Genomic DNA, 55104 nt, shown 5'->3' on the forward strand with positions numbered 1-55104 from the left:
GCGTTTTCCGGTCATCACCATATCGTCGCGGTGCACCATGGCGGCGCGGCCGGCATAGCCGAGGATCGCGGCGATCTCGGCCGATTTCTTGCCGGCGATCTGGCGGGCTTCGTCGGCATCGTAGCCGGCAAGACCACGGGCGATCTCGCGGCCGGAGGTGCCGAGAATGGCGATGGTGTCACCGCGGCTGAAGCTGCCCGTCACGTCACGGACGCCGGCCGGCAGCAGGCTCTTGCCCGAGCGCAGCGCCTCTTCGGCACCGGCATCGACGGCAAGCGTTCCGGCCGGCAGCAATTGCCCGGCAATCCAGGTCTTGCGCGCGGTCACCGGCGAGCCTGATGGTGCGAACCAGGACGAACGGGCACCGTCCTCGATCGCCGCCAGCGGATGGTTCGGCTTGCCTGAGGCGATGATCATGGCGCAGCCGGCGGTCGTGGCGATCTTGCCGGCATCGATCTTGGTGCGCATGCCGCCGCGCGAAAGCTCGGATGCCGCACCCCCGGCCATGGCCTCGATCTCAGGGGTGATCTCGGCGATCGTTTCGAGGAAGCGGGCGTTCGGGTCGAGATGCGGCGGGGCCGTGTAGAGCCCATCGATATCGGAGAGCAGCACCAGCAAATCGGCGCCGACCATAGTGGCGACACGGGCGGCGAGACGATCGTTGTCGCCATAGCGGATTTCTGTGGTCGCGACCGTATCGTTCTCGTTGATGATCGGCACGGCGCCGAGTTTCAGCAGCTGGTTGATGGTGGCGCGGGCGTTGAGGTAGCGGCGGCGCTCTTCCGTGTCGCCGAGTGTCAGCAGCACCTGGCCGGCGACGATGGCATCGGTCGAAAGGCTCTCCGACCAGGCGCGCGCGAGCGCAATCTGGCCGACGGCGGCGGCCGCCTGGCTCTCTTCGAGCTTCAGGGCACCTGCCGGCAGGTTGAGCACGGTACGGCCGAGCGCGATCGCGCCCGAGGAGACGACCAGCACTTCGACGCCCTTGGACTTCAGGCCGGCGATGTCGGCGCACATGGCGTCAAGCCAGGCCTTCTTCAGCCCGGTGGCGCGGTCGACCAGCAATGCCGACCCGATCTTGATGACGACCCGGCGATACTTCAAAAGCGGCTTGCGGGTCTTGGTCATCTCAGAGGTTCTCCTCGCCATAGCCTTCACCGGCCTTGGCGGCGACGATGACGCTGCGCAACGCTCGCAGCGCTTCGGTCATGCCCTTGCCGACGGCGGCAGAGAGCAGCAGGGGCTGCTCGCCGCAGGCCTTGGCCAGCGCCTTGGCTTTTATCTTCAGCTCGTCCTCGTCGAGCACGTCGATCTGCGACAGTGCGATGATCTGCGGCTTGTCTTCCAGCCCGCCGCCATAGGCTTCGAGCTCGTGCCTGACCGTCTTATAGGCCTTGGCGACATCTTCCTCCTGGGCGGAGACGAGGTGCAGCAGCACACGCGTGCGCTCGACATGGCCGAGGAAGCGGTCGCCGATGCCCACACCTTCATGCGCACCTTCGATCAGGCCGGGAATGTCGGCGATAATGAACTCGTTGCCGTCGATGGTGGCGACGCCGAGATTGGGATGCAGCGTCGTGAACGGATAGTTGGCGATCTTCGGGCGAGCGCGCGTGCAGGCGGCAAGGAAGGTCGACTTGCCGGCATTCGGCAGACCGACGAGACCGGCATCAGCGATCAGCTTCAGCCGCAGCCAGAGCGTCTTCTCGTCGCCCTCGAGACCGGGGTTGGCCCAGTTCGGCGCCTGGTTGGTCGCGGACTTGAAGCGGGCGTTGCCGAAGCCGCCATTGCCACCGGCGGCCAGCCGATAGCGCTGGCCCTCGGCGACCATGTCGACGATCAGCGTCTCGTTGTCTTCCTCGAAGATCTGGGTGCCGACCGGGACCTTCAGCGTCACGTCGTCGCCGCCGGCGCCGGTGCGGTTGCGGCCCATGCCGTGCTGGCCGGTCTTGGCCTTGAAGTGCTGTTGGTAACGGAAGTCGATGAGCGTGTTCAGACCGTTGACGGCCTCAACCCAGACGTCTCCGCCACGGCCGCCGTCGCCGCCGTCCGGTCCGCCGAACTCGATGAACTTCTCGCGCCGGAACGAGACGGCGCCTGCGCCACCGTCGCCGGAGCGGATATAGACTTTCGTTTCGTCGAGAAATTTCATTGGGCTGCCATCTGTTCGGTGTAAGTGCGCGGTCTTAGAAAGTGTTACAGCGACCTTTGCAGGTCCTAAAGGATGCGCGGCGCTGTAATTTGCCGCCATCGATATAGGCGGTTTATTCGGAGGTCAAAGAATATCGTGCGGTTCGTTAGCTACAACATCCAATACGGCATCGGCCTCGACGGTCGCTTCGATCCCGAGCGTATCGCCGCTTCGATCGGGGACGCCGACATCATCGCGCTTCAGGAAGTGACGCGCGGCTTTCACCGCAACGGCCATGTCGATCTCGTCACCCGCTTCGAAAAGCTGTTTCCCGGCCATTTCTCCGCCTTCCACGCGCCTTGCGACATCGACATCGGTTCGGCGATCGAGGATGGACGCGCCGTCAGCCGGCGCTTCCAGTTCGGCAACATGATCCTGTCGCGCTGGCCGATCCTTGCAACCCGGCTCATCCCCTTGCCGCGCACCCGCACGATCAGCCCGATGAACCTGCAGCGCGGGGCGACGGAAGCGCTGGTCGCAACGCCCGACGGTCCGCTCCGGGTCTATTCCGTGCATCTCGATCATGTGCTGCCGGCCGAGCGTATTGCCCAGATCCGTTATCTCAAGGAGCGGCTGCTCGGTTATCCGCTCGAAGGCGGCGCGATCACCGGGGCGGCCGATTTCGGCATGGCCGAGCCGCCGCATCCGGAGGACTTCGTCGTCATGGGCGATTTCAACATGGAGCCGGAGACGCCGGAATACTGCGCGATGACCGGCTCGCGCGACGCCTTCTACGGCCGTTCGCTGCGGCTTGAGAATCCGGTCGATGCGCTTGCGCATCTCGGCCGCCTGACGCCTGAAAGCTATAGCTGGATCCATCCCGAAAACCCCGAAAAACGCATGCATCTCGACTATTGTTTCTTGAGCGCCGGCCTTGCGTCTCGTCTCACCGATGCCTGGACCGACTATGAGGCCAAGGGTTCCGACCACCTGCCTGTCGGTTTCACGCTCGCATGACAAAAAAGGTCCCCGCGAAGCCCGAGCTTCGCGGGGATGTTCTCTAGTGCGGTCGGCGCAGATCGGCGGCGGTCAGCCGCGTCTCGATATGGGCGACCATGGCGTTGCGCGCGAGCGCATAGACCTGGGCGCAGCCGGTGATCTGGAAGCCGATCTTCTCCTGCACCTTCAGCGATCCCGGATTGTCGGCAAAGACGCCGGAATGCAGGGTCGTTTCGGGCATGCGGCGGAAGAAGCGCTCGACCGCCGCATAGGTCGCCTCCGAGGCAAAGCCCTTGCCCCAGTAGAAGCGGTTCAGCCAGTAGCCGACATGCCATTGGCCGTGGCGGAGCTCGATGCCGACGCAGCCGATGTGCACGTCGTCACCGGTGGTGACGGCGAAGGTCCAGTCGGGCGTCAGCCCCGAAGTCTGCGCCGTCAGCCAGTCGAGCGCGTCCTGCTGATCGTAGGGCGCGGGAACGCGCGCCAGCATGCGCGCCACCTGGAAATCGCCGAGCGACTGGGCGATCGCCTCGGCGTCGTTTCGCCGATGCGGGCGCAGGACCAGGCGCTTGGTCTCGATGACCGGGCAGGGGCCGGGACCGGGGCGGGCAACGATCCGCTGGCGTTCGGAAGCGAGCGCGTTCATCGCATGCCTCCCCAGCTTCTCAAGGAGACCCAGGTCTTGCGGTCGAGCCGGTACCATTCGACGGCGATCGAGCCGCCGAGCGCCAGGCTGCCGACCATGCCGCTGCCCTGGAACTGGAAACCGCACTTCTGGATGACCCGGCGCGATGCCAAGTTCATGACCCGGCAGCGCGCATCGATCTGGTCGATGTCGCGGGTGCGGAAGGCCATGTCGGTCAGGACCTGGGCGGCCTCGGTGGCATAGCCCTGGTTCCAATAGGGCTCGCCCAGCCAATAGCCGAGCTCCGCCGTCTTGCCATCGGGATGCGGCTCGATACCGCAACAACCGAGAAATGCGCCATTGTCCGCTTTGGTAATCGCGTAGACGCACTTGCCAATCGTGCCGGCTTTCGCGCGTCGCACGAAGTCGGCGGCATCGGCCGTCGTATACGGGTGCGGCATGCGCGAAACCATGGTCGCGACATTGGCATTGTTGGCAAGATGGGCAAGGGCGTCGATATCGTCTTCATGGGGCGCGCGCAGAACGAGCCGGGGTGACAACAATATCGGGCAATCGGTCCTTGACCGTTGGGGCCTCAGCCTCTGCTCGGGAGACCGGGATTGGTCTTCCCTCAACAACTCGGTTTGCATGGTTTCCTCCAGAAACGAAAAAGGGGAGTTGGGTATTGCCCCATCTCCCCTTTGAAGTCTGGCTTGGAACCATCAGGTGCGTCAGCCGGGTCGATGAGACGCCGGCTGTTTTAGAGCGCTACCGGCTTATTCCGCTGCTTCGGCTTTCGGCATTACAGACACGTACACGCGGCCATTGGCCTTCGTACGGAAGTCCACGTTGCCGGCCGTAAGTGCAAAAATCGTGTGGTCCTTACCGAGGCCGACATTGGCGCCCGGATGCCACTTCGTACCGCGCTGGCGCACGATAATGTTGCCTGCAATGACGTTCTCGCCGCCGAACTTCTTCACGCCAAGGCGCTTGGACTCAGAATCGCGACCGTTACGCGACGAACCGCCAGCTTTTTTGTGTGCCATTGGTGTTCTCCTTTAAACCTTAGATCCCTGAACTCAGTTTGCAGCGGCTTCAGCGGCAGCTTCAGACTTCTTCGAAGCCTTCTTTGCCTTGCCACCGGCAGCAGCGATGTCCAGGATGCGGACGGTCGTCTGGTGCTGGCGGTGACCGCGCGAGCGCTTGGAGTTCTGGCGGCGACGCTTCTTGAAGGCGATGACCTTCTTGGCGCGACCCTGCTCAACAACTTCAGCGCTGACAACGGCGCCTTCGACAAACGGAGCACCGATGGTTGCATCGGCGCCAACGCCGACCATCAGGATCTCGGTGAATTCGATCTTGTCGCCTGCAACGCCTTCCAGCTTTTCGATGGTGAGGACGTCGTTGGCGGCCACGCGGTACTGCTTACCGCCGGTCTTGATGACTGCGAACATTTTTTATCCTTTCATGTTCGATCCGGCTCTCTGCCCGAAGACAAGGCCGTCTTTTTCTCAGTCGACAGTTGAGTGGATCTCCTTTTCGGATATCCACCGGTGAAAGGGCGCAAATCACACCCGCTGCGGTGAAGCTAGGCCACACCACTTCATTGCGCGGATTACAAGGATTTGCACAGGCGTGTCAAGGCGAAAGCAACGAGGCCGTTACATATTCTTCAAACAAGGCCCTTGCCAGCACCCGAATCTGCCGCTATGAACCCGACCGCGCCGAACAAGCGCCGACCAGCAAAGCGGAGAGGTGGCTGAGTGGTCGAAAGCACCGCACTCGAAATGCGGCGTACGGGCAACCGTACCGTGGGTTCGAATCCCACCCTCTCCGCCATAATCTATCTCACCACCATGTGCTATGCGAAGCAGCCCGACTTCAGGGCGGTTCACGGAAGCTTCCGGGGTTCGTTGTTTAAACGCGCGTCTCTATCAACTCGACTTCGGCGTCCAGGAAACAAAATCGCCAGCAGGCTCGATATCTGTTTCAGGATGGGGGCGGGCACGTTCCTGTTGTGTCGGAGGCGGGGCGATCGATCGTTCTCCTTGCCAGCGGTCATCCGGCGCTTCCGATAGCCCACCCTGATATGGCGATCGCGGGTCGTGCGCCGCGTCAAAGGGTGACCCATCTGACAACGATGTCGCGGCGTTGTCGCCAGCGATTGCGGTTTGCCGAACTATAGCCATCGATGCCGTTGCGAACCGGGCAAGGGCGTCGGCGGCCGGGCTGACGGCACGTTCGTGCTTCCGCGGCGAAACGCAGCTGCCTAGGCGACTTTCAGCGCCGCGGAAATTTCCGACAAGGTGGCCTTCTCAGCATCGCTGACAGCGACGCCGCCGAAGCCCAGGAAGCCGCCTTCCTTGGCGGCTTCCGCCACCTTCTGGCTGATCTGGTATAGCCATGTGCTGAAGGCTGCGACATCACCCTGCGCCTTGGTCTCGACGAGTGTCCGGGCCTGATTCAGCGTTTCAATGCACCTGGCCTTCATGTCCTCCGGCTTGGCACCCTTGAGTTTCGTCTGCAGCCCATCGCGAGCGGCGGTCCGGCCCTCCGAGGTTTCGAAGTCGGCGACCAGCGCCTTGACGAGCGGGCTTGCTGCGGCATCGGCTTTTGCCTGCAGAAGTGCGCTGCTGTTGGCGATGCCTTCCTTCATCATCCCCCAGAGGCCGCTCGGCTCCGCGGCCGTCACGGCAATGCCGGCCATCATCACGCTCTCCAGGAGCAGCGTCCATTCTTCCGGGGTGAATGTCGATTTGTCGGCCATGGCCGTCTTCCTTCCTATCCGGTTTCGTCGATGACAATCGCCAACGGTCCGTGCGGAATGCAGGGCCGGCAGCTCATGCTTGGGCTGGTTCTTCAGGTCGCCAGTGAGGCGAGCTTGGTCTTCAATGCATCGATTGCGGGTTTCACGATGTCGGAAGCGCCGGGTATCGCCAGCACCTTGTCGAAAAGCCCGTTGAGCGTTGGCATCATCGGCCCGACGAGCGCGGAAAGGGCTGCCTTCTGTTCGGCAGACAGTTGCCCGGTGGCGCCCGTGACTTTGTCGAGCCCGGCTGAAATCTCCTCCAGTTTCGGCAGGGCGGCCGTGGCCGAGGCGGCGTCCGTGACACCGGTCAGCGTTGTCTGCAGGCTCGCCATGCTGTCCTGGACCTGCCGGCCGATGTCGACCCCGCCGACCGTCAAGCTTTGCCCCGCCGTGCCAGCCTGTGGCGCGACCTCTCCGCTCGGTCTGCCGAACAGATAGAAGAGCACGGCTGCAAGCGCGAGCACGGCAATCACCCAGTAGAGCCAGTTGCGCGACCCGGACGGCGTCGCCGCCTCGGCTGCGCGCTGACCGGCTCCACCGACGGACGAAGCCGCTGTCGCGGCGTTGCGGGCGACCTGGCTCGCCGAGGCCGCGGCAGACTGTGCCGAAGCGCCGAGCCCGCCGAGCAAGCCTGTTCCGCCAAGCAGTTCTCTTGCGCCGGAGGGCAGGGCGGCCGCGATGTTGTCCTTCTGGCTCGCGAGCAGTCCGGCAATGCCATTGGCGCTGAGATCGCCGCCGCTCTGCCGGGCAAGGCCACCCAGCACGAGGGGAGCAAGCGTCGCCAGCAACGAACCGCTCGCCCGCGGGTCCATGCCGGAGATCCCGCCGATGGCGCTTGCCAGCGCACTGCCGTCCTTTGCCCCGAAGATTGACGAAATGATCTGTGACCCGTTCTGGCTAAGCGTCGCCTGATCGCCTCCCTGAAGCATCCCGATGAGACTGTCGAGCGATCCGCCTTGTTGACTGGCGGTATCGGCGATCTTCTGCGCCCCGCCCGGTTGCGCGGCGACACCCGTCAGTCCCGCCAGCACCGCGGGAATGGCGGCGCTGACGGCGCCCTGCACCTTGCTGCTGTCGAGCCCGAGCGCCGAAGCGATGCGTGCGATCATGTCAGGGGTAAGCATCTGCGCGATATACGAAACAAGATTGCTGGCCATTGGCTTTTCCTCCACGTTGATGTCGTCGGACATCGACGGCGCTCATGGAGCGGTCGTCCGACGGCGCGGCAATTGGCTGCAAGCAATTCGCGTTTATCTGATTGTCGGTCGCGAGGCGGGTTCCTCTGGAACCTTCGGCCCAAAAATATTAGCACTTGTGGATGTAAATGGCCAGTTCTCGGCAACTTGCGGAAACGGCAGAACGTGGCGCATTGAACACGCGCGCTAGTGCGCCAGCATGTTGAGCGGCCCGTGACCCGGCAGCCGAGGCAGGAGGGAAGCAGGCGGACCGTCGGCCGCAGGGCCGGTTTAAGGGTCGCGACGACAGCGCCGCAGGATGCTTGCGGTCACGCGCGGGCCGGCCTGACCTGATGCCCGCACCCATAGTCTGATCCCCAGCCGCGAGGCCAGGGATCCCGTCGGTTTCGCGTTACTTCTTCGGCGATTTCTCCGCCGGCGACGGTGCCGCCTGCAGGTTGCCGAGCAGCGACGAGATCGCATTTTCGCCGTTGAAGCCTGCTTCCTTCAGCAGTTGGTCGACGATCGGCTTGTTGGCCTGGTAGGACAGGAGCTGGCCCGCCAACCCGTCGCCAAGGCCGATGCCGTTGGCAGCACCGTCGCCGCCGCCGTTGCGGCCGAGCATGCCGCCGGTGTCGAAGATGCGGATGTCGGAGATCTTCTCGATCGGCTTGACCGCTTCTGCCAGCGCTTCGGGAATGATGCGGATGCGTTCGCGCAGGATCTCGAATTCAATGATGGCGGAGCTCAGCTTGTTGCGGGCCTCGTTGAGCAGCGCCTCGCTCTCGGCTGCGGCCTTGCCGGTTTCGAGCACGCCCTTCGCCTTGATGATCGCGGCGTCGGCCTCGGCGGTGGCCAGCGTCTTGATCGCATCGGCCTGGTCGAGGGCCGCCTGCTTTTCGGCTTCGGCGCCGACGGTCACGGCGGTCGCTTCGGTTTCGGCGTTCTTGCGGGCGTCGATGACGGCGATCTGGCGTTCGCGTTCGGCGATTTCCACGGCCTTTGCCGTCTCCACCTTTTCTTCCGCGGCGATGGCGAGCGCGCGGGCGGTTTCAGCCTGGGCCTTCGCCTCGGACTCTTCCCGGCTCTTGTTGGCAACCGCGATGGCGCTTTCCTGCGAAACGATCTGCAGGTCGCGGCGGGCTTCCGTGTCGCGCTGCTGCACGGCGCGGGTGGCGTCGATGTTGGCGCTTTCACGCGCCTGCTTGGCAAGCGCCTCGCGTTCGGCGATCGCCTGCTCGGCGGCGATGCGAGCTTCTTCCTCGGCGCGCTTGGCCGCCTGTTCCTGCTGCGCGGTTTCGGCGCGGGTGGCGGCCGACTTGTTGGCGATGTCGCGTTCCTGGTTCAGCTCCGCCTCGCGCTTGGTGCGCTCGATCGTCAGCGATTGCTGGCGGGCTTCCAGATCCTTCTGGGCGATCGCGACTTCGGTATCGCGCACGATCTCGTTGCGCTCCTTCTTGCGGCCCTCGGTAATGCGGGTCAGCGCCGCAAGACCATGCGCGTCGAAGAAGTTGTTGGCGTTGAAGTGCTTGATATCCGTCTGGTCGAGACGGGTCAGCGAAACGGATTCGAGTTCGAGACCGTTCGACTGCAGGTCGGCGCCGACCGCTTCCTGCACCGCCTTGACGAAATCCATGCGCTGTTCCTGCAGCGCGTCGAGGCTCATGGTGGCGGCGACCGAGCGCAGACCGTCGACGAACTTGGCCTCGATCAGCACGCGCAGCTGTTCGGCATCGTTGGTACGGTCGCCGAGTGTCTGGGCTGCAAGCGCGATCGAGGAGGCATCGGGCTTCACGCGGACATAGAATTCCGCGCCGATATCGACGCGCATGCGGTCCTTGGTGATCAGCGCGTCGCCTTCGCCACGACGGACTTCAAGGCGCAGCGTCTTCAGGTTGACGCGGGCGATCGAGTGGAAGATCGGCAGCACGATGGAGCCGCCGTCGAGGACCACCTTCTGGCCGCCAAGGCCCGTGCGCACATAGGCTTCGTCGCGGCTCGAGCGGGTATAGAGCGATGCAAGAACAAAGCCGATGCCGAGGATCAGGACGATGCCGATGCCGGCCGGCACCAAGAGTTCATAAAACATGGTTGCTCCGTGAGACTTTAAGACGTGGGAATTTTAAGGATTGGGCGGCGTCAGCAGGTCTGCCGGCGCCGATATCGCAATGAAAATGTTGGAAACGCGATCGACGACGAGCACCTGCGCGCCGATGGCGATCGGTTGCTCGTTGCGGGCGGCGCGCGCGCGCAGCACATGCCAGTTGCCGTGGCGATCCTTGAGGCGGATGCGTCCCGGCAGGCCCTGGTCCAGTGGGCCGACGGTGACTTCGCCGCTGCGGCCGACGAAATCGCCGAGATCGACGGCATAGCTTTCGTCACGCGGCACGATCTTTGCCACCCATCGGCTCGACATCCGAACTGCGGGCAGCGAGACGGCGAGTGCCGGTAGCGCCGCGACAAGGGCAGGCAGCGGCACCCACAGGGCCCCGGCCACCGCCTGGATGACAAAACCGATCATCGCGAAGAGGCCGAGGAAAAGCATCAGCAGCACGAGCAGCGGTACGCCGCCGACATTGAACCAGGACATCAGCCCGCCCAATGCGTTGTGGTCGTCCAGCCAGGCCTTGTCGATCGCCTCACCCAGTGAGAAGCCGAGCAGCAGGCAGAGGAGCTCGATGCCGGTGAAGGCGGCCAACATCACCGCCGCAACCGCGAAGGGTAGGGATTCCGGGGCGAGGAAGAACAGCATCGGCGTCAGTGCTGCTTTGCCTTGAGTGCGGCCAGTCTCGCGTCGATCGCCCGATCGCGATGCAGGCGGTCGAGTTCGTCCAGCTCGGCGCTGTTGCCGTGTTCTCCGCCCGGTACGCCCGTGGCGCGGGAGACGGCGGCAGCGGCGCGGGCGGCACCGTCCACCGGGCTGGGCTTCGCCAGGCCCGAAACCTTGCTCTCGGGGAACTGGGCGATGCTGCGCTTGAGATCGGCGAGCCGCGCCTCGGCCTCGCGGCGGGTGGCAAGCACCGCCTGCAGCGCCTGCTGGCCCTCTTCGAGATCGGTGCGGGCGCCGGCGAGCGCCTTGTCCAGGGCGGCGAGCTGCGATTCCAGGTCGATCTGGCGGGCGACGCCGGCCTTGGCAAGGTCTTCCCGGGCGGCAGAGATGGCGGTGCTGATCTTTTCGTCCAGCTTTTCGAGATCGGCGCCGATTTCGTCGCGGCGGCTGAGGATGCGATACTCCTCGGCGCGTGCCTGGCCGATATCGACCCGGGCCTCTTCAGCCGCCGCGTCGATTTCGCGGAGTGCCTGTTCGACGATCACGATCTTGTTGCTGCCTTCCGCCTTGTCGACGGCGGCATTGGCGAGACCGGCGATCAAGCGGCCCATACGGGATAGGATGCCTTCATTCGTCATCATTTTCTTCTCCGTTCGGTCGGAATGCGTGGTGACGCCAATGTGGATCTGATAGCCGCCGTGCTGTGCAACGAGCTGGGCGGCGAAGATATTCAGAGTGCCCGGCGAATAGCCGGCGACGTCGTATGGGATCGCGACGCGACCACGCACGGTGGCGACGGTCAGATCCGACGGTCCCTTGATTGCGAAAAGCTTGTCGTCCAGCGGCAGCCTTTCGGCATTGGCCTGCTGTCCGCGGTTTGCCGCGAAGTCACGCAGTCCAAGCGTGACCATGCGCGCCGGAAGCCCGGTGCGCTCCCGGACCGTTTCGTAGGCAAGTTCATGCAACGTTACGAGATTGGCGCCCGCCTTTTCGCCGGCGAGTTCATCGAGCATCGCCAGCATGTCGCCGTAGGCAACGAAGGTTTCTTCCAGCGCACGTCTGGCCTCCGCGTCCGGCGCGAGATCGTAGTACAAGATCGACGTGTGGTTGCCCTGAGCCATGAGCAATAACATAAAGCACCACTTTCGTGCTTTCAAGGATTGGCTCAGGTTTAAGTTGCAATTTTCTTCTGCTGAACGCGCGCAACGGTCGCGCGCCGGCAATGCGGGTTGCAGCGGGCGGAAGAGGGGCGCGTTGAAAGCGGACGATTGTCCGGCGGGTTCACTCCGCCGCGTTGTTGCGCAACCAGGTTTCCAGCGCGGCAATCACCGAGAGCCGCAGGCTTGCGCCCTTGGACAGGGCGCGGGTGAGGGACAGGTCGTCGCCGGCAAATCCCATCTCGGCCATGATGTCGTTCGCCCGCATCCGGCGGCGATTCATGATCGTGCGGATTTCGGCGATCGTTTCGGGGAGCAGGTAGCGACCGCTGGCAATCGCGGGGGGCGCTGCGAGCGGCGGATCGATATGAGCGTGTGGGGCAAGCCCGTCCGGGCCGCCATTGCTGCTCAGCCACTTGAGGAACGTTTCACGCTCGGTGGGGCTTGCCTTGGTCCAGGAATTCTTGAGCTTGTCGAGGCGCGTGCGCTCGTCCTTAAGCCCTGCCGCGATAAGCGCCTTGCGTAGCGACGGGATGCGGCCGGCGATCAGATCCGCATGGATGTCGGGAAAATCGAGTTTCAGGCGCTGCACGTCCGCGGTTTCGTCGCTCTTGGTTTTCTTCGACATGCTCATTCCCGCGTCGTTCGTCGGCGACATGCTCTAGCGTGCTCGTGCGCCCGGCGCGAGCGAAATAGGTCGCTATCCTCTATCCTTTGTCGGTCGACCCCGTTAGGGAGCGCATGGAGAATAACGCGACGCTGCGTGCTGTGCCCTTCGCCTGATGTCATGCATCCAGCTTTACGCAAGTCCCTTCGCCTATAGTCACCTCAATGGCCGGGATGTGACACGGCGAATGAAGGACAATGATATGTCAAACGATATCGAGCATTACCGCGACCCATCCGACACGATGGTTGCCCTCTATCTCGCGAACAATGACGGCGACGAACTGACCGATGTCTTGGTCGCCGCGCTTGAAGATGCCTTCCGCATCCTCCGTGACGAGATCTCCGGCGAAACGATGCATTGAGCGGAGCGCGTCTCCTCCACGAACTATTTTTCGAACGTAATCCACCATCGGTTGCGAATCGAATCAGGGATGTCCTGTTCTGACCGGGTTTCAATCGGCGACGCGTCGGATGTCGGGAGAGTTCGCGGCCACGTATCGCTTGCGCTAGGGGAGACGCACAAGCATGACATTTTCTATCTGGCATACGGTCATCGGCGTACCGGTCTGGCTGATCCTTCAGGCCTCGAAGCGCTCACGCTAAAGCGCGTCGCAGATCAAGTCTGCTTCATCGCATATCGCTGTCGCAAAATCGGCGCGCACATCGCTCGGCATGCTTGGCGCATCAAGGCGCGAGCAATTGGCCGTAGAGAACAAGGCGTTGCGGAGTTCCGATTTCAACGGGATCCATGCCCGCTTGATGTCCTTCGACGACGACTGCCGAACCGGACTGCTTGCAGGCTGGTGTTTCATTCGATGACCATCGGGCGCGCCGTTCAAGCTTCCTGAAGCAGCGCCTCGGCTGAAAGGGCTGACGCCAGTACGGTCGCATCGGTTCCGTTTCTCCCAACCAGCATCAGTCCGGCCGGCCGCACAAGGCCCGGCATCGGCAGGGTGATAGCGGCGAGATCGAACTGGTTGGCGACCTGGCAGTTGCGCAGCAGCAGGCTCTCCACGCGGTCGTATTCCGCCGCGTCGGTGTCGACGCTTGCGATGGACACGGCCGCAATCGGCGTCGTCGGCAGTGCGATGAGATCGTAGGGCGAGAGCCGCTCGTCCATGGCGGCAGCGAGCGCATGCCGGGTTTGCAGCAGGGCCGAGATCGTCGCGTCGGGCACCAAAAGGCGGCGGCGAAGCGAGAACTTGACCCTTTCGTCGACTGGGACGGCCGCATCACCCAGCCATCCGGCGTGGATACGGCTTGCCTCCAGGCCCGCAATCGAGCCGATCCGCGTCGCTTGGCCGAGCTTCTCGATCAAGTCATCGATGGTGCAGTCGACGATCTTGGCACCCGCTTTGGCCAGTCGGTCGAGGCTTGCCGCAAAGGCGTCGGCGACTTCGGGGGAGAGGTCTTCAAACAGCCTGCCACGGGGGATGCCGATACGAAGATCTGCGACAGGACGGGCGACAAGCGGCCTTGGCTGCTCGCCGGCCATCACAGCATCGGTCGCTGCACAATCGGCCGCGGTCCGGGCGAGCGGTCCGAGCGAATCCAGAACCGGCGAGAGCGGAAAGGCGCCATCGAGCGGGATGCGGTTCGCCGTCGGCTTGAAGCCGACGATGCCGTTCAGCGCCGCGGGGATGCGGATCGAGCCACCGGTATCTGAACCGATGGCAATGTCACAGGTGCCTTCTGCTGCCGACACGCCAGCGCCCGAGGATGAACCGCCGGGGATCAGGCTTTCGTCGGTGGCGTTTCCGGGCACGGGGTAGTGCGGATTGAGCCCGACGGCCGTAAACGCGAATTCGGTCATATGCGTCTTGCCGATAATGACCGCACCGGCAGCACGCAGCCGCTGGACAACGAGCGCGTCTTTTTGGGCCGGCGGCGCGTCGCGGCGGATGATGGAGCCGGCAAGCGTCGGTTCGCCGGCGATATCCAACAGGTCCTTGATTGAAACGATCTTGCCGTCGAGCGGCCCAAGGCTGTCCCCCGCCCGCCGGCGGTGGTCGGCCGCGTCTGCCTCGCTCCGCGCGCGCTCTTCGTAGAGCCGGACAAAAGCCTTTTCCTCGTGCCGACGATTGTTGAGCCGGCTCAGGATCTGTTCCAGGCGGTCGCGGACGGAGACGTTGGCGGCATGGGACACGATGATCACCTGTCGATTTGTGTGGCCACCGAACGGGGGCAGGAGGCGGGTTCGTTGCCCGGATTCACCAAGGCCAACGCTGATCGCCTTTGATAACAGCATTGGCGGCGTTTGCCATCGTCCCATTGTCGCCGCGGCCAGCTCCGGCCTTCACCGAACTGTCGCCAAACCGTTCAAATAGTTTCATGCGCCTGTTACGTCGCTGACACCCAGATGACCAAAGGTCCGGCACGCGCGGTGGCGCTGCCGAATCGGAGGTCTGTTTGGCCGATATCCTCAAGACGCTTTCGAGGCGTTCTTTCCTGCTTTCCGCCGGTGCCGCGGGCTTCGTGGCCTCATCCGGTCTTGCGACACCCTTTTATGCACGCGGCTACGGCCGGCGGAATTCATTCACGGCGTGCAATCGGGCGATGTCGATACGTCCTCCGGCATGATCTGGACACGGGTGGATCGCCCGTCGAAGGTGTCGGTCGAATACTCGACCACCGAGAGCTTCTCTAACCCCCTTCGCCTTTCCGATCTGACGGCGACGCCGCAGACGGATTGCGCGATCAAATGTTCGCTCGACGGGCTGCTGCCGGACCAGGATATCTTCTACCGCTTCACCGCCACGGATCTCTACGACGTCAACCGCGTCTCCGCGCCGGTCACCGGCCGGTTTCGCACCGCGCCCTTGCGCAAGCGCTCGATCCGCTTCGTCTGGTCTGGCGACACGGCCGGGCAGGGCTGGGGCATTGATGATGTCGGCATGAAGACCTATTCGACCATGCGCCAGCACGAGCCGGACTTCTTCATTCATTCCGGTGACACGATCTATGCCGATAACCCGATCCCTGACGAGATAGCGCTACGTGATGGCGGTGTCTGGAAGAACCGCGTGGTGACGCATGAGAAGCGCGACGTGGCGCGGACGCTGGAAGAATATCGCGGGCAATGGAAATACAATCTGCTCGACGAGCATGTGCGGCAACTCAACGCCGTGTGCCCCACTTTCTATCAATGGGACGACCACGAGGTGCTGAACAACTGGTCGGCCTCGACCGACCTGCGCGACGACGCGCGCTATCCGGAAAAGGATGTTGCCGTCTATGCGGAGCGGGCGGCGCGGGCGTTCAACGAGATGACGCCGATCCGCATGCCGGCAACGCAGCCCGGCCGCATCTTCCGCAAGATCGGCTATGGTCCGTTGCTCGACGTGTTCTTCGTTGACCTCAGATCCTATCGCGGCGCCAACCAGGGAGAAGACGGCGGCGGCGCCCTGTTCGGCTGGCGGCAGGTCGACTGGCTTAAGCGCGAACTTGCTGCCTCGCGGGCCACCTGGAAGGTGATCGCCTGCGACATGCCGATCGGTCTCGTCGTCTGGGACGATTACACCAACCGGCGCGGCTCGGACGCGATCGCCAACGGCGACAACGGTCCGCCCGCGGGGCGCGAACGCGAATTTGCCGATCTCCTGCGCTTCGTCCGCGACAACGGCATCGACAACCTCGTCTGGCTGACGGCGGACGTGCACTACACCGCCGCGCATCACTACGATCCGGGGCGCGGCGCATTCAAGGATTTCACGCCGTTCTGGGAGTTCGTGTCCGGTCCACTGCATTCCGGCACCTATGGGCCGAAGGACCTCGACATGACCTTCGGGCCGGAGGTTCGCTTCATCAAGGCATCCGGCGGCGGCATCGACCAGAACCTGCCGCCATCAGCTGGTCTGCAGTTTTTCGGCATCGTCGATATCAACGGCCAGACGCAGCAGATGACGGTGCGGCTGATGGACCGGCAGGACCAGGAACTCTGGCGCGTGACGCTCGATCCGGCCGCAATTGCATGAGGAATTCGGTCGCGGCCAACAGCTTTGCAAACGGCGTTCGCGAGACCCCTGACGAGTGCAAACCCATGGCCTACCGGCATTTGAACACGACGCTCATGCGCGCGCCCCCCTTTCGCAATCGCAAAAAAACCTGTATGAGCGCGACCATTGAAAAAGCGGCGTGGCCCATCGGGGCTTGCCCTGAACCTTCCGAGACGAAAAATGAGCATTCGTAACATCGCGATTATCGCGCACGTCGACCATGGGAAAACGACCCTTGTTGACGAGCTCCTGAAGCAGTCGGGCTCGTTCCGCGAAAACCAGCGCGTTGCCGAACGCGTCATGGACTCCAACGACATCGAAAAAGAACGCGGCATCACCATCCTCGCCAAGGCGACTTCGGTCGAGTGGAAGGGCGTGCGCATCAACATCGTCGACACCCCTGGCCACGCCGACTTCGGCGGTGAAGTCGAGCGCATCCTGTCGATGGTGGACGGCGCCATCGTTCTCGTCGACGCTTCCGAAGGCCCGATGCCGCAGACGAAGTTCGTTGTCGGCAAGGCGCTGAAGGTCGGCTTGAAGCCGATCGTGGCGATCAACAAGATCGACCGTCCGGACGGTCGCCACGAAGAAGTCATCAACGAAGTCTTCGACCTCTTCGCCAACCTCGACGCCTCCGACGAGCAGCTCGACTTCCCGATCCTCTACGGTTCGGGCCGCGATGGCTGGATGAACGTCAACCCGGAAGGTCCGAAGGACCAGGGTATGGCGCCGCTGCTCGACCTGGTGCTGCAGCACGTGCCGGAGCCGACGGTTGCCGAAGGCCCGTTCCGTATGATCGGCACGATCCTCGAAGCCAACCCCTTCCTCGGCCGCATCATCACCGGTCGCGTTCACTCGGGCACCGTCAAGCCGAACCAGGCCGTCAAGGTTCTCGGCCAGGATGGCAAGCTGCTTGAAACCGGCCGTATCTCGAAGATCCTCGCCTTCCGCGGCATCGAGCGTCAGCCGATCGAAGAAGCGCAGGCAGGCGACATCGTTGCGATTGCCGGCCTTACCAAGGGCACCGTCGCCGACACCTTCTGCGATCCGTCGGTCGCCGAAGCGCTGACTGCGCAGCCGATCGACCCGCCGACCGTCACCATGTCCTTCATCGTCAACGACAGCCCGCTTGCCGGCACCGAAGGCGACAAGGTCACGAGCCGCGTCATCCGCGACCGCCTGTTCAAGGAAGCCGAAGGCAACGTTGCGCTGAAGATCGAAGAATCCTCGGAAAAGGACTCCTTCTTCGTATCGGGCCGCGGCGAACTGCAGCTTGCGGTTCTCATCGAAACCATGCGTCGTGAAGGCTTCGAGCTTGCCGTTTCGCGTCCGCGCGTTGTCATGCACAAGGATGACAACGGCCAGATGCTCGAGCCGATCGAAGAAGTCGTGATCGACGTCGACGAAGAGCATTCGGGCGTCGTCGTGCAGAAGATGTCCGAGCGCAAGGCCGAGATGGTCGAACTGCGTCCGTCTGGCGGCAATCGCGTCCGTCTGGTGTTCTTCGCTCCGACCCGCGGCCTCATCGGCTACCAGTCGGAACTTTTGACCGACACCCGCGGCACGGCGATCATGAACCGCCTGTTCCACGCCTACCAGCCCTACAAGGGCGAGATCGGTGGTCGCGTCAACGGCGTTCTGCTTTCGAACGACGCCGGTGAATCGGTTGCCTACGCGATGTTCAACCTGGAAGACCGCGGCCCGATGATCATCGACGCCGGCGAGAAGGTCTATGCCGGCATGATCATCGGCATCCACACCCGCGACAACGATCTGGAAGTGAACGTGCTCAAGGGCAAGAAGCTCACCAACATGCGCGCTGCCGGCAAGGACGAAGCTGTTCGCCTGACGCCGCCGATCCGCATGACGCTCGAGCGCGCGCTCTCCTGGATCCAGGACGACGAGCTGGTCGAAGTGACGCCGAAGTCGATCCGTCTGCGCAAGCTGCACCTCGACCCGAACGATCGCAAGCGCTTCGAAAAGGCCCGCACGGCTGGCGCTGCCTGATCGATCCTGATCGATCCTACGACTTTCAGAAAAACCCCGGAGCGATCCGGGGTTTTTTGCTGTGTGTGCCACCGATGGGCGACTTGCGGATAAAGTTAAAAAGGCGTTAACCTTCCATTGGGTGCCGTTAAAGTTGCCTGTGGGTTAACGCAGGCTGGCAACCGGGCGGGATTCCTGTTCGCCTTGTGTGTGTTTAGAGTCGCGAGTCATGAAGACTGTTTCGATAGAGATTCGGCCCGGAGAGCCGCAGGAAGCGTCGGCAATTGCCGATGTGCACCGCGTTTCGTGGCTGCAGACCTATGGCGGTCTCATTCCCCATCGTCCGCTCGTTCAGATGGTCAATCGCCGTGACGAGACCTGGTGGCGCAAGGCGACCCGCGGTCCTGCCACGCTGCTCGTCGTCGACGTCGCCGGAACCATCGCCGGCTACGCAACGCTCGGCCTCAGCCGCGCCAAGGCCCTGCCGCAGGAAGGCGAGATCTACGAGATCTACCTGAGGCCGGAATACCAGGGCATCGGCCTCGGGCGCATTCTCTTCGGCGAGGCCAAGAGCCTGCTGCGTTCGCTCGGCTGCCGTGGCCTCGTCGTCTGGTGCCTCGAAGACAGCGAGCATGCCTACCAGTTCTTCCAGGGTGCCGGCGGCACCGATATCGCCGAAGGCATGGAAGATTTCGGCGACAAGCACCTGAAGAAGGTCGGCTTCGCCTGGAACTAGGCCCGACGCCTCCGCGACACTGAAATCAAAGACTTACTCAGGCAGTTCGTTGTTGGGATCGGCCGCCTTGTCGCCCCGCGTGCCGTGATAGGCGGGCTTGTCGACGCCGCAGCGGAAGGTCGGTGCCACCTCGTCGGCGATCTTGCGGGCGAACGCATTCGGATCGGGATTGGCAAGCGCATCGACATAGCCGGCGACGCAGCCCTTGCCGTCATCCTTCTCGGCCACCTTGGAAATGACGAGCACCTGCCCCTGAAGTGCAGGAACCGAAGCGCCGGACTCGTCCGTGTTCTCGATGAACCAGCGCAGGATCGTCGCTACGGCCTTGCCATCCTTGGCAACCCGCCACTCCACGGTCGTGCCGGCGTGGTTGAATGGAATGAAACTCTCGAAAGCGTCGTCGGCATAGCGCTGGTTCAGGTGACCGAACGAGACACTCTGGCGGATGTCGGCTTCCTTGAAGCGAACGGGATAGTCCGCATGACCAGGGCAAGTCATCAACGCGTACATGCCCTCTTCTTCGGCGATCGTCTTGCACTTGTCGCGGCCGATGTCGGTATAGACGCTCTCATTGGCCAAGACGGGGCCGGCGGACAAAAGCACCAGCGCCAGGCATGCAACCCTTCCGTTCATACAAAACTCCCTCAAACGCGATTGGCAGACCTGTAGAGGTCGATGGGCAGGCGCAAAACGACCGGTTGAATCTGCGCTACGGACGAAAGTTATGTTGCATCGCGGCATGTTTCCCTTTATCCGACGGGCAAACTTCTCAAACCGACCCTGGAGTAGATCCATGCGCATCGACGCGATTTCCATCGGAAAGAATCCACCAGAAGATGTCAACGTGATCGTTGAGGTTCCCGTCGGCGGCCATCCGATCAAGTACGAGATGGACAAGGAAGCCGGCACGCTGGTCGTCGACCGCTTCCTCTATACGCCGATGACCTATCCGGGCAACTACGGCTTCGTGCCGCATACGCTCTCGGACGATGGCGATCCGATCGACGTTTTGATCTGCAACACCCGTCCGCTGGTTCCGGGCTGCGTCATCAATGTGCGCCCGATCGGCGTGATGATGATGGAAGACAATTCCGGCCAGGACGAGAAGATCATCGCCGTTCCGTCGGGTCACCTGACGCAGCGATACGACAAGGTTCACGAGTACACCGACCTGCCGGAAATCACGCTGAAGCAGATCGAGCACTTCTTCGAGCACTACAAGGATCTGGAGCCCGGCAAGTGGGTGAAGATCTACGGCTGGAAGGATGCTTCCACCGCCCGCCAGCTGATCAAGGAAGCCGTCGAGCGCGCCAAGGGCGCCAAGTAAGCTTTATCTGCCGGCCAGTTCGGCAAGGCGTTTCATCAGCTCCTCCGGGTCGCTCTCGATCCGGAGGATTTTTTTGCGCTGCGTTTCGCCTGAGATGAGGGAGAGCTTGCTCTTGGCAAGCCCGAGCGTCTTGGCAAGAAAGGCAAGCAGTGCCTGATTGGCCTTGCCTTTCTCCGGGACCGCGCGGACGCGCACTTTCAGATATTCTTCGCCATCAGCAGCCGCTTCCAGCCCGTCGATGGCATCACGGCCGCCGTTCGGCGTCAGGCGCACCGTCAGGCGAACATGGTCGCCATGCGCGGTGAAGGCCGTGCTACTCACCCTGCACCTGGCCGGCCGTCGTCAGCCCAGCAAGGCCGGCGCGATCGTCGTGTTCAGGAAAAGCTGGATGAAATAGAGGATTACCAGAACGACCAGCGGCGAAAGGTCGACGCCGCCCATGTCGGGCAGGATGCGGCGGATCGGGCGGTAGAGCGGCTCGGTCAACTGGTAAAGCGAGCGGCCGATCATGTTGATCGCCTGGTTGTTCACGTTGATGACATTGAACGCGTAGAGCCAGGAAAAGATGGCCGACGCGATGACCAGAAACCACGCGATGTTGATGATGAAGTTCAAGGTGCCGATAACAGCAAGCATGCCGGTCTCCAAATCGTTATTGACAGACATGTAGACATTGAGACCTAAACGAGCAAGTACGCCGGTTTATCGGGCGCGATCATGTTTAACGTGTGGCCGCTCGACAGTCGGTGCCGACGAGAGCATGTCGCGATCCTTCAGATGCGCTGCCTGCCTTTTGAATATTGACGTTTCACTTGTCGTTATCGCAAAACCGCGACCCAGTTTTGCGCGACCCGCTTCAGGAGCGACTTCCTCATGTCCGCCGTCCATGCCTCGCATCGTTTTGCCGCGTTTCGGCATGTCGGCTATCGTCGCTACTTCTTCTCGCGCTTCCTCGCCTATTTCGCGATCCAGATCATCTCTGTCGCCGTCGGCTGGCAGATCTACGATCTGACGCGCGATCCCTTCGATCTTGGCTTGATCGGCCTTTTCCAGTTCCTGCCATCGCTGGTGCTGATCCTCGTCACAGGATCCGTGGCCGACCGCTACAACCGGCGCATGATCATGGGCGTCTGCATGGTGGTCAGCACGCTTTGCGCAGCGGCGCTGCTCGCGCTGACAGTTACCGGGCTGTTTTCGCCGTGGCCGGTTTATGCGGTTCTCGTGGTCTTCGGCATCGAGCGTGCATTCCTTGCACCCGCGTCGCAATCGCTGGCGCCAAACCTGGTGCCGCCGGAAGATCTGCCCAACGCGATCGCCTGGAACTCCACCTCCTGGCAGATCGCGATGATCGTCGGCCCGGTCGCGGGTGGTCTCATCTACGCGCTTGGCGCGGTCTTTCCTTATGCCATCGGCTTCTGCTTCTTCCTCGCCTCCGCATTCATGGTCTTTGCCATTCCGAAGCCGGCGACGCGCACCCAGGCCTCGGCGCAAAGCTGGCAGACGATCACCGCCGGCTTTCGCTACATCAAGGCGGAGAAGGTGGTGCTCGGCGCCATATCGCTCGACCTTTTTGCAGTGCTGCTCGGCGGCGCCGTGGCGCTGATGCCGGTCTTTGCCCGCGATATCCTCGACCTCGGCCCCTGGGGGCTCGGCCTGTTGCGCGCGGCCCCGGGTGTCGGCGCCGTTGCCATGGCGGTCTGGCTGGCGGCGCACCCGATCCGCCATCGCGCCGGTTTCTACATGTTCATCGGCGTGGCGCTCTTCGGTCTCGGCACCGTTATCTTCGGCCTTTCAGCGACTCCCTGGGTCTCGATCGCGGCCCTCGTCGTCATGGGTGCTGCCGACATGGTCTCGGTCTATGTGCGCGAGACGCTGATCACGCTCTGGACGCCGGACGAACTGCGCGGCCGGGTCAACGCCGTCAACATGGTCTTCATCGGCGCGTCGAACGAACTTGGCGAATTCCGCGCCGGCATGATGGCGTCCGGCTTCGGCGGGGTCTTTGCCGTCGTCTTCGGTGGCATGGGCACGCTGCTCGTCTCAGGGCTTTGGGCGCTTGGCTTTCCGCAATTGCGCAAGATCGATACGCTCGACGTGCCCGATCACCACAAGTAAGCGGTGCGAGCGGACAGCACGTTACGCGCTTTCCGCCTTTTCTCCCGGCCGTTCATCGCGCAGGAAGATCAGTTCCAGGAAGTTCTCCATCCAGGTGCGCAACGGCCCGTCGTGCTGCATGCGGCCGTCGAGATGGGCCTTGCCCACCTGGGCACCGGGCATCTCGAAGCGATGGGCGCCGTGCACCACCCAGCGATGCATCATCGCGCGAGTGAGTTCGCCGTGGAACTGGATGCCCCAGGCATTGTCACCGTAGCGGAAGGCCTGGTTGGGATAGGTGTCGCCGGTTGCGAGCAGCTCGGCGCCGGAAGGCAGGTCGAAGCCCTCGCGGTGGAAATGGTAGACCATGGCCGGCCAGTCCATCAGCGCCTTGCCCGCTTCGGTCGCAACCAGCGGATACCAGCCGATCTCGGTCATGCCTTCGTGATGGGGTGCCACCGAGCCGCCGAGGTTGCGCGCGAGCATCTGCGCGCCGAGGCAGATGCCGAGATAGGGCTTGTTTTCCTTGAGTGGCACGGAAAGCCAGTCGATCTCGCGGCGGACGAACTCTTCCTCGTCGTTGGCGCTCATCGGACCGCCGAAGACGATCGTGCCGCTGTGCCGTTCCAGCGTTTCCGGCAGATCGTCGCCGAGCGCCGGACGACGGATGTCGAGCCCAAAACCCTTCTGCTCGAGTATCTGGCCGACGCGGCCGGCGCTCGATCGCTCCTGATGCAGGATGATCAGGACGGGTTTTCGGGCGCTGTCGTCGGGCATCGGCATTTCAGTTATCCTGTTGTGACTCGGCTTTCTCGACCGTGTCGCTTCTGGCCGCCGCCTCCTGGCGCTGCAACACCCGGTCGCGACCGGAAACGCCGAGCAGATCGGCAATACGCCAGATCACGTGATCTTCCATCTCACTGCGCTCGCCATCGGCATAGACAACGTCCCAGAGCATGCCGACGAGTTCGACGCGTTGCTCCTCGGAGAGGTGACGCTTGAGCTCGGCAGTGAATTGGTAGAAGTCGATCGCCTCGCTCTCGGCAGTCTCGCCGGCTTCGATCAAAGCGGAGAGCGAGGCATCGTCGAGCTTGTAATGCTCCTTGATGACCTTGCGCATCTTGCGCCGCTCGGACGCGAGGATCCGGCCGTCGGCCTCCATCACCTGGAAACAGAGAGCGATGACCGCCACGCGCGGATCGCCATGCTCTATGCGCTTCGCCGGGCCGGTCAGACCATCGAGAAACGTCCGTAAGCGTTCAAACATGTATTTTGCCACAGCCCCTTGAGAACTCAGAACAATCGGAAAGTCGTCTTTTCCGGCGCCTTCTCGCCAGCGGCCGGATCGCGCACGCCGGGGTCATCCGGCGGGCGGCCGAAGAAGGGATCGGGCCTGTGCTCGCCATTCGCGCCCTCTTCCTTCTCCGCCTTGACCGGAGGCTTGTCGGCAACCGGTTCCGGCGCCTTGCGCTCGGCGACCTTGATCGGCTGCGGTGCCGGACGCGGCTCCTCGCGCTCGGCCTCGAGGATCACGGGCGTCTCGCTGCGCCGGGCCGCGGGTGCGGGCTGGTGCACATGCGCCTCCACCACGGCGGGCAGGCTGCGGATCGCCTCGTCGGCGTTCGACTGGTCGTGGTCGACGGTGGCCGAAAGCGTATGCGGCGGGGCTTTCCATTCGAAGGCATCGAGCCGGCCGCTCACCGGCGAGACCGGCAGCCAGGTCGGCGAGGTCACGCCGTCGGCGGTCCAGGCCGGATCGCGCGGGCTCTTCAGCGCCTGCGCCATCCAGTGACGGATGCGGCCCTCGTCGCCGGTGTCGGCCTCTTCGATGTCGGCAAGCAGCAGGAAGATGCTCTCGGTCGGGTCGAGCCGGGCGGCGGCTTCCGCCTTGGTGCGAGCCAGAAGCAGTTCGCGCGCTTCGAGTGCGGCTTCGGCGACGGCAGCCATCGCCACGGCATTGTTGGGCTTCAAGGCTTCGAGCTTGCGCGCCCGTTTCAACCGGTCGACCGCAGTGTCGCCGCCGCGGGCGCGCACGTAGAGCCGGGCCACGTCCGGATGCGGCTCGTGCTTCCAGTTCTTCTCCAGGATCGAGGTGCCCTTGCGCAGGTTGTCCTCGCGAAACAGCGCCTTGGCGGCCGTCAGCGCCGCCGGCACGAGATGTTCGTCGAGCTTCAGCGCGGCAAGCGCATCGTCCCGTGCACCTTTCACGTCGCCCTCGAGCTTCGTCATTGCGCGCGCCGTCAGCAGCACTGCCTTCTTGCGATCGGCTTCCTTGCGATCGACCACGTGGGCGATGCGGCTCTGGTCGAGCAGACGCAGGGCATCGTCCCATTGACCGGCCTGGCTCTGGCTGTCGAGGGTTGCAAGCGCTGCCCAGGGCAGGTGCGGCGCCTTTTCGGCGGCGCGCTCGGCATATTGCCGCGCGGCCTCGTGGGCGCCGAGCCGCTTGGCCTCGAGATAAAGGCCGCGAAGCCCGAGTTCGCGCGTCTCCGGATCGTCGGCCATCAGCTCGAACTTGCGGCGGGCGTCGTCGTACTTGCCTTCGATCAGTGCGGTCTGGGCTTCGAGCAGGTGGATCAGCGGTTCCTGGTCGGCGCTGATCAGGCCGCGGGTGCGGGCGGTCATCTTGCGGGCAAGATTGGCGTCACCGGCGCCGGCGGCGATCAGGCCGGTCGACAGCGCCTGGTAGCCGCGGTCGCGCTTGCGGGCGCGGAAATAGCGGGTGACCGTGTGCGGCGAAAGCCAGATGGTGCGCACCAGCCAGACGACGATCAGCACCGCGGCAATCAGCGAGATCAGCAGCGATGCCGCGCGCATCAGGCTCATCTCGATCAACTGGCCCTGCCAGACGACCGAGAGTTCACCCGGCCGGTCGGCGAGCCAGGCGAAGCCGAGGCCGAGACCAAGCACGATCAGGATGAAAATCAGAATGCGGATCATATCTGGTTCCCTCAGCCTTCCGTGCCTGGTTTTGCCATCGTCGCAGCGACGGCGGCATCGATCGCGGCTTCGACCCGCAAACGCTGGTCGAGCTTGGCCTTGAAAGCCTCGCCCGCCGGCTTGGCGGTGTCGGGCAGACCATTCCATTCCAGAGCGGCGCCCTTGAGGTCGCCATTGTTCAGCTTGTCCTCGATCCGGGCGATGACGGCTTCGGGCGTTTCACCCTCGACGCTGCCGACGGGACGCACGCGAATGCCGGACATGGCGCTGGACACTAGCCGGTCGAAGATACCCTCGTTCGGGTCGGGCTGGTTGAGAGCGTCGAGCATGGCGTCGGCGGTTTTCGGGAACTCGCGGCGCAGATCCGTGCGGGTCGGCACGCCGACCTGGGCATCCTGGGCGAGCGCGGCGACGGCCTGTTCATCCGGCGCGATGCTGCGCAGCGCGTCGAGTTCGGCGAGGAAAGGCCCGCCGCGATCGATCGCCGACTTCAGTGCAGTGACCGCAACGGCTTTCGCCATCTGGATATCGTTGACCGGCTCGTTGAGCTTCTGCTCGGCGGTCTCGATGCGGCTCGTCAGTTCCGCCTTCTCGGCGGTTGCCGACTGCTGCGCATCGGCGAGCGCCGTCTTCAGGCCTGCAAGCTCCTTGGTGAGATTGTCGACTTCCGCCTTCAGCGTCTCGACCTCGGCGCTCGGCGCGCCGCTCGCAGCCGGTTGGGAGGCCGACTGTTCGAGCGCGGCGATACGACCTTCGAGTGCGGTGTTGTCGACGACGGCTGCGGGGGTGGGCAGCGCCGCGATCTGGTCGCGCAGGGCCTGCAGTTCGCCGGAAATGTTCTGCTCGACGCCGCGGGTCGGCCCAAGTCCAGGCACGATGCCGGCATATTGCAGGCCGCCGAAGCCGAGCAGCGTCACGAGACCGCCGACGATGCCGGCTGCGAGCGCACCGGAGTTCGATACCGGCTTCTGCGGCGGTGCCGGTTCGGGCTCGCGGGCCACATGCGGCGGCTCTTCGGCGAAGACGGCCGCGGCCGCGTCGGCGGCGGCATCGGCGCGCTGCTCCTCGATTTCTTCGTCCAGGCGGGATCCGGCGGCGCTGTCGTCGCTGGTGTCCCTTATCGGCTCATCCGTCTCGGCTTTGTGCGCTGTGTTCTCGGCCGCAGCGTCTGCCAGCGTCTCGCCGGTTGCTTCCGGGCCGGCCGGTTCCGCAACGGTTTTCTCCGCTTCGAGGTCGATCGTCAGCGGTTCCTTCTCGGACTTCGAGCGGCGCGGCGGGTTTTCCGATACCATGGTGACCTCTTACCGTTAGTGCCTGTCGGCTCTTCCTTCAAACCTAGTCAGCCGGAACGGTGAGGGAAAGCCCCTCCGTTCCGTTTTTGGATGAATTCGATGTTAGAGAAGACTGAAAAGGCTGTCTTCATCGGGCCTTGCGGCGGTCTCCGCCACGACGTTACCCGGCAGCGCCTCGGCCACCACGGGGCTGAGGCAGAGGTAGCGCGGCGCAAAGGAAGCAGCATCGACACCGGCTTCGGAAAGCAGGCGAACGAACTGTCGCGCGGTCTCTCGCGAGTATAAAAGCACGGCGTCGGGACGGCTGCTCCGCCGCAGATCTTCGATCGCGGCGCGCGAATGGGCGATCGGCTCCATGCGGTAGCACTCGACCGTCCGGTGCTCTATGCCGCGTTGTCTCAGCCCCTTTTCCAGCCCTTCGGAGCGCGGCGTTCCTGCCAGATAGAGCAGGGGAAGTGGCGGCAGCGTGTCGATGGTCGCGCCGATCAGTTCCGCCAGGGACTGGCCGGTACCCTCCGCTATGCGCAGATCGGAGAAACCGAGCCCGGCTGCTGCTTGCGCCGTGGCGGCGCCCACGCAGAAGCACGGGGTCGCCAGATGCTGTGACAGGTCTGCATCTGACGATACGAGCATCCGAATGGCTTCGGCGCTGGTGAGCACGATCGCCGCATGCGGCACTTCAAGCGCGGCAACGGAGACGGCAGCAAGATGTGTCGCCTGCATCAGGGGCAGCAGGATCGGCCGGTGGCCGGCGGCTTCCAGCCGGCGTACCGTCGCCTCGGCGGCGGGAAGCGGCCGGGTGACGAGCACGCGCATGGCTTTAAGTCCAGCTTGCAAAGAAGCCGGGGCCGGCCTTGGCGCGGATCTCTTCGCCGGCCTTTTGCCCAAGCGCTTCGGCGTCGGTGGCCCTGCCCTCGATCGTAACCCGGTGATGGGTCTGGCCGTCGGGCGTGAGGATCATGCCGGAAAAGCTGAGATGGGTGCCGTCCGAGGTGGCGAGACCGGCGATCGGCGTGCGGCACGAGCCGTCGAGCGTCGCGAGGAAGCCACGCTCGCAGGCGACTGCCTCATGGGTGCGGGGATCGTCGATGGCTGCGAGCAGGTCGTTGATGCGGCTGTCGCCGATGCGGCTCTCGATGCAGATCGCGCCTTGGGCCGGCGCCGGCGGGAATTCCTGGGGGTCGAGCAGTTCGGTCGGAACGTCGGTCATGCCGAGACGCTTGAGGCCCGCATAGGCAAGCAGTGTGGCATCGACCTGGCCCTCGGCGAGCTTTCTCAGCCGTGTTTCCACCTGGCCGCGATAGGTGATGACATTGATATCCGGACGCAGCCGGCGGATCAGCGCCTGGCGGCGCAGCGACGACGAGCCGACCGTCACGCCCTGCGGCAGTTCCAGCAGTTTTTTTGCCGTCCGACCGATGAAGGCATCTCGAATGTCCTCACGCGGCAGGAAGGCGGAAAGACAGAGGCCGTCAGGCAGTTTCGTCGGCATGTCCTTGGACGAATGCACAGCGAAATCGAGTTCGCCCGACAGCAATTGTTGCTCGATCTCTTCGGTGAACAGGCCCTTGCCGCCGATCTCGGCGAGCGAGCGGTCGGTGATCCGGTCGCCCTTGGTCGAGAGGATGACGACCTCGAACATTTCCGGCGCCAGACCATGCGCCGCTGCGAGGCGATCGCGCGTTTCATGGGCTTGAGCGAGCGCCAGCGGGCTGCCGCGCGTGCCGATCCGGAAAGGTTTTGTTTGCATCAAAGGCTATCCATTGTTACCGGAGTTCCGTGTACCCACCTTTCGGTGCGACCGCAATCTTTGAGTAGTTCCCGATGTCTCCGCCCCTGCGCATCCTCGGCATAGAAACAAGCTGCGACGAAACCGCCGCTTCCGTCATTTTGCGCGATTCCGGCGGTAAGGGCCATATCCTCGGCGACGTGGTCTTAAGCCAGCTGGAAGAGCACAGCGCCTATGGCGGCGTGGTTCCGGAGATCGCGGCGCGCGCCCATGTGGAGGCGCTCGACACGCTGATCGAGGAAGCGCTGCTCAGGGCCGGCGTCACGCTTTCCGAGATCGACGCCATTGCTGCGACAAGTGGTCCCGGTCTGATCGGCGGCCTGATCGTCGGGCTGATGACCGGCAAGGCGATCGCGCGCGCAACCGGCAAGCCACTCTATGCCGTCAATCACCTCGAAGGCCACGCGCTGACCGCGCGGCTGACCGATGGGCTCTCCTTTCCCTATCTGATGCTGCTCGTTTCCGGCGGTCACACGCAACTGATCCTCGTCAAGGGCGTCGGCGAATACGAACGCTGGGGCACGACGATCGACGATGCGCTCGGCGAAGCCTTCGACAAAACGGCCAAGCTGCTCGGCCTCCCGTATCCGGGTGGTCCGGCGGTCGAGCGGGCAGCACTTGCCGGCGATCCGCAGCGTTTCGATTTTCCGCGACCGCTCGTCGGTGACGCCAGGCTCGATTTTTCCTTTTCGGGATTGAAGACGGCGGTGCGCCAGGTGGCGCAATCGCTGGAGCCGGTAACGGAGCAGGACATCGCCGATATCTGCGCCTCGTTCCAGCGGGCGATTTCCCGCACGCTCAAGGATCGGGTCGGGCGCGGCCTGAAGCGCTTCAAGGCGGAGCATGGCAGTGTGGCGCGCCCGGCGCTGGTGGTTGCCGGCGGTGTCGCCGCCAATCAGGTGCTGCGCTCGACGCTGCAGGCCTTGTGCGCGCAGTCCGGTTTCGACTTCATCGCGCCGCCGCTTTCGCTCTGCACGGACAACGCGGCAATGATCGCCTGGGCCGGTGCCGAGCGGCTGGCGGCAGGCATGGCGGCCGACGGCCTCGATGTCGCGCCGCGCTCGCGCTGGCCGCTCGACGCCCAGGCGCAGGCGCTGCTCGGTTCGGGCAAACGCGGCGCCAAGGCGTGACAAGATCTAAAGCATACGGATAGAGCATGAGCGACATTTCCAAGAACGGGCCGAAGATCGTCGTGGTCGGCGCAGGCGCCTTTGGCACCGCGCTCGCCGCGGTTGCCGCCTCGACCGAAGGCAGCGACGTGACGCTGCTTGCCCGTCGTCCGGAGATTGCCGAATCCTGCCGCGACACCGGCCGCAATGAGGACGCCCTGCCGGGCATCGACCTGCCGCCGGCGCTGAAACATACGGCCGATGTCTCGGTTCTTGCCGATGCCGAGGTCGTGCTCTTCGTGATGCCGTCGCAGGCGCATAGGGATGCGGCGAGACAGTATGGTCCTCATATCAATGCGGCTGCCACGATCGTCACCTGCGCCAAGGGTATGGAGCAGGCGACGGGACGGTTGCTGACCGACGTGCTGGCGGAGGAGCTGCCCGGCCATGCGGTCGGCGTGCTCTCCGGTCCGGGTTTCGCCGCCGATATCGCCAAGGGCCTACCGACGGCTATGGTGGTCGCCGCGGCCGATGGTCAGACGGCGACGATGCTGGCCGAGGTGCTCTCGGGTCCGACCTTCCGGCTCTATCCCTCGCAGGATCGCATCGGCGTGCAGCTCGGCGGCGCGCTGAAGAATGTGCTGGCGATCGCCTGTGGCATCGTCGAGGGCGCAGGCCTTGGCGACAGCGCCCGTGCCGCGCTGATCTCGCGTGGCCTTGCGGAGATGTCGCGCTTCATTGCTGCCGAGGGCGGCGAGGCCGATACTGTGCGCGGTCTCTCCGGCCTTGGCGATCTGGTGTTGACGGCGACCAGCCACCAGTCGCGCAACCTGCGTTTCGGCATCGCGCTCGGCAAGGATGGTCGCGCCAGCGGACGCAAGGGCGAACTGGTCGAAGGCGCGTTCGCCGCATCGGTTGCTGCCCGCGTTGCCCATGATCTCGGCGTCGAAATGCCGATCACCGAAGCGGTGGCGGCGATCATCGACGGCAAGCTCGATGTCCGCACCGCGCTCGAACAGTTGATGACCCGCCCGATCACTCAGGAATGAAGGGAGCGGCGATATTCCGCCCGCATCCCGCACCAACGAAAACTCTAGGAGGAAGCATGCTCTTCGCACTTCATTGTACCGACAAGCCAGGCGCGCTGCAGCTTCGGCTCGATACCCGCCCTGATCACGTCGCCTATCTCAACGATCTTAACGCCAAGGGCATTTTGAAGATGGCCGGTCCGTTCCTCGGCGACGACGGCAAGCCGACCGGTAGCCTGGTGCTCGTCAAGGCAGAGACGATCGACGAGGCGCGTGCGATCGCCGAAGCCGATCCCTATGCCAAGGCCGGGCTCTTTTCCAATGTCGAGATCAAGGCCTTCAACTGGGTCTTCAACAATCCGGAGGCTTGAGACCAAGATGGCGCATTGGCTCTACAAATCCGAACCGTTCAAATGGTCCTGGCAGATGCAGAAGGATGCCGGCGCCAAGGGCACCGAATGGACCGGCGTGCGCAACTATCAGGCGCGCAACAACATGCGGGCGATGCAGATCGGCGACAAGGGCTTCTTCTACCACTCGAACGAAGGGCTTGAGATCGTCGGCATCGCCGAGGTCTGCGCGCTGTCGCATCCGGATTCGACTGCCGAGGGTGACGCCCGCTGGGACTGCGTCGATATCCGCGCGGTTGCCGACATGCCGCGGCCGGTGACGCTGAAGGAGATCAAGGACAATCCGAAGCTCGCCAAGATGTCGCTCGTCACCTCCATGCGCCTGTCGGTGCAGCCGGTGACCGAGGACGAATGGCTCGAGGTCTGCCGCATGGGCGGGCTCGACAATCCGCCGCGCTAGTCTTGTTTTCCGCCTGTCCGGGACGCTCGGGCAGGCGCGGAGAGTTTTGTGAAGACCGATCCGGAAAGCTTCATCCTCGAAAACACCGATGTGCTCACGCCGCCGCATGTGCCGGAGATCCGTCTGCATCTGGCGACCGAAGCGCATGAGCTCTGGCTGAAGACCGAGGAAGAGCTGCAGGAGATCGGCCTGCCGCCGCCGTTCTGGGCCTTCGCCTGGGCCGGCGGGCAGGGGCTCGCCCGCTACATCCTCGATCACCCCGAAGCTGTGCGCGGCCGCCGTGTCGTCGACTTTGCCTCCGGTTCGGGTCTGGTGGCGATCGCGGCGATGAAGGCGGGTGCAGTATCGGTGCTGGCCGCCGATATCGACCCCTGGGCGGAAACGGCCGTCCGGCTCAATGCCGCACTCAACGGGGTCACGCTTTCCTATACCGGCGAGGACATCACTGGCCGCGATCTTGAAGCCGAGGTCTATCTCGCCGGCGACGTCTTCTACGACAAGGCTTTTGCCGACCGGTTGAAACCGTGGTTTTCGGGACTTGCCGCGAACGGCGCCTCGGTGATCGTCGGCGATCCCGGACGTTCCTATTGCCCGCGCGAGATGATGACGGCGCTTGCCACCTACGAGGTTCCCGTCACCCGGGCGCTGGAGGACAGCGAGGTCAAGCGCACCACCGTCTGGCGCTTCGGCACCACCTCCTGCAATTGACGATGCCTGCACTTCCGACGATGCGCCCGATCATCGAAGCCGTTGGCCTGACGGGCTGATATCGCTGTAGCCGCGATTACCGGCGGATGACGCAGACGCCGTGTTCGTAGGCGCAGGAACCGTTCATGGTCTGTGGCGTGACGTTGATGATCTTGCCGCGTTTCGCCTCGGGCGGCGGCGCAGTATCTGCCTCATCCGCATAGCCGTAGTCGCCTTCCTGGCTGAAATAGATGCCATTGCCGACGTCGACATAGGCCGAAATGCCGCCGACATAGGTGCCGATACCAGGAATGATGTCCGGATATTCATCACCGCCGTAATAGCTCGGGCGATAGTCTCGGCCTTGGTTGCTCGATGTCCAGATCTCGCGCCCGGCCTGATCGCGCCCCCATCCACCGCCATTGCCCCACCGCTCGGGATAGGCCCGATATTGCGGCAGGCGGACATGGCGGGTGCGGGTCGAGACCTGCGGCGGCACGTCATAGATGCCTGGGCGACCGTCGTGCCTGCGGGCGTCGGATGTCCAGTAGTCGCGACCGGCTCCGTCGCGCACCCATCCGCCACGCTGCTCCCACCGTCCGGCATAAGCGCCGGGGTAGGGGCGGTAGCGCGGCAGGCGAACGTGCCGGGTGCGCGTGTTCACTTCCGGCGGGCCACCGTTGGACGCCCAGTCGCGGCGCGGTCCGCGATGGCGGTCCCAGTCGTTGCGATAACCCATGCGATCGAAATCGTGACGAGGATAGAAACGATCGGCATTCATCCTGACATGGCGTGTTCGCGTCTGCGCCTCCGGCAGTCCGCCCCGGTCTCGAGCTTCCATCGGAATGTAGCTGGTGGCGATGACCAGGCCGGCAAGCGCTAGCACTTTGGTCGCATGGATTGCCCTGAACAGAATCATTCTGCCCGCCCTCCGGGTGACGCTTAACAAATCGTTAAGGGCACTCTGGGCCACATCGTCGGGAAAGTCACGGAATTGCTTGGCTTTTTGTCGCTATCGTTAACGCCGGCCCATGTCTCCGGCTGGCAGGAAAATGGCGCAATTCGTCTAATCGATTAAATTGATTTTGCACCGCAAACACACTTGTCGTTAAGCTTTATGGTGATTAAAGGTCCGAATGACTGAATTGCGCACAATCAGGTGCGATACCGGACTAAAATCGTCCAGTTTTTTGGGCGGAAATCCGGGCATTCCGTGAGGTTCCGATGACGAATGTCACAAGAAGCCGGCCACTCTCGCCGCATCTTCAAATCTATAAACCTATCCCGACGATGGTCATGTCCATTGTGCACCGCATCACCGGTGGTGCGCTCTACTTCGGGACCATCCTCGTCGCCTGGTGGCTGATCGCCGCTGCGTCGGGTGCTGCCTATTACGACTGGGTCAGCTGGCTGTTCGGTACGCTGATCGGCAAGCTGGTGCTGTTCGGCTATACCTGGGCCCTGGTGCACCACATGCTCGGCGGCTTGCGCCACTTTGCCTGGGATCTCGGCTACGGCTACGAGAAGCACTTCGCCACCAAGATGGCCAAGGCAACGATCATCGGTTCGGTGGCGCTGACGCTGCTGATCTGGGTGGTCGGCTATCTCGTTCGCTGACTGAGGGAGAATACTCATGGATATGCGCACTCCTCTCGGCAAGGTTCGCGGTCTTGGCTCGGCCAAGGAAGGCACGGATCATTTCTGGCGCCAGCGCCTGACGGCCGTCGCCAACGTTCCGCTGTTGATCTTCTTCGTCATCTTTCTCGTTCGCTACGCAGGCGCGCCCTATGCGGATGTCGTCGCCGCGCTCGCGAACCCCTTCGTCGCCGTCGTCATGGCGCTCGTCGTGCTCTCGGGCCTCGTTCACATGCGGCTCGGCATGCAGGTGATCATCGAAGACTACGTGCATGGCGAAGGCATGAAGATCGTGCTTCTCATGCTCAATACATTTTTCACGATCGCGGTTGGCGGGCTCTGTCTCTTCGCCATCCTGAAGATCGCTTTTGCAGGGTAATTTCGCCATGGCATCGAACAGTTCACCCGCTGCAAACGGCAAGGCCTATCAATATGTCGATCACGCCTTCGACGTCGTCGTCGTCGGCGCCGGCGGTGCGGGCTTGCGCGCGACGCTCGGCATGGCCGAGCAGGGTCTGAAGACCGCCTGCATCACCAAGGTCTTCCCGACCCGCTCGCACACGGTTGCCGCCCAGGGCGGCATTGCCGCCTCGCTGCAGAACATGACGCCGGATAGCTGGCAGTGGCACCTCTACGACACCGTCAAGGGTTCCGACTGGCTCGGCGACGTCGACGCCATGCAGTATCTCGCCATGGAAGCGCCGAAGGCGGTCTATGAGCTCGAGCACTACGGCGTGCCGTTCTCGCGTAACGCGGAAGGCAAGATCTATCAGCGACCGTTCGGCGGCCACATGCAGAACTACGGCGAAGGCCCGCCGGTCCAGCGCACCTGTGCTGCTGCCGACCGTACCGGCCACGCGATCCTGCACACTCTCTATGGTCAGTCTCTGCGCAACAACGCCGAGTTCTTCATCGAGTATTTCGCGCTCGACCTGATCATGTCGGATGACGGCCGCTGCACCGGCGTCGTCGCCTGGAACCTCGACGACGGCACGATCCATCGCTTCTCCGCCAAGATGGTGGTGCTGGCGACCGGCGGTTACGGCCGCGCCTACTTCTCGGCGACCTCGGCGCACACCTGCACGGGCGACGGCGGCGGCATGATTGCACGCGCCGGCCTGCCGCTGCAGGACATGGAATTCGTCCAGTTCCATCCGACCGGCATCTACGGTGCGGGCTGCCTGATCACCGAAGGCGCACGCGGCGAAGGCGGCTACCTCGTCAACTCCGAAGGCGAGCGCTTCATGGAGCGCTATGCGCCGTCCGCCAAGGACCTTGCCTCGCGTGACGTCGTCTCGCGCTGTATGACGATGGAAATCCGCGAAGGCCGCGGCGTCGGCAAGAACAAGGACCACATCTTCCTGCACCTGGATCACCTCGATCCGGCCGTCCTGCACGAGCGCCTGCCGGGCATCTCGGAATCGGCGAAGATCTTTGCCGGTGTCGACGTGACCCGGGAGCCGATCCCGGTTCTGCCGACGGTGCACTACAACATGGGCGGCGTGCCGACCAACTACTGGGGCGAAGTCCTGAATGCCGACAGCCAGAACCCGGAGCGCATTGCGCCCGGTCTGATGGCCGTCGGCGAAGCCGGCTGCGCCTCGGTGCACGGCGCCAATCGCCTCGGCTCCAACTCGCTGATCGATCTCGTGGTCTTCGGCCGTGCCGCCGCCATCCGCGCCGGCCAGGTCATCGACCGCAACGAGCCGGTGCCGGAACTCAACAGGGCCGCCTGCGAACGGATCATGGACCGCTTCGACCGCCTGCGTAACGCCAATGGCTCCACGCCGACCGCCGTGCTGCGCGAAAAGATGCAGCACGCCATGCAGGAAGACGCGGCCGTGTTCCGCACCCAGGAATCGCTGGAATCGGGCTGCAAGCGCATTTCGGCGATCTGGAAGGAGATGCCCGACATCAAGGTCACCGACCGCTCGATGATCTGGAACTCGGACCTCGTCGAGACGCTGGAACTCGAAAACCTCATGGCCAACGCCATCACGACGATCTACGGCGCCGAAGCGCGCAAGGAGAGCCGTGGTTCGCACGCCCGCGAGGACTACACCGAGGGTCCGCTCGGCGGCCGCGACGACGTCAACTGGCGCAAGCACACGCTCGCCTGGGTCAACGAGGCCGGCGACGTCAAGCTCGACTACCGCCCCGTCCATACCGACCTGATCGCCGACGGCATCGATCCCAAGAAGATCGAGCCGAAGGCCCGCGTCTATTGATCTTGAGGAACAAGCCACATGGTTGAACTCGCTCTCCCCAAGAACTCGCAGATGACGGAAGGCAAGGTCTGGCCGAAGCCTGCCGGCGCGACCAACGTTCGCGAATACCGCATCTATCGCTGGAACCCGGATGACGGTGCCAATCCGCGCATCGATACCTTCTACATCGATGTCGACGATTGCGGCCCGATGGTGCTCGACGGTCTGCTCTACATCAAGAACAAGATCGACCCGACGCTGACGCTGCGCCGCTCCTGCCGCGAAGGCATCTGCGGGTCGTGCGCCATGAACATCGACGGCACCAACACGCTCGCCTGCACCAAGGGCATGGACGAGGTGAAGGGTGCGGTAAAGGTCTATCCGCTGCCGCACATGCCGGTCGTGAAGGACCTGGTTCCTGACCTCACCAACTTCTACGCCCAGCACCGCTCGATCGAGCCCTGGCTGAAGACGGTATCGCCGACGCCGGCCAAGGAATGGAAGCAGAGCCACGAGGACCGCCTCAAGCTCGACGGCCTCTACGAGTGCATCCTGTGCGCCTGCTGCTCGACCTCCTGTCCGAGCTATTGGTGGAACGGCGACCGTTACCTCGGTCCGGCGGTTCTGCTGCAGGCCTACCGCTGGCTGATCGATAGCCGCGACGAAGCGACCGGCGAGCGCCTCGACAACCTCGAGGATCCCTTCCGCCTCTATCGTTGCCACACGATCATGAACTGCGCCCAGGCCTGTCCGAAGGGCCTGAACCCGGCCAAGGCGATCGGCGAGATCAAGAAGATGCTGGTCGAGCGCCGTGTGTAATCGGCCGGACCGGACATGAAGTTTTGGAAACGGCGGGCCCTGGCTCGCCGTTTTCTGTTTTGCGCCTCTCCAGGGCGGCGGACAATTCGTGATTGTGCCGATGCGGGAGAGGCGGGCCGACGGCAGGAGGCGATGATACGCAGCGAGGACGTGGCGCGCGATCCGGCCCTGCGGACGTTTCAATCCTGCAACAGGTCGCCAGGAATCGTCGTCCCTTGATTTGTCAGGTGGATTTGCTGTATTTCGGCCTATATTATCGCGTTGCATCATGGTTCGCGGACACGAACAGGAGTAGGGATATGCGGGTAATTCATGCGGCGGCGGGGCTGGCGGTTGTGCTTGCGCTGGCCGGATGCCAACGGACGTCGATGGGCGGTTTCAGCTCCCAGGACGCCTCGCCCGCTCCCATCCAGGCCGCACCGGTCCCTTCGGTTTCGTCGAACCAGCTTCCGGCACCAACCGGAAACACGTCGCAATTCCCGGCTGCACCGGCGAGCGGCACGGCGGTTGCCGGCGGCGCTGTCCAGCAGCCCGGCACGCAGGTCGCCGCGGCTGCAGGTGGCGGGCTCGACGTCACCAAGGAAGCGATGGTTGGCAACTGGCGCGTCTCCAGCGCCGGCAGCTCCTGCGACATGTTCCTGACGCTCACCAATCTTGGTTCTGGTTCGCGCGGCGGCACCCGCGGTTGCGCCGGCGAGCTGACGACCATGGGCTCCTGGGAAGTGGCCGGCAAGCAGGTGGTCCTCAAGGACCGCAGCGGCAATGCCATCGCCCGCCTCTACAAGACGGCCGACGCGCGTTTCGACGGCTCGACCAATGGCGGCCAGCCAGTCAGCCTCAGCCGCTGACGCTTCTCCAGCCCGGTCTCGTGCCGGGCTTTTATTTTCCGTCCCATCTCGGGTGAGACGTGCTCAATCCTGACGACAGCATTTACCGCAAGCTCGAAGCGCTCGTCGCGAACGGCGAGCGCAAGCGTGACCCGGCGCAGTTTACGATCGCGCGGCGGTTCGATCATCTCTCGGCCGAGCTGCTCGCCAGCCGCCCGTCGCGCAAGACCAATGCGCTCGGCTGGCTGTTTGCCTCGCGCAAGAAGGACCATCCGCCGGTCAAGGGTCTCTACATCCACGGCGGCGTGGGGCGCGGCAAGACCATGCTGATGGACATGTTCTTCGAGGCGGTGCCGATCCAGCGCAAGCGCCGGGCGCATTTCCACGAGTTCATGGCCGATGTGCACGAGCGCATCTACAAGCACCGGCAGAAGCTGAAGAACGGCGAGACCAAGCAGGCCGATCCGATCCCGCCCGTCGCCTCCGAGCTCTTCGGTGAAGCGCGGCTGCTCTGCTTCGACGAATTCTCCGTGACCGACATCGCCGATGCGATGATCCTCGGCCGCCTGTTCGGCGAACTCTTCGCCAAGGGCTGCGTGCTGGTTGCCACCTCGAACGTGGCGCCCGACGATCTCTATCGCGATGGCCTCAACCGCAGCCTGTTTTTGCCGTTCATCGAACTCCTTAAGGCAAATGCCGAGGTTATCTCGCTGGACACGGACACCGACTACCGGCTGACGAAGACCGACGGCAGCCCGGTGTGGCTCTCGCCGCTCGGGCCTGAGGCGGATGCGGCGATGGCGCGCGCCTGGGCCCATGAGACCCGCAATGCGCCGGCCGCTCCGGCGGACGTGCCGCGTAAGGGGCGCAAGATCCCCGTACCGGCCGCGTCCGGAAAGAGTGCCCGCTTCAATTTCGCCGACCTCTGCCAGCAACCGCTTGGGGCTGCCGATTATCTCGCCATCCTCGAGCGCTATTCGACGATCTTCGTCGACCACGTACCGCATCTCGGTCCGCATATGCGCAACGAGACCAAGCGCTTCATCCTGCTGGTCGATACGCTCTACGACAACGGCGCCCGGCTCTTTGCCTCGGCGGCGGCAGAGCCGCAGGATCTTTTGACCCAGAAAAAGGGCACGGAAGGCTTCGAGTTCGACCGCACGGTTTCACGTCTGATCGAGATGCAAAGCGAGGAATATGCCGCTGCGCATCCCGCAAATGTTGCTGTTTCGTGACGCAGATGTGGCGCAAACTCTTACGTTTACGTAAGAATTTTATGATCTAACCGATTGAAATTGTTCCACCAAAAAGTATCGATTGATATTTTACCGATTGCCGTTTAATGGCTTCCGGCGAAGGTTTGGCGTTTGCCGCGTTTCAGGCCTTGATCATATTGGGATCACAAAGGAAGCACTTTCATGGCTCGCAACAAGATCGCACTTATCGGTTCAGGGATGATTGGTGGCACGCTGGCGCATCTCGCCGGCCTGAAGGAACTGGGCGACATCGTCCTCTTCGACATCGCCGACGGCATTCCGCAGGGCAAGGGTCTCGACATCGGCCAGTCCTCCCCGGTCGAAGGCTTCGACGTGAACCTGACGGGTGCGAGCGACTATTCCGCCATCGAAGGCGCTGATGTCTGCATCGTCACCGCCGGCGTCGCTCGCAAGCCGGGCATGAGCCGCGACGACCTGCTCGGCATCAACCTCAAGGTCATGGAACAGGTCGGCGCCGGCATCAAGAAGTATGCCCCGAACGCCTTCGTCATCTGCATCACCAACCCGCTCGACGCCATGGTGTGGGCGCTGCAGAAGTTCTCGGGCCTGCCGAAGAACAAGGTCGTCGGCATGGCCGGCGTTCTCGATAGTTCGCGCTTCCGCCTGTTCCTCTCGCAGGAATTCAACGTCTCGGTCCAGGACGTCACCGCCTTCGTTCTCGGCGGCCACGGCGACACCATGGTGCCGCTCGCCCGTTACTCGACCGTTGCCGGCATCCCGCTGACCGACCTCGTGCAGATGGGCTGGGTCACCAAGGAACGCCTCGAAGAAATCATCCAGCGCACCCGTGACGGCGGCGCCGAAATCGTCGGCCTGCTCAAGACCGGTTCGGCCTACTACGCACCGGCCGCCTCGGCGATCGAAATGGCTGAAGCTTACCTCAAGGACAAGAAGCGCGTTCTGCCCTGCGCGGCACACCTGACCGGCCAGTACGGCGTCAAGGACATGTATGTCGGCGTTCCGACCGTTATCGGCGCCGGCGGCGTCGAGCGCATCATCGAGATCGATCTCAACAAGGCCGAGAAGGAAGCGTTCGACAAGTCCGTTGCTTCGGTCGCCGGTCTTTGCGAAGCCTGCATCGGCATTGCGCCGAGCCTCAAGCAGTAATCGCCTCCCGTCGGGCGGACGCTGATCCGCTCGACCTCATTGTTTTTGCCGCATTGGTGCGGGTAGGTGCCCCACCTGCCCGCACAATGCTCAGACAGGAAAAACACCATGAACATTCATGAATATCAGGCCAAGGCTCTCCTGAAGAGCTATGGCGCACCGGTCGCGGAAGGTGTCGCGATCTTCTCGGCTGACGAAGCTGAAGCTGCTGCCAAGTCGCTCCCGGGCCCGCTCTACGTGGTCAAGAGCCAGATCCATGCGGGCGGCCGCGGCAAGGGCAAGTTCAAGGAACTGTCCGCCGACGCCAAGGGCGGCGTTCGTCTTGCCTTCTCGATCGACGAAGCCAAGGCCCATGCCAAGGAAATGCTCGGCAACACGCTCGTTACTGCCCAGACCGGCCCGGCCGGCAAGCAGGTGAACCGCCTCTACATCGAGGACGGCGCCGACATCGACCGCGAACTGTATCTATCGCTGCTCGTCGACCGCTCGGTCGGCCAGGTTGCCTTCGTCGTTTCGACGGAAGGCGGCATGGACATCGAGGCTGTTGCGCACGACACGCCGGAAAAGATCGTCAACGTAGCGATCAACCCGGAAGCCGGCGTCACCGCCGCTGATCTTGCCAAGCTCACCGCGGCCCTGAAGCTTGAAGGCGAAGCCAAGGCTGACGCTGAAAAGCTCTTCCCGATCCTCTACAAGGCCTTTGTCGAGAAGGACATGAGCCTGCTCGAGATCAACCCGCTGATCGTCATGAAGAACGGCCGCATGCGCGTTCTCGACGCCAAGGTCTCGTTCGACGGCAACGCGCTCTTCCGCCACGACGACATCAAGGCTCTGCGCGACGAGACCGAAGAAGACGCCAAGGAAATCGAGGCCTCGAAGTGGGATCTCGCCTATGTCGCGCTCGACGGCAACATCGGCTGCATGGTCAACGGCGCCGGCCTTGCCATGGCGACGATGGACATCATCAAGCTCTACGGCAAGGAGCCGGCGAACTTCTGTGACGTCGGCGGCGGCGCCGGCAAGGAGAAGGTTGCGGCAGCCTTCAAGATCATTACGGCCGACCCGAAGGTCGAGGGCATCCTCGTCAACATCTTCGGCGGCATCATGAAGTGCGACGTCATCGCTGAAGGCGTCGTTGCCGCCGTGCAGGAAGTCGGCCTCAAGGTTCCGCTGGTCGTTCGTCTCGAAGGCACGAATGTCGAGCTTGGCAAGAAGATCCTGAACGAATCCGGCCTGGCGATCACCGCCGCCGACGATCTGGACGATGCTGCCAAGAAGATCGTCGCCGCGATCAACGGCTAACTGAAGGACCAGACCACATGTCGATTCTCGTCAACAAGAACACCAAGGTCCTCGTTCAGGGCCTGACCGGCAAGACCGGCACCTTCCATACCGAACAGGCGCTTGCCTATTACGGCACGCAGATGGTCGGCGGCATTCACCCGAAGAAGGGCGGCGAAACCTGGACCGGCTCCAAGGGCGAAAGTCTGCCGATCTTCGCCTCGGTTGCCGAAGGCCGTGAAAAGACCGGCGCGGACGCATCCGTGATCTACGTTCCGCCGGCAGGTGCCGCGGACGCGATCATCGAGGCGATCGATGCGGAAATCCCGTTCATCACCTGCATCACCGAAGGCATCCCGGTTGCCGACATGGTACGCGTCAAGGCTCGCCTCGACCGCTCCAAGTCGCGTCTGCTCGGCCCGAACTGCCCCGGTATCCTGACGCCGGAAGAATGCAAGATCGGCATCATGCCGGGCTCGATCTTCCGCAAGGGTTCGGTCGGCATCGTCTCGCGCTCCGGCACGCTGACCTATGAAGCCGTGTTCCAGACCTCCAACGAAGGCCTCGGCCAGACGACGGCCGTCGGCATCGGCGGCGACCCGGTGAAGGGCACCGAGTTCATCGACGTGCTCGAGATGTTCCTGGCGGACGAAGCCACGACCTCGATCATCATGATCGGTGAAATCGGCGGCTCGGCCGAAGAGGATGCTGCACAGTTCCTCATCGACGAAGCCAAGAAGGGCCGCAAGAAGCCGATGGCCGGTTTCATCGCGGGCCGTACCGCTCCGAAGGGCCGTACCATGGGTCACGCCGGCGCTGTCGTTTCCGGCGGCAAGGGCGATGCGGAATCCAAGATCGCTGCGATGGAGCAGGCAGGCATCCGCGTATCGCCTTCGCCGGCTCGTCTCGGCAAGACGCTGGTCGAAGTCCTCAAGGGCTGATCTCAAACCATTTGTCCGGGCCGGTCGATCCGGCCCGGACAACGTGCCTGCCGCCTGTTTCCTTGGCTGATTGAAGATCAGGACATGCGGCAATGACTGCCACGGTGACCCAGCGCGTCCTGACGATGCGCGGCGCCGTAGGAAAAAGGCCCGGCGCCCGGACGCGCCGAACGAACATGAACGACCGGGATACCCGGCAACCCAACTTCAGTCAGGAGGCGGACAGATCAGTCCGCGTGAGACCATGACAAGGCAAGAGGCCAACGAGCAATTCCAGCTCACTTCGTTTCTGGACGGCGCCAACGCCGCCTATATCGAGCAGCTCCATGCACGCTACGAGGCGGACCCGGCGTCCGTGTCGGCTGAATGGCAGGCCTTCTTCAAGGCGCTCGCCGACCGGCCGGAAGATGTGGTGAAGGCAGCCAAGGGCGCCTCCTGGAAAAAGAACAACTGGCCGATCCCGGCCAATGGCGAACTGGTCTCGGCGCTCGATGGCGACTGGGGCACGGTCGAGAAGGTCATCGAGAAGAAGGTCAAGGCGAAGGCCGAGGAAGCGGCGGCCGCCACCGGCACCGTCGCCAGCGCTGCCGACATCCACCAGGCGACGCGCGATTCCGTCCGCGCCATCATGATGATCCGCGCCTATCGCGCCCGCGGCCACCTGCATGCCAAGCTCGACCCGCTCGGCCTGGCTGCCCCGGTTGAAGACTACAACGAGCTTTCGCCCTCGAACTACGGTTTCGAGGACAAGGATCTCGACCGCAAGATCTTCATCGACAACGTGCTCGGTCTTGAATACGCGACCCTCCGTGAGATGGTCGAAATCCTCGAGCGCACCTACTGCTCGACGATCGGCGTCGAGTTCATGCACATGTCCAACCCGGAAGAGAAGGGCTGGATCCAGGAGCGCATCGAAGGTCCGGACAAGGGCGTCGACTTCACGCCTGAAGGCAAGAAGGCGATCCTGCAGAAGCTGATCGAGGCCGAAGGCTTCGAGCAGTTCATCGACGTCAAGTACAAGGGCACCAAGCGCTTCGGTCTCGACGGCGGTGAGTCGCTCATTCCGGCGCTCGAGCAGATCATCAAGCGCGGCGGCCAGGAAGGCCTCAAGGAAATCGTGCTCGGCATGGCCCATCGCGGCCGTCTGAACGTGCTTTCCCAGGTCATGGCAAAGCCGCACCGCGCCATCTTCCACGAGTTCAAGGGCGGCTCCTACGCGCCTGACGACGTCGAAGGTTCGGGCGACGTGAAGTACCACCTCGGTGCGTCTTCCGACCGCGAATTCGACGGCAACAAGGTTCACCTGTCGCTGACGGCAAACCCGTCGCACCTGGAAATCGTCAACCCTGTGGTCATGGGCAAGGCACGCGCCAAGCAGGACCAGATGGCGACCGTCTTTGAAGGCGACATCATTCCGCTGCGCGAACGCTCCAAGGTCATGCCGCTGCTGCTGCATGGTGACGCCGCTTTTGCCGGCCAGGGCGTGATTGCTGAAATCCTCGGGCTTTCCGGCCTGCGCGGTCACCGCGTTGCCGGTACGGTCCACTTCATCATCAACAACCAGATCGGCTTCACCACCAATCCGGCCTTCTCGCGCTCGTCGCCCTATCCGTCCGACGTCGCCAAGATGATCGAAGCGCCGATCTTCCACGTTAACGGCGACGATCCGGAAGCGGTTGTCTACGCGGCCAAGATCGCCACCGAATTCCGGATGAAGTTCCACAAGCCTGTCGTCATCGACATGTTCTGCTATCGCCGCTTCGGCCACAACGAAGGCGACGAGCCGGCGTTCACGCAGCCGAAGATGTACAAGGTCATCCGCGCCCACAGGACCGTCGTCCAGGTCTACTCCGACCGCCTGATCGCCGAAGGCCTGATTTCCGAAGGCGAAGTCGAGAAGATGAAGGCCGACTGGCGTGCGCATCTCGAACAGGAGTTCGAGGCCGGCCAGTCCTACAAGCCGAACAAGGCCGACTGGCTTGACGGTGTCTGGTCGGGCCTGCGCTCGGCCGACAACCAGGACGAACAGCGCCGCGGCAAGACCTCGGTGCCGATGAAGCAGTTGAAGGAAGTCGGCCGCAAAATCTCCGAGATCCCGGCTGGTTTCAGCGCGCACCGCACGATCCAGCGCTTCATGGAAAACCGCGCCAACATGATCCAGACCGGCGAGGGTGTCGACTGGGCCATGGCTGAGGCGCTCGCTTTCGGCACGCTGGTCACGGAAGGCACCAAGATCCGCCTGTCGGGTCAGGACTGCGAACGCGGCACCTTCTCGCAGCGCCACTCGGTGCTCTACGATCAGCAGTCGGAAGAGCGCTACATCCCGCTCGCAAACCTGTCGCCGACCCAGGCGCGCTACGAAGTCATCAACTCGATGCTTTCGGAAGAGGCAGTTCTCGGCTTCGAGTACGGCTACTCGCTCGCCCGTCCGAACGCGCTCACCCTCTGGGAAGCTCAGTTCGGCGACTTCGCCAACGGTGCGCAGGTCGTCTTCGACCAGTTCATCTCGTCGGGCGAACGCAAGTGGCTGCGCATGTCGGGTCTCGTCTGCCTGCTGCCGCACGGCTATGAAGGCCAGGGTCCGGAGCACTCGTCTGCTCGCCTGGAACGCTTCCTGCAGCTTTGCGCGGAAGACAACATGCAGGTCGCCAACGTCACGACGCCGGCGAACTACTTCCACATCCTGCGCCGCCAGGTGAAGCGCGACTTCCGCAAGCCGCTGATCCTGATGACGCCGAAGTCGCTGCTGCGTCACAAGCGTGCGATCTCCAGCCTGTCGGAAATGGCCGGCGAGAGCTCGTTCCACCGCCTGCTGTGGGACGATGCCGAGGTGATCAAGGACGGCCCGATCAAGCTGCAGAAGGACTCGAAGATCCGTCGCGTCGTGCTCTGCTCGGGCAAGGTCTACTACGACCTGCTCGAAGAACGCGAAAAGCGCGGCATCGACGACATCTACCTGCTGCGCGTCGAACAGCTCTATCCGTTCCCGGCCAAGGCGCTCATCAACGAGCTCAGCCGCTTCCGCAACGCGGAGATGGTCTGGTGCCAGGAAGAGCCGAAGAACATGGGCGCTTGGTCGTTCATCGACCCGTACCTCGAATGGGTTCTCGCCCATATCGACGCCAAGTATCAGCGCGTGCGCTACACCGGCCGTCCGGCTGCCGCATCGCCGGCGACCGGCCTGATGTCGAAGCACCTGGCGCAGCTTGCCGCCTTCCTCGAGGACGCGCTGGGGGGCTGATGCTCCCCACGCTCTGAGCCAATAGAAACAGATATCTGATCAACGGAACAAAAATCATGGCAACAGAAATCCGCGTTCCCACCCTTGGCGAATCCGTCAGCGAAGCGACCGTCGGCACCTGGTTCAAGAAGGTCGGCGACGCCATCAAGGCCGATGAACCCCTGCTCGAACTCGAAACCGACAAGGTGACGATCGAAGTTCCGGCTCCGGCCGCAGGCACGCTCTCTGAAATCGTCGCCCAGGCCGGCGAGACCGTCGGTCTCGGCGCGCTGCTCGGCCAGATCGCTGCAGGTGCCGCTGGCGCCGCAGCGGCCGCTCCGGCTGCTGCCGCCGAAAAGAAGGCCGAGCCGGCTGCTGCCGCTCCGGCTGCCCCGGCCGCTGCTGCAGCACCGGCTGCTTCGTCGATGCCGCCGGCACCGTCGGCTGGCAAGCTGCTTGCCGAAAACAACCTCTCGGCCGATCAGGTCGACGGCTCCGGCAAGCGTGGCCAGGTGCTGAAGGGCGACGTCCTTGCAGCCGTCGCCAAGGGCATCTCGACGCCGGCCGCTTCCGAGCCAGCCAAGGTCCAGGCCCGTGCGCCGTCGACGGCTGAAGACGTCGTTCGCGAAGAGCGCGTCAAGATGACCCGCCTGCGCCAGACGATTGCCCGTCGCCTCAAGGATGCGCAGAACACTGCCGCCATGCTCACCACCTACAACGAGGTGGACATGAGCGCCGTCATGTCGCTGCGCAACAAGTACAAGGACATCTTCGAGAAGAAGCACGGCGTGAAGCTCGGCTTCATGGGCTTCTTCACCAAGGCCGTCACCCACGCGCTGAAGGAAATCCCGGCTGTCAACGCCGAGATCGACGGCACCGACATCATCTACAAGAACTACTGCCACATCGGCGTCGCCGTCGGCACGGACAAGGGTCTTGTGGTTCCGATCGTTCGCGATGCCGACCAGATGTCGATCGCCGAGATCGAAAAGGACATCGGTCGCCTCGGCAAGGCTGCCCGTGACGGCGCGCTGTCGATGGCCGACATGCAGGGCGGCACCTTCACCATCTCCAACGGTGGCGTCTACGGTTCGCTGATGTCTTCGCCGATCCTCAACGCGCCTCAGTCGGGCATCCTCGGCATGCACAAGATCCAGGAGCGTCCGGTCGCCATCGGCGGCCAGGTCGTCATCCGCCCGATGATGTACCTCGCGCTCTCCTACGATCACCGCATCGTCGACGGCAAGGAAGCCGTGACCTTCCTCGTGCGCGTCAAGGAAAGCCTGGAAGATCCGGAACGCCTGGTTCTCGATCTCTGATATCCGGAAACAGCGGGGGCGTCCTTCATGCCCCCGCCGTTCGCCGTCCGCGATCACGCGCGGCGAAAACCGTCTCTGCGGCCTGGCCGGAGAGATTGGCCGTCAGGGCCGATGATGTCGATCCGAACCGCTCCTGCGATTGCGAGGGATGATGGAAGCCGCCGCAGCGTCGACTGAAATCTGGGTGCTTGGCTGGAGCGTGGTGTTCCTGATCGTGCACATCCTGGTGCAGGCGCTGTCGCTCGATCTCGCCGGCGATCTCGGTTTCAAATATCTGCTCGGCCCCCGCGACGAACAGCGCGTTTCGAAGAGCATCGTGGCAGGACGTTTGCTGCGGTCGCTTCGCAACATGCTGGAAACCTATCCGGCCTTCGTTGGGCTTGCGCTCGCCCTGGCGGTGACCGGCAAGACCGGCGGTCTCGGCGCCATCGGCGCAGTGACCTGGCTTCTGGCACGGCTGGCTTACACCGTTCTCTACGCGGCCGGCGTTCCCGTGCTGCGCACCCTCGTCTGGTTCGTGTCGATCATTGCGCTGTTGCTGATGGTCGTCCGGCTCATGGCATAGCATCCTGGCGACAAGGCAAGAGGAGACTGGCATGGCATTCGGACCCGACGTTCCGCCGATCCAGGCGCATATCTGCGTCAAGGACGGGCTTGCCGCCATCGCCTTTTACGCCAAGGCGCTCGGTGCGGTGAATACATTCCACGCGATGGCCGAGGACGGCAAACGCGTCATGCACGCCAATCTGGCGATCTACGGCGGCGAGGTGATGCTGCACGACGAATTCCCCGAATTCGGCGGCAGCGTGCTTTCGCCGAACACGATCGGCGGTACCGGCGTTGCGATCAGCATCAACCTGGCGAAGCCTGCCGATGTCGACGCAGCCTACGACAAGGCGGTGGCCGCCGGGGCATCGACAGTTCTGGAGCCGCAGGATACCTTCTGGCACGCACGCTACGCGCGCATCCAGGATCCCTTCGGCCACGTCTGGGCCTTCAACGCACCGGTCGCAAACCCATGAGCCAGTATTTCTTCGAACTCGCATCGCTGATGGCGATCTTCGCCTTCGCCATCGTCTCGCCCGGCGCAGACCTCGCGATGGTCATGCGCCAGTCGATCGTGCATGGCCGCCGTCCGGCGATCATCACGTCCTTCGGCATCGGCACGTCGCTGATGTTCCATGTGACCTACACGATCCTCGGCCTCGGCCTGATCATTTCGCAGTCGATCTATCTGTTCAACATCGTCAAATGGTGCGGCGTCGCTTACCTGATCTATATCGGCATCAAGGCGCTTCGCGCCGGCCAGACGGAGATCAACGTCGACCACACGGAAGGCAACCGGTCGATCAAGGGCCAGTCGGCGGCCAAGGCCTTCGGCCTCGGCTTTGCCGCCAACGCGCTCAACCCCAAGCCGGTGTTCTTCTTCCTGTCGATCTTCTCGACGGTCGTTCACGCCCATACGCCGATGATGATCAAGTTCGGCTACGGCCTTGTCATGGCGACCTGCCTGATCGCGTGGTTCGTCGGCGTCAGCCTGTTCATGACGACGCCGCGCATGCGTGCTGCGTTTACCCGCGCCAGCAAGTGGATCGACCGCGCCAGCGGCGTGGTCTTCATCGCGCTCGGCCTCAAGCTCGCGACGGAGAAGGCTGCCTGATCATGCGCTCCGGTCGTCTCCTTTCAGCCCTGTTCGGTCTTGCCTTTGCCGCGCCGGCGATTGCCGCCGACTGCAAGCAGTCGCACGCGATCTACGGCGACCGCGACGGAGCCTACGAGCTGCGTTTCGAACCGGTCGGCTCGGCAAGCGCCGCGACCAGCAACCACTTCAAGGTGGCGGTTCTCAAGCCCGGCCTGCTGCTCGATGGCGTCGTCATGCCGGCGGGCGAGCCGGAACGGGCGACCGGGCTGATCATGCACAATTGCCCCGAGGGGGATGCGACCGGCGAGGAACTGCGCGCCTGTACTGTGTGGCAGGGTGTCGTCTACGCGCTCGACAAGGCCGGCGCGATCAGCGAGATCCCGCAAGAGAGCGAGACGGCGGCCGAGCAACTGCTGCTTCCCGACTTCGGTCCGTCGCTTCGCGCTTCGACCGCCTGGGGCAAGGGCAAGGCCGAGGCCGACAGTTGGGATGCCTTCACGTTCAAGGGATGCGCCGCATGAGTGCGAGCCCTGTTCTTCTCGTGACCGGCGGCAGCCGCGGCATCGGTGCTGCAATCTGCCTTGGCGCTGCAAAAGCCGGCTGGCGGGTCGCTGTCAACTATGCGTCGAACCGCGATGCGGCCGATGCGGTTGTCGGCGCGATCGAGCGGGCTGGCGGCACGGCGATCGCAGTTCAGGGCGATGTCGGCTCCGAGGCGGATGTCCAAGCGATCTTTGCTGCCGTCGATTCGGCTTTCGGCCGGCTGGACGGGCTCGTCAACAATGCCGGCATCGTCGGACAGACGGCACGGGTCGACGAGATGTCGCCCGAGCGGCTTGAGCGCATGTTCCGCATCAACGTCACCGGCTCCATCCGCTGTGCAGCGGAAGCCGTCCGGCGCATGTCAACACGATACGGGCACCAGGGCGGTGTCATCGTCAACATCTCCTCGGTTGCCGCCACGCTTGGCTCGCCGGCGCAGTATGTCGATTACGCCGCCTCGAAAGGTGCGATCGACACCTTCACGACAGGGCTTTCGCGCGAGGTCGCGACCGAAGGCATTCGCGTCAACGCGATACGGCCCGGCATCATCGATACCGAGATCCACGCCTCCGGCGGCTTGCCGGACCGGGCGCGTGATCTCGCCTTCACCATACCCGTTCAGCGACCCGGCACGGCCGAGGAAGTCGCTGACGCGGTTCTCTACCTCCTGTCGGATAAGGCGACTTATGTGACGGGGGCAATTCTCAATGTCAGCGGCGGACGGTAACCGTCCTGAAGGAAGGATATTCTAATGGCTTATGATCTCATCGTTATCGGCAGCGGCCCCGGCGGCTATGTCTGCGCGATCAAGGCGGCCCAGCTCGGCCTGAAGGTCGGCGTCGTCGAAAAGCGCGCCACCTACGGCGGTACCTGCCTCAACATCGGCTGCATCCCGTCGAAGGCGCTGCTGCATGCTTCCGAGATGTTCCATCAGGTTGCCCACGGCGTCGACGCGCTCGGCGTCGAAGTCGCGGCACCGAAGCTGAACCTCGAAAAGATGATGGCCCACAAGGACGCGACCGTTAAGGCCAATGTCGACGGCGTCTCGTTCCTGTTCAAGAAGAACAAGATCGACGGCATCCAGGGCACCGGCAAGGTGCTCGGCCAGGGCAAGGTCTCCGTCACCAACGACAAGGGCGAGGAACAGATCCTCGAAACCAAGAACATCGTGATCGCCACCGGCTCCGACGTCGCTGGCATCCCGGGCGTCAAGGTCGATATCGACGAGAAGGTGATCATCTCGTCGACGGGCGGCATCGCGCTCGAGAAAGTTCCGGCCAACATGATCGTCGTCGGTGGCGGCGTCATCGGCCTCGAACTCGGCTCGGTCTGGGCCCGCCTCGGCGCCAAGGTCACCGTTGTCGAGTATCTCGACACGCTTCTCGGCGGCATGGATGGCGAGGTTGCCAAGCAGTTCCAGCGCATGCTCGCCAAGCAGGGCATGGACTTCAAGCTCGGCGCCAAGGTGACCGGCGTCGTCAAGGACGGCAAGGGCGCCAAGGTGACGTTCGAGCCGGTCAAGGGCGGTGACGCCCAGACGCTCGATGCCGATGTCGTGCTGATCGCCACCGGCCGCAAGCCCTACACCGACGGTCTTGGCCTTGCGGAAGCGGGCGTCGTCATGGACCAGCGCGGCCGCGTCGAGATCGACAATCACTTCCAGACAAGCGTCGCCGGCGTCTACGCGATCGGCGACGTCGTGCGCGGCCCGATGCTCGCCCACAAGGCGGAAGACGAAGGTGTTGCCGTTGCCGAGATCCTCGCCGGTCAGGCCGGCCACGTGAACTATGACGTCATCCCCGGCGTCGTCTACACCCAGCCGGAAGTCGCCTCCGTCGGCAAGACCGAGGAAGAACTGAAGGCGGCTGGCGTCGCCTACAAGGTCGGCAAGTTCCCATTCACGGCCAACGGCCGCGCGCGGGCGATGCAGGCGACCGACGGTTTCGTCAAGATTCTGGCTGACAAGGAAACCGACAAGGTGCTCGGCGGCCATATCGTCGGCTTCGGCGCCGGCGAGATGATCCACGAGATCGCGGTTCTGATGGAATTCGGCGGTTCGTCGGAAGACCTCGGCCGCACCTGCCACGCGCACCCGACCATGTCGGAAGCGGTCAAGGAAGCGGCACTTTCGACCTTCTTCAAGCCGATCCACATGTAAGGATCATGCAGGGGGCTGCGATCACGCGGCCCCCTGTTTCCGGCCGCGTTTCTGCGTGCCGGCTGGCCCTTGTGGCCATTGCTCACCTTATCGGCGTCAGCGCCCGCATTGCCGCTATCGGCGTTTCCGGTCGCCAAGCGACCGTATCATTCTTCTGAAGCAGACCTGAGGGCGTGGAAACGCTCCTCGAACTCGCGCCTCAGGCTGCGCCGGGCCTCGGCAGCGCGCTGCCGGCGTTTGCGGTCGGCCGTGTCGGTGACAAGGGTCGGAACCGGAGTCGGGCTGCCGTCGGCATCGACGGCGACCATGGTAAAATAGCAGGAATTGGTGTGGCGGCGCTCGCCGCTCCTGATGTTCTCGGCCTCGACCCGGATGCCGATTTCCATCGAGGTGCGGCCGGCATTGTTGACGGCTGCACGGAAGGTGACGAGCTCGCCGACATGGATCGGCTGGCGGAAGGTGACCTGGTCGACCGAGAGCGTCACGGCATATTGCTGAGAATAGCGCGAGGCACAGGAGAAGGCCACGCGATCGAGGAGATTGAGCAGCGCACCGCCATGGACCTTACCGCTGAAGTTCGCCATATCCGGCGTCATCAGTACGACCATCTCGAGTTCGCGTGTGTCGTAGCTGGTTTCCATTGTCCATCTCCAGATTTTGCAGCGTCCCGCCTGAGTTATGCAGCTTGCCGGAGCGAAGGGAAGGGGTGGAGGGCGGAGGATCTGGAAGAGGGGATGTGACGATTGGCCCGAGGGCTGCGACAAGCGGTCTTCTGTCCAGGCACGGGGGAGGGCGCGATCATGTCTGCAAGGACAGACGACGCGCGCGTCAGGAGGAAAGATGAAACCGAGAGCCGTGGCCATATCGTTGCCGAGCCGGCATCTACCGAATGCCGATTGGGCCGACCGCTTCGAGCTTGCCCTTGATGGCAAGGGCGTGACCGCGGCGGAAGCCGCCGAACGTTCGCTTGGCCGGTCGCCACGATGGGTCCGCATGTTGCTGCGCCTGCGCAACCGCATCGTCTCGATCATCGGCCTGAAGTCGGCGGCGCCGTCCAGCCGTCTGGGACTGATCGGGGCGTTTCCTGTCGTTTCGAAGAGTGATGACGAAGTGGTGCTCGGTTTCGATGACAAGCATCTCGATTTCCGCATCGTCGTCGATGTCCGGGCGGGGTCGGCGGTCAATCAGATCGTCGGCGTCACCACGCTTGTGCGCAGGCACAACACGCTCGGGCGGGTTTACCTCATGGCCGTCACGCCGTTTCACAAGGCGATCGTGCCGACACTTCTGGCGCGGGTGGCAGGTCCCGGCGGTTAAGTCCGGGGTTCAATTTTCAGTCCGGACAAAAGCAGGTCGAGATTGTCGCGTGCGCTGGTGAGGCGCATGGCCGGATCGTCCGCCTCGGCAATCCAGAGCGCCGCATCGGAGAGTGCGCCATTGATCAGCCGCGCCAATGTCTCGGCATTTCCCGGACGTACGACGCCCGCGGCGATCATCGCCGAAAGCCTGGTGGCAAGCGACGCGAGGCATTGGCGCCGGCTCGGTTCCAGCACGCTTGCGCCGAGTACGGCCGGCGCATCCTTCAACACGATCTGTCGGATTTCCGGTTCGAGCGCCATTTCCAGATACAGCCTGCAGCGGCGCACGAAACCGTCCCACGGGACCGGGGTCGCGGAGGCTGCGTCGAGCCGTGCGTCCATCTCGCCGTCCAGAGTCTCCACGACCGCACGCAGCAGGCCCTTCTTGTCGCCGAAATGATGATAGAGCGCGCCACGCGTGAGCCCGGCCAAGGCGGTGAAATCGTCCATCGAAGTCTCCGCATATCCGCGTTGCCTGAACGCTTCCCGGGCGGCGGCGATCAGCTTTGCCTTCGTTTCCGCGATCATGTCGCTGCGCGCGCGCCTTGTCATTTGCAGCTCCTCCTTTTGCATACGGTTCGTATGTTAATTGACATGCGAAGCGTATGTCAATATCACTGCCATACGCAGCGTATGTTAATGACGCGACGCTCAGACATGTATTGCAGGAGTTTTCATGGCCAATCCCTATGCACAGATCTTTGCTGCCAAAGGCACGGTGGGCTTCACCTTGGCGGGATTGGTGTCACGGTTGCCGTTGTCGATGATGGGCATCGGCATCATCACCATGCTGGCCCAGTCCCGCGGCAGCTACGGGCTGGCTGGCGGTGTGGCCGCCGCCTTCACGCTGGCCTCGGCGCTGCTGGCGCCGCAGGTTTCCCGGCTCGTCGATCGCTTCGGCCAGAGCCACGTCCTGCCGGTCGCCGCGGCACTCAGTCTTCTCGGCAGCTCGGCTCTCCTCGTCTTCACCCATTGGCGGGCGCCGGATTGGACACTCTTCGTCTTTGCCATTCTTGCCGGGTGCACGCCCAGCATGTCGGCGATGACCCGGGCGCGATGGACCGAGCTCTATCGCGGCCGTCCGGAGCTGAAGACCGCCTTTTCGCTCGAATCGGTCTTCGACGAGATCTGCTTCATCGTCGGGCCGCCGATCGCCGTGGGCTTAAGCGTCGGCCTGTTTCCCGAGGCCGGACCGCTGGCGGCTGCGGCATGCCTGGCCATCGGGGTCACCGCCTTCGTGCTGCAGAAAGGCACCGAGCCACCGGTCAAGCCGGCCGAGACGATGGCGCCCGGTTCGGTCCTTCGTTACCCGGCGCTGCGCGTGCTGATTGTCGCGCTTGCCGGCATGGGCATCATTGTCGGCACGATCGACGTGGTCAGCGTCGCCTTTGCCGAGGCCGAAGGGCGACCAGCGGCGGCGAGCCTCGTGCTCTCCCTCTATGCCCTCGGTTCCTGCATCGCCGGTCTGGCGTTCGGTGCGGTCCGGATCGGCCTGCCTTTGGCGAAGCTGTTCATGATCGGTGCGGGCATGACCGCCGCCAGCACATTGCCGCTGCTCTTTGCCGACGGGATCGGCAGCCTTGCGACGATGATGTTCATTTCGGGCGTGTTCTTTGCGCCGACGATGATCGTCGCCTTGAGCATCGGCGAAACCGCCGTGCCGCCGTCGAAGCTGACGGAAGGGCTGACCTGGCTGACCACCGGTCTCGGCATCGGTGTTGCGGCGGGCGCGGCGGTGTCAGGCGGCGTGGTCGCGCGCTTCGGCGTTCAGGCCGGCTTCACCATTGCGCTCGCCGCCGGGGCCTTGATCCTTGCCGCAGCGTTCTGGGGTTATCGCCGTCTGTCGTGGATCGAGAGTGATTCTACCACTGCGCGCGCGTCCGAGGTCGTTTCCCGTGCCGGTGCGCAAGGCTGAGAAGGGAGCGTCGTGCCGGCGGGCGCTCGCTGACGGCCGGCCCGTCAGTTGGCGCGCGTGACCGTAAAACCCTGGGCGCGAAGCAGTTCGACCAGACCTTCCTTGCCCGGCAGGTGCAGTGCGCCGACCGCCATGAAGGCGCCGCCGTCCTTGAGGATCGGTTCGGCGCGCGTCGCCATGGTTTTGTTGCGGTCGACGATGATGCGCTGCTCGAAATCGGCATAGCCGAAATCCTCGGCGCTCTTGTCCGAAACGGCTTTCATCATCGGCATGATCATGCCGGTGTCGCCTACGAGATAGAGATCGGTCATCGTCGCGAAGACGTCGTCGATGGTCTTGCCGAGCGCGAGCGTCTCGATGAGGGCGCGTAGATGCAGTTCAGTCGGCAGCGAGTCCATGGCGGCGAGCTGCTCGACCAGCGTTTCCAGCCCCTTCAGCCTCTTGCCCTGACTGACGGCATCCTCGGCGATCTTCTTGTCGAGGAAGGAGGCGCCTGCAGCCTTGCGGCTCATTTCGCAGGCGGGCAGCGCGACGAAGCTCGCGATCATCCAGGGCTTCATGCGGGAAACCAGGGTCAGCGGAATGCCGCGTGCCTTGAGGCCTGTTTCGAGCTGTTCGCGGTCGTCGGGCTTCAGGAAGTCGGCGATCGTCTTGTTGTCCGGAAGCATGGTGAGATCGGGCCGCATCAGGATCGCGGCGGCCGACTTCTTCTCGTCGATGATCTCGT

The 55104-nt window shown here is 63.6% G+C and carries 56 protein-coding genes, 1 tRNA gene and 1 pseudogene (2 of these 58 cut by a window edge); 32 read left to right on the forward strand and 26 right to left on the reverse strand.

Annotated elements, in window-relative coordinates; translation table 11 throughout:
• Both proB and obgE read right to left on the reverse strand, forming a co-directional pair.
• Nucleotides 1-1128 carry the 5' portion of a glutamate 5-kinase gene (proB, locus tag ASD01_RS24420; RefSeq protein ID WP_034802661.1) on the reverse strand. 42 nt of this gene lie to the left of the window's left edge, so only the first 1128 of its 1170 coding nucleotides appear in the window; its start codon is at nucleotides 1126-1128; the stop codon falls past the left edge of the window.
• A gap of 1 nt (nucleotide 1129) precedes the next feature.
• Nucleotides 1130-2152: a GTPase ObgE gene (gene obgE / locus ASD01_RS24425; protein ID WP_034802658.1), complete on the reverse strand. Its 1023-nt coding sequence runs from the start codon at nucleotides 2150-2152 to the stop codon at nucleotides 1130-1132.
• Nucleotides 2153-2287: 135 nt separating this feature from the next.
• Here obgE and ASD01_RS24430 point away from each other — a divergent pair, with 135 nt between their 5' ends.
• Nucleotides 2288-3148 carry an endonuclease/exonuclease/phosphatase family protein gene (locus tag ASD01_RS24430; RefSeq protein WP_034802655.1) on the forward strand — a complete coding sequence of 287 codons (861 nt, stop codon included), beginning with the start codon at nucleotides 2288-2290 and terminating at the stop codon, nucleotides 3146-3148.
• A 43-nt stretch (nucleotides 3149-3191) separates the two neighbouring features.
• On the opposite strand, the gene ASD01_RS24435 is transcribed toward ASD01_RS24430, so the two are convergent.
• From ASD01_RS24435 to rplU, 4 genes are all read right to left on the reverse strand, one after another.
• Nucleotides 3192-3776 (reverse strand): GNAT family N-acetyltransferase, encoded by a 585-nt coding sequence (locus ASD01_RS24435; protein ID WP_034802652.1) that lies wholly within the window; start codon nucleotides 3774-3776, stop codon nucleotides 3192-3194.
• Nucleotides 3773-4405, reverse strand: coding sequence for a GNAT family N-acetyltransferase (locus ASD01_RS24440; protein ID WP_034802649.1), 633 nt, complete (start codon nucleotides 4403-4405; stop codon nucleotides 3773-3775). Before ASD01_RS24440 ends, ASD01_RS24435 begins: the two co-directional genes overlap by 4 nt.
• Nucleotides 4406-4531: 126 nt before the next feature.
• Nucleotides 4532-4801 carry a 50S ribosomal protein L27 gene (gene rpmA, locus ASD01_RS24445; RefSeq protein ID WP_034802646.1) on the reverse strand — a complete coding sequence of 90 codons (270 nt, stop codon included), beginning with the start codon at nucleotides 4799-4801 and terminating at the stop codon, nucleotides 4532-4534.
• A 33-nt stretch (nucleotides 4802-4834) separates the two neighbouring features.
• Nucleotides 4835-5209 carry a 50S ribosomal protein L21 gene (gene rplU / locus ASD01_RS24450; protein WP_034802644.1) on the reverse strand — a complete coding sequence of 125 codons (375 nt, stop codon included), beginning with the start codon at nucleotides 5207-5209 and terminating at the stop codon, nucleotides 4835-4837.
• A 295-nt stretch (nucleotides 5210-5504) separates the two neighbouring features.
• Here rplU and ASD01_RS24455 point away from each other — a divergent pair.
• A tRNA-Ser gene (locus tag ASD01_RS24455) sits at nucleotides 5505-5594 on the forward strand.
• 430 nt (nucleotides 5595-6024) lie between these two features.
• On the opposite strand, the gene ASD01_RS24460 is transcribed toward ASD01_RS24455, so the two are convergent.
• The 6 genes from ASD01_RS24460 to ASD01_RS24485 all read right to left on the reverse strand — a co-directional run bounded on the left by ASD01_RS24460 (nucleotide 6025) and on the right by ASD01_RS24485 (nucleotide 12294).
• Nucleotides 6025-6522: a hypothetical protein gene (locus tag ASD01_RS24460; protein WP_034802641.1), complete on the reverse strand. Its 498-nt coding sequence runs from the start codon at nucleotides 6520-6522 to the stop codon at nucleotides 6025-6027.
• Nucleotides 6523-6614: 92 nt separating this feature from the next.
• Nucleotides 6615-7721, reverse strand: coding sequence for a DUF937 domain-containing protein (locus ASD01_RS24465; protein WP_159415406.1), 1107 nt, complete (start codon nucleotides 7719-7721; stop codon nucleotides 6615-6617).
• 430 nt (nucleotides 7722-8151) lie between these two features.
• Nucleotides 8152-9828, reverse strand: a complete 1677-nt coding sequence (locus tag ASD01_RS24470; protein ID WP_034802635.1) for a flotillin family protein — start codon at nucleotides 9826-9828, stop codon at nucleotides 8152-8154.
• Between the two features lie 33 nt (nucleotides 9829-9861).
• Nucleotides 9862-10491 (reverse strand): OB-fold-containig protein, encoded by a 630-nt coding sequence (locus ASD01_RS24475; RefSeq protein ID WP_034802632.1) that lies wholly within the window; start codon nucleotides 10489-10491, stop codon nucleotides 9862-9864.
• A 5-nt stretch (nucleotides 10492-10496) separates the two neighbouring features.
• Nucleotides 10497-11642: a PspA/IM30 family protein gene (locus tag ASD01_RS24480; protein WP_234798715.1), complete on the reverse strand. Its 1146-nt coding sequence runs from the start codon at nucleotides 11640-11642 to the stop codon at nucleotides 10497-10499.
• Nucleotides 11643-11790: 148 nt separating this feature from the next.
• Nucleotides 11791-12294 carry a hypothetical protein gene (locus ASD01_RS24485; RefSeq protein WP_034803102.1) on the reverse strand — a complete coding sequence of 168 codons (504 nt, stop codon included), beginning with the start codon at nucleotides 12292-12294 and terminating at the stop codon, nucleotides 11791-11793.
• 241 nt (nucleotides 12295-12535) lie between these two features.
• On the opposite strand from ASD01_RS24485, the gene ASD01_RS36255 reads away from it, so the two are divergent.
• Nucleotides 12536-12697, forward strand: coding sequence for a hypothetical protein (locus tag ASD01_RS36255; protein WP_089044398.1), 162 nt, complete (start codon nucleotides 12536-12538; stop codon nucleotides 12695-12697).
• A gap of 473 nt (nucleotides 12698-13170) precedes the next feature.
• On the opposite strand, the gene ASD01_RS24495 is transcribed toward ASD01_RS36255, so the two are convergent.
• Entirely contained in the window at nucleotides 13171-14481 is a 1311-nt protein-coding gene (locus tag ASD01_RS24495) for an amidase (RefSeq protein WP_034803099.1), read from the reverse strand.
• Nucleotides 14482-14744: 263 nt separating this feature from the next.
• Here ASD01_RS24495 and ASD01_RS24500 point away from each other — a divergent pair.
• The 3 genes and pseudogenes from ASD01_RS24500 (at nucleotide 14745) to ASD01_RS24510 (ending at nucleotide 19052) form a co-directional block, all read left to right on the forward strand.
• Nucleotides 14745-16309 (forward strand): annotated as a pseudogene (locus tag ASD01_RS24500) (alkaline phosphatase D family protein).
• Between the two features lie 201 nt (nucleotides 16310-16510).
• Nucleotides 16511-18337 (forward strand): translational GTPase TypA, encoded by a 1827-nt coding sequence (typA, locus tag ASD01_RS24505; protein ID WP_034802622.1) that lies wholly within the window; start codon nucleotides 16511-16513, stop codon nucleotides 18335-18337.
• Nucleotides 18338-18545: 208 nt separating this feature from the next.
• Complete coding sequence (locus ASD01_RS24510) at nucleotides 18546-19052, forward strand: GNAT family N-acetyltransferase (RefSeq protein ID WP_034802619.1); 507 nt, start codon at nucleotides 18546-18548, stop codon at nucleotides 19050-19052.
• A gap of 33 nt (nucleotides 19053-19085) precedes the next feature.
• On the opposite strand, the gene ASD01_RS24515 is transcribed toward ASD01_RS24510, so the two are convergent.
• Nucleotides 19086-19685: a hypothetical protein gene (locus ASD01_RS24515; RefSeq protein ID WP_034802616.1), complete on the reverse strand. Its 600-nt coding sequence runs from the start codon at nucleotides 19683-19685 to the stop codon at nucleotides 19086-19088.
• A gap of 160 nt (nucleotides 19686-19845) precedes the next feature.
• Between ASD01_RS24515 and ppa the strand changes: the two genes are divergently transcribed.
• Nucleotides 19846-20379: an inorganic diphosphatase gene (ppa, locus tag ASD01_RS24520; RefSeq protein WP_034802613.1), complete on the forward strand. Its 534-nt coding sequence runs from the start codon at nucleotides 19846-19848 to the stop codon at nucleotides 20377-20379.
• 3 nt (nucleotides 20380-20382) lie between these two features.
• Here the strand turns inward: ppa and ASD01_RS24525 are convergent, their stop codons facing one another.
• Together ASD01_RS24525 and ASD01_RS24530 are read right to left on the reverse strand one after the other, a co-directional pair.
• The gene (locus tag ASD01_RS24525) at nucleotides 20383-20700 is read right to left on the reverse strand and encodes a DUF167 domain-containing protein (RefSeq protein WP_034802611.1); all 318 of its coding nucleotides are present in this window, start codon (nucleotides 20698-20700) and stop codon (nucleotides 20383-20385) included.
• 21 nt (nucleotides 20701-20721) lie between these two features.
• The gene (locus ASD01_RS24530; protein ID WP_089044330.1) at nucleotides 20722-21015 is read right to left on the reverse strand and encodes a YggT family protein; all 294 of its coding nucleotides are present in this window, start codon (nucleotides 21013-21015) and stop codon (nucleotides 20722-20724) included.
• A 237-nt stretch (nucleotides 21016-21252) separates the two neighbouring features.
• Here ASD01_RS24530 and ASD01_RS24535 point away from each other — a divergent pair, with 237 nt between their 5' ends.
• Nucleotides 21253-22494 (forward strand): MFS transporter, encoded by a 1242-nt coding sequence (locus tag ASD01_RS24535; RefSeq protein WP_034802606.1) that lies wholly within the window; start codon nucleotides 21253-21255, stop codon nucleotides 22492-22494.
• A 21-nt stretch (nucleotides 22495-22515) separates the two neighbouring features.
• Here ASD01_RS24535 and ASD01_RS24540 read toward each other — a convergent pair whose 3' ends face one another.
• The 6 genes from ASD01_RS24540 to hemC form a co-directional block, all read right to left on the reverse strand.
• Nucleotides 22516-23256, reverse strand: a complete 741-nt coding sequence (locus tag ASD01_RS24540) for a glutamine amidotransferase (RefSeq protein ID WP_370689573.1) — start codon at nucleotides 23254-23256, stop codon at nucleotides 22516-22518.
• Nucleotide 23257: 1 nt separating this feature from the next.
• Entirely contained in the window at nucleotides 23258-23740 is a 483-nt protein-coding gene (locus tag ASD01_RS24545; RefSeq protein ID WP_034802604.1) for a tellurite resistance TerB family protein, read from the reverse strand.
• A 26-nt stretch (nucleotides 23741-23766) separates the two neighbouring features.
• Nucleotides 23767-25413 carry a heme biosynthesis protein HemY gene (locus ASD01_RS24550; protein WP_034802602.1) on the reverse strand — a complete coding sequence of 549 codons (1647 nt, stop codon included), beginning with the start codon at nucleotides 25411-25413 and terminating at the stop codon, nucleotides 23767-23769.
• 11 nt (nucleotides 25414-25424) lie between these two features.
• Nucleotides 25425-26705 (reverse strand): COG4223 family protein, encoded by a 1281-nt coding sequence (locus ASD01_RS24555; protein WP_034802600.1) that lies wholly within the window; start codon nucleotides 26703-26705, stop codon nucleotides 25425-25427.
• A gap of 102 nt (nucleotides 26706-26807) precedes the next feature.
• Entirely contained in the window at nucleotides 26808-27521 is a 714-nt protein-coding gene (locus ASD01_RS24560; protein ID WP_034802598.1) for a uroporphyrinogen-III synthase, read from the reverse strand.
• A gap of 4 nt (nucleotides 27522-27525) precedes the next feature.
• Nucleotides 27526-28455, reverse strand: coding sequence for a hydroxymethylbilane synthase (gene hemC, locus ASD01_RS24565; protein WP_034802595.1), 930 nt, complete (start codon nucleotides 28453-28455; stop codon nucleotides 27526-27528).
• Between the two features lie 74 nt (nucleotides 28456-28529).
• On the opposite strand from hemC, the gene tsaD reads away from it, so the two are divergent.
• The 5 genes from tsaD to ASD01_RS24590 are packed head-to-tail and all read left to right on the forward strand — an operon-like array spanning nucleotide 28530 to nucleotide 32149.
• Nucleotides 28530-29624, forward strand: coding sequence for a tRNA (adenosine(37)-N6)-threonylcarbamoyltransferase complex transferase subunit TsaD (gene tsaD / locus ASD01_RS24570; RefSeq protein WP_060644530.1), 1095 nt, complete (start codon nucleotides 28530-28532; stop codon nucleotides 29622-29624).
• A gap of 26 nt (nucleotides 29625-29650) precedes the next feature.
• Entirely contained in the window at nucleotides 29651-30652 is a 1002-nt protein-coding gene (locus tag ASD01_RS24575; protein WP_034802589.1) for an NAD(P)H-dependent glycerol-3-phosphate dehydrogenase, read from the forward strand.
• Between the two features lie 56 nt (nucleotides 30653-30708).
• Nucleotides 30709-31002: a YciI-like protein gene (locus tag ASD01_RS24580; protein ID WP_034802587.1), complete on the forward strand. Its 294-nt coding sequence runs from the start codon at nucleotides 30709-30711 to the stop codon at nucleotides 31000-31002.
• Between the two features lie 7 nt (nucleotides 31003-31009).
• Complete coding sequence (locus tag ASD01_RS24585; protein WP_034802584.1) at nucleotides 31010-31441, forward strand: EVE domain-containing protein; 432 nt, start codon at nucleotides 31010-31012, stop codon at nucleotides 31439-31441.
• A gap of 48 nt (nucleotides 31442-31489) precedes the next feature.
• Nucleotides 31490-32149: a class I SAM-dependent methyltransferase gene (locus ASD01_RS24590; protein WP_034802582.1), complete on the forward strand. Its 660-nt coding sequence runs from the start codon at nucleotides 31490-31492 to the stop codon at nucleotides 32147-32149.
• A 76-nt stretch (nucleotides 32150-32225) separates the two neighbouring features.
• Here ASD01_RS24590 and ASD01_RS24595 read toward each other — a convergent pair whose 3' ends face one another.
• Nucleotides 32226-33047, reverse strand: a complete 822-nt coding sequence (locus ASD01_RS24595; protein ID WP_051659629.1) for a hypothetical protein — start codon at nucleotides 33045-33047, stop codon at nucleotides 32226-32228.
• Between the two features lie 305 nt (nucleotides 33048-33352).
• Between ASD01_RS24595 and sdhC the strand changes: the two genes are divergently transcribed.
• The 17 genes from sdhC to lpdA all read left to right on the forward strand — a co-directional run bounded on the left by sdhC (nucleotide 33353) and on the right by lpdA (nucleotide 51104).
• Nucleotides 33353-33745: a succinate dehydrogenase, cytochrome b556 subunit gene (gene sdhC, locus ASD01_RS24600; protein WP_034802580.1), complete on the forward strand. Its 393-nt coding sequence runs from the start codon at nucleotides 33353-33355 to the stop codon at nucleotides 33743-33745.
• Nucleotides 33746-33761: 16 nt separating this feature from the next.
• Nucleotides 33762-34142: a succinate dehydrogenase, hydrophobic membrane anchor protein gene (sdhD, locus tag ASD01_RS24605; protein ID WP_034802578.1), complete on the forward strand. Its 381-nt coding sequence runs from the start codon at nucleotides 33762-33764 to the stop codon at nucleotides 34140-34142.
• A gap of 7 nt (nucleotides 34143-34149) precedes the next feature.
• A complete protein-coding gene (sdhA, locus tag ASD01_RS24610) occupies nucleotides 34150-35991 on the forward strand; it encodes a succinate dehydrogenase flavoprotein subunit (protein WP_034802575.1) in 1842 nt (613 codons plus the stop codon).
• A gap of 18 nt (nucleotides 35992-36009) precedes the next feature.
• On the forward strand, nucleotides 36010-36789 hold the full coding sequence (locus ASD01_RS24615) for a succinate dehydrogenase iron-sulfur subunit (RefSeq protein WP_034802573.1): 780 nt from the start codon (nucleotides 36010-36012) through the stop codon (nucleotides 36787-36789).
• 299 nt (nucleotides 36790-37088) lie between these two features.
• Nucleotides 37089-37637 carry a protease inhibitor Inh/omp19 family protein gene (locus ASD01_RS24620; protein ID WP_034802570.1) on the forward strand — a complete coding sequence of 183 codons (549 nt, stop codon included), beginning with the start codon at nucleotides 37089-37091 and terminating at the stop codon, nucleotides 37635-37637.
• 59 nt (nucleotides 37638-37696) lie between these two features.
• The gene (gene zapE, locus ASD01_RS24625) at nucleotides 37697-38851 is read left to right on the forward strand and encodes a cell division protein ZapE (RefSeq protein WP_034802567.1); all 1155 of its coding nucleotides are present in this window, start codon (nucleotides 37697-37699) and stop codon (nucleotides 38849-38851) included.
• A gap of 183 nt (nucleotides 38852-39034) precedes the next feature.
• Entirely contained in the window at nucleotides 39035-40000 is a 966-nt protein-coding gene (mdh, locus tag ASD01_RS24630) for a malate dehydrogenase (protein WP_034802565.1), read from the forward strand.
• A 108-nt stretch (nucleotides 40001-40108) separates the two neighbouring features.
• Nucleotides 40109-41302: an ADP-forming succinate--CoA ligase subunit beta gene (sucC, locus tag ASD01_RS24635; protein ID WP_034802562.1), complete on the forward strand. Its 1194-nt coding sequence runs from the start codon at nucleotides 40109-40111 to the stop codon at nucleotides 41300-41302.
• A 17-nt stretch (nucleotides 41303-41319) separates the two neighbouring features.
• Nucleotides 41320-42222, forward strand: coding sequence for a succinate--CoA ligase subunit alpha (sucD, locus tag ASD01_RS24640; RefSeq protein ID WP_034802559.1), 903 nt, complete (start codon nucleotides 41320-41322; stop codon nucleotides 42220-42222).
• Between the two features lie 244 nt (nucleotides 42223-42466).
• Complete coding sequence (locus ASD01_RS24645; protein WP_034802556.1) at nucleotides 42467-45463, forward strand: 2-oxoglutarate dehydrogenase E1 component; 2997 nt, start codon at nucleotides 42467-42469, stop codon at nucleotides 45461-45463.
• A gap of 56 nt (nucleotides 45464-45519) precedes the next feature.
• Nucleotides 45520-46761 (forward strand): 2-oxoglutarate dehydrogenase complex dihydrolipoyllysine-residue succinyltransferase, encoded by a 1242-nt coding sequence (gene odhB / locus ASD01_RS24650; RefSeq protein WP_034802554.1) that lies wholly within the window; start codon nucleotides 45520-45522, stop codon nucleotides 46759-46761.
• 148 nt (nucleotides 46762-46909) lie between these two features.
• Nucleotides 46910-47326, forward strand: a complete 417-nt coding sequence (locus ASD01_RS24655; RefSeq protein ID WP_318267229.1) for an MAPEG family protein — start codon at nucleotides 46910-46912, stop codon at nucleotides 47324-47326.
• A gap of 31 nt (nucleotides 47327-47357) precedes the next feature.
• Complete coding sequence (locus tag ASD01_RS24660) at nucleotides 47358-47783, forward strand: VOC family protein (RefSeq protein ID WP_034802552.1); 426 nt, start codon at nucleotides 47358-47360, stop codon at nucleotides 47781-47783.
• Nucleotides 47780-48421, forward strand: a complete 642-nt coding sequence (locus tag ASD01_RS24665) for a LysE family translocator (RefSeq protein ID WP_034802549.1) — start codon at nucleotides 47780-47782, stop codon at nucleotides 48419-48421. Before ASD01_RS24660 ends, ASD01_RS24665 begins: the two co-directional genes overlap by 4 nt.
• A gap of 2 nt (nucleotides 48422-48423) precedes the next feature.
• Nucleotides 48424-48924, forward strand: a complete 501-nt coding sequence (locus ASD01_RS24670) for a hypothetical protein (RefSeq protein WP_034802547.1) — start codon at nucleotides 48424-48426, stop codon at nucleotides 48922-48924.
• The gene (locus ASD01_RS24675) at nucleotides 48921-49673 is read left to right on the forward strand and encodes an SDR family oxidoreductase (protein ID WP_034803090.1); all 753 of its coding nucleotides are present in this window, start codon (nucleotides 48921-48923) and stop codon (nucleotides 49671-49673) included. The genes ASD01_RS24670 and ASD01_RS24675 overlap by 4 nt, the downstream gene beginning before the upstream one ends.
• 24 nt (nucleotides 49674-49697) lie before the next feature.
• Nucleotides 49698-51104, forward strand: coding sequence for a dihydrolipoyl dehydrogenase (gene lpdA / locus ASD01_RS24680; RefSeq protein ID WP_034802544.1), 1407 nt, complete (start codon nucleotides 49698-49700; stop codon nucleotides 51102-51104).
• Between the two features lie 146 nt (nucleotides 51105-51250).
• On the opposite strand, the gene ASD01_RS24685 is transcribed toward lpdA, so the two are convergent.
• Entirely contained in the window at nucleotides 51251-51745 is a 495-nt protein-coding gene (locus tag ASD01_RS24685) for an acyl-CoA thioesterase (RefSeq protein ID WP_034802542.1), read from the reverse strand.
• A 199-nt stretch (nucleotides 51746-51944) separates the two neighbouring features.
• Between ASD01_RS24685 and ASD01_RS24690 the strand changes: the two genes are divergently transcribed.
• Nucleotides 51945-52421, forward strand: coding sequence for a DUF2867 domain-containing protein (locus ASD01_RS24690; RefSeq protein WP_034802540.1), 477 nt, complete (start codon nucleotides 51945-51947; stop codon nucleotides 52419-52421).
• Here the strand turns inward: ASD01_RS24690 and ASD01_RS24695 are convergent.
• On the reverse strand, nucleotides 52418-53014 hold the full coding sequence (locus ASD01_RS24695; RefSeq protein ID WP_034802538.1) for a TetR/AcrR family transcriptional regulator: 597 nt from the start codon (nucleotides 53012-53014) through the stop codon (nucleotides 52418-52420). The two genes, ASD01_RS24690 and ASD01_RS24695, sit on opposite strands and share 4 nt — an antisense overlap.
• A gap of 124 nt (nucleotides 53015-53138) precedes the next feature.
• Between ASD01_RS24695 and ASD01_RS24700 the strand changes: the two genes are divergently transcribed.
• Nucleotides 53139-54377 carry an MFS transporter gene (locus ASD01_RS24700; protein ID WP_034802536.1) on the forward strand — a complete coding sequence of 413 codons (1239 nt, stop codon included), beginning with the start codon at nucleotides 53139-53141 and terminating at the stop codon, nucleotides 54375-54377.
• Between the two features lie 44 nt (nucleotides 54378-54421).
• Here ASD01_RS24700 and ASD01_RS24705 read toward each other — a convergent pair whose 3' ends face one another.
• Nucleotides 54422-55104: the 3' portion of a TraB/GumN family protein gene (locus ASD01_RS24705; RefSeq protein WP_034802533.1), read on the reverse strand. The gene runs 403 nt beyond the window's last position; the window shows 683 of its 1086 coding nt (coding positions 404-1086); its start codon lies off the right edge, out of view; the stop codon is at nucleotides 54422-54424.

It is taken from the genome of Ensifer sp. Root423 (assembly GCF_001426275.1).
Classification (GTDB): domain Bacteria; phylum Pseudomonadota; class Alphaproteobacteria; order Rhizobiales; family Rhizobiaceae; genus Ensifer; species Ensifer adhaerens.

Bases quoted from the DNA above. Each gene is read 5' to 3' on its own strand.
- obgE (WP_034802658.1), bottom strand. From the start codon at position 2,152: ATGAAATTTCTCGACGAAACGAAAGTCTATATCCGCTCCGGCGACGGT.
- ASD01_RS24435 (WP_034802652.1), bottom strand. From the start codon at position 3,776: ATGAACGCGCTCGCTTCCGAACGCCAGCGGATCGTTGCCCGCCCCGGT.
- ASD01_RS24440 (WP_034802649.1), bottom strand. From the start codon at position 4,405: ATGCAAACCGAGTTGTTGAGGGAAGACCAATCCCGGTCTCCCGAGCAG.
- rpmA (WP_034802646.1), bottom strand. From the start codon at position 4,801: ATGGCACACAAAAAAGCTGGCGGTTCGTCGCGTAACGGTCGCGATTCT.
- rplU (WP_034802644.1), bottom strand. From the start codon at position 5,209: ATGTTCGCAGTCATCAAGACCGGCGGTAAGCAGTACCGCGTGGCCGCC.
- ASD01_RS24460 (WP_034802641.1), bottom strand. From the start codon at position 6,522: ATGGCCGACAAATCGACATTCACCCCGGAAGAATGGACGCTGCTCCTG.
- ASD01_RS24465 (WP_159415406.1), bottom strand. From the start codon at position 7,721: ATGGCCAGCAATCTTGTTTCGTATATCGCGCAGATGCTTACCCCTGAC.
- ASD01_RS24470 (WP_034802635.1), bottom strand. From the start codon at position 9,828: ATGTTTTATGAACTCTTGGTGCCGGCCGGCATCGGCATCGTCCTGATC.
- ASD01_RS24475 (WP_034802632.1), bottom strand. From the start codon at position 10,491: ATGCTGTTCTTCCTCGCCCCGGAATCCCTACCCTTCGCGGTTGCGGCG.
- ASD01_RS24480 (WP_234798715.1), bottom strand. From the start codon at position 11,642: ATGTTATTGCTCATGGCTCAGGGCAACCACACGTCGATCTTGTACTAC.
- ASD01_RS24485 (WP_034803102.1), bottom strand. From the start codon at position 12,294: ATGTCGAAGAAAACCAAGAGCGACGAAACCGCGGACGTGCAGCGCCTG.
- ASD01_RS36255 (WP_089044398.1), top strand. From the start codon at position 12,536: ATGTCAAACGATATCGAGCATTACCGCGACCCATCCGACACGATGGTT.
- typA (WP_034802622.1), top strand. From the start codon at position 16,511: ATGAGCATTCGTAACATCGCGATTATCGCGCACGTCGACCATGGGAAA.
- ASD01_RS24510 (WP_034802619.1), top strand. From the start codon at position 18,546: ATGAAGACTGTTTCGATAGAGATTCGGCCCGGAGAGCCGCAGGAAGCG.
- ASD01_RS24515 (WP_034802616.1), bottom strand. From the start codon at position 19,685: ATGAACGGAAGGGTTGCATGCCTGGCGCTGGTGCTTTTGTCCGCCGGC.
- ppa (WP_034802613.1), top strand. From the start codon at position 19,846: ATGCGCATCGACGCGATTTCCATCGGAAAGAATCCACCAGAAGATGTC.
- ASD01_RS24530 (WP_089044330.1), bottom strand. From the start codon at position 21,015: ATGCTTGCTGTTATCGGCACCTTGAACTTCATCATCAACATCGCGTGG.
- ASD01_RS24535 (WP_034802606.1), top strand. From the start codon at position 21,253: ATGTCCGCCGTCCATGCCTCGCATCGTTTTGCCGCGTTTCGGCATGTC.
- ASD01_RS24540 (WP_370689573.1), bottom strand. From the start codon at position 23,256: ATGCCGATGCCCGACGACAGCGCCCGAAAACCCGTCCTGATCATCCTG.
- ASD01_RS24545 (WP_034802604.1), bottom strand. From the start codon at position 23,740: ATGTTTGAACGCTTACGGACGTTTCTCGATGGTCTGACCGGCCCGGCG.
- ASD01_RS24550 (WP_034802602.1), bottom strand. From the start codon at position 25,413: ATGATCCGCATTCTGATTTTCATCCTGATCGTGCTTGGTCTCGGCCTC.
- ASD01_RS24555 (WP_034802600.1), bottom strand. From the start codon at position 26,705: ATGGTATCGGAAAACCCGCCGCGCCGCTCGAAGTCCGAGAAGGAACCG.
- ASD01_RS24560 (WP_034802598.1), bottom strand. From the start codon at position 27,521: ATGCGCGTGCTCGTCACCCGGCCGCTTCCCGCCGCCGAGGCGACGGTA.
- hemC (WP_034802595.1), bottom strand. From the start codon at position 28,455: ATGCAAACAAAACCTTTCCGGATCGGCACGCGCGGCAGCCCGCTGGCG.
- tsaD (WP_060644530.1), top strand. From the start codon at position 28,530: ATGTCTCCGCCCCTGCGCATCCTCGGCATAGAAACAAGCTGCGACGAA.
- ASD01_RS24575 (WP_034802589.1), top strand. From the start codon at position 29,651: ATGAGCGACATTTCCAAGAACGGGCCGAAGATCGTCGTGGTCGGCGCA.
- ASD01_RS24580 (WP_034802587.1), top strand. From the start codon at position 30,709: ATGCTCTTCGCACTTCATTGTACCGACAAGCCAGGCGCGCTGCAGCTT.
- ASD01_RS24585 (WP_034802584.1), top strand. From the start codon at position 31,010: ATGGCGCATTGGCTCTACAAATCCGAACCGTTCAAATGGTCCTGGCAG.
- ASD01_RS24595 (WP_051659629.1), bottom strand. From the start codon at position 33,047: ATGATTCTGTTCAGGGCAATCCATGCGACCAAAGTGCTAGCGCTTGCC.
- sdhC (WP_034802580.1), top strand. From the start codon at position 33,353: ATGACGAATGTCACAAGAAGCCGGCCACTCTCGCCGCATCTTCAAATC.
- sdhD (WP_034802578.1), top strand. From the start codon at position 33,762: ATGGATATGCGCACTCCTCTCGGCAAGGTTCGCGGTCTTGGCTCGGCC.
- sdhA (WP_034802575.1), top strand. From the start codon at position 34,150: ATGGCATCGAACAGTTCACCCGCTGCAAACGGCAAGGCCTATCAATAT.
- ASD01_RS24615 (WP_034802573.1), top strand. From the start codon at position 36,010: ATGGTTGAACTCGCTCTCCCCAAGAACTCGCAGATGACGGAAGGCAAG.
- ASD01_RS24620 (WP_034802570.1), top strand. From the start codon at position 37,089: ATGCGGGTAATTCATGCGGCGGCGGGGCTGGCGGTTGTGCTTGCGCTG.
- mdh (WP_034802565.1), top strand. From the start codon at position 39,035: ATGGCTCGCAACAAGATCGCACTTATCGGTTCAGGGATGATTGGTGGC.
- sucC (WP_034802562.1), top strand. From the start codon at position 40,109: ATGAACATTCATGAATATCAGGCCAAGGCTCTCCTGAAGAGCTATGGC.
- sucD (WP_034802559.1), top strand. From the start codon at position 41,320: ATGTCGATTCTCGTCAACAAGAACACCAAGGTCCTCGTTCAGGGCCTG.
- ASD01_RS24645 (WP_034802556.1), top strand. From the start codon at position 42,467: ATGACAAGGCAAGAGGCCAACGAGCAATTCCAGCTCACTTCGTTTCTG.
- odhB (WP_034802554.1), top strand. From the start codon at position 45,520: ATGGCAACAGAAATCCGCGTTCCCACCCTTGGCGAATCCGTCAGCGAA.
- ASD01_RS24655 (WP_318267229.1), top strand. From the start codon at position 46,910: ATGATGGAAGCCGCCGCAGCGTCGACTGAAATCTGGGTGCTTGGCTGG.
- ASD01_RS24660 (WP_034802552.1), top strand. From the start codon at position 47,358: ATGGCATTCGGACCCGACGTTCCGCCGATCCAGGCGCATATCTGCGTC.
- ASD01_RS24665 (WP_034802549.1), top strand. From the start codon at position 47,780: ATGAGCCAGTATTTCTTCGAACTCGCATCGCTGATGGCGATCTTCGCC.
- ASD01_RS24670 (WP_034802547.1), top strand. From the start codon at position 48,424: ATGCGCTCCGGTCGTCTCCTTTCAGCCCTGTTCGGTCTTGCCTTTGCC.
- ASD01_RS24675 (WP_034803090.1), top strand. From the start codon at position 48,921: ATGAGTGCGAGCCCTGTTCTTCTCGTGACCGGCGGCAGCCGCGGCATC.
- lpdA (WP_034802544.1), top strand. From the start codon at position 49,698: ATGGCTTATGATCTCATCGTTATCGGCAGCGGCCCCGGCGGCTATGTC.
- ASD01_RS24685 (WP_034802542.1), bottom strand. From the start codon at position 51,745: ATGGAAACCAGCTACGACACACGCGAACTCGAGATGGTCGTACTGATG.
- ASD01_RS24690 (WP_034802540.1), top strand. From the start codon at position 51,945: ATGAAACCGAGAGCCGTGGCCATATCGTTGCCGAGCCGGCATCTACCG.
- ASD01_RS24695 (WP_034802538.1), bottom strand. From the start codon at position 53,014: ATGACAAGGCGCGCGCGCAGCGACATGATCGCGGAAACGAAGGCAAAG.
- ASD01_RS24700 (WP_034802536.1), top strand. From the start codon at position 53,139: ATGGCCAATCCCTATGCACAGATCTTTGCTGCCAAAGGCACGGTGGGC.